The sequence below is a fragment of the Treponema medium genome (assembly GCF_017161265.1).
In the GTDB taxonomy this organism is placed as follows: domain Bacteria; phylum Spirochaetota; class Spirochaetia; order Treponematales; family Treponemataceae; genus Treponema; species Treponema medium.
In genome coordinates this window covers 230,687-288,357 of the sequence record NZ_CP031393.1, presented here as the reverse complement: position 1 = coordinate 288,357, position 57,671 = coordinate 230,687, and the positions used below count along the sequence as shown (strand labels likewise).

At 46.5% G+C, this 57,671-nt stretch carries 41 protein-coding genes and 1 tRNA gene (2 of these 42 running past the window's edge); 18 read left to right on the top strand and 24 right to left on the bottom strand.

Annotated elements, in window-relative coordinates; genetic code table 11:
- Together DWB79_RS01240 and DWB79_RS01235 are read left to right on the top strand one after the other, a co-directional pair.
- Window positions 1–153, top strand: partial view of a hypothetical protein gene (locus tag DWB79_RS01240; protein ID WP_016522246.1) — the 3' portion only. It extends 1,074 nt beyond the left edge of the window; the window shows 153 of its 1,227 coding nt (coding positions 1,075–1,227); the start codon falls outside the window, past its left edge; it ends in the stop codon at window positions 151–153.
- Between the two features lie 390 nt (window positions 154–543).
- On the top strand, window positions 544–2,640 hold the full coding sequence (locus tag DWB79_RS01235; protein ID WP_016522245.1) for a methyl-accepting chemotaxis protein: 2,097 nt from the start codon (window positions 544–546) through the stop codon (window positions 2,638–2,640).
- Window positions 2,641–2,654: 14 nt separating this feature from the next.
- Here DWB79_RS01235 and DWB79_RS01230 read toward each other — a convergent pair whose 3' ends face one another.
- Window positions 2,655–3,104: a Fur family transcriptional regulator gene (locus DWB79_RS01230; RefSeq protein WP_016522244.1), complete on the bottom strand. Its 450-nt coding sequence runs from the start codon at window positions 3,102–3,104 to the stop codon at window positions 2,655–2,657.
- A gap of 259 nt (window positions 3,105–3,363) precedes the next feature.
- On the opposite strand from DWB79_RS01230, the gene DWB79_RS01225 reads away from it, so the two are divergent.
- The gene (locus DWB79_RS01225; RefSeq protein WP_016522243.1) at window positions 3,364–4,668 is read left to right on the top strand and encodes a S1C family serine protease; all 1,305 of its coding nucleotides are present in this window, start codon (window positions 3,364–3,366) and stop codon (window positions 4,666–4,668) included.
- A 12-nt stretch (window positions 4,669–4,680) separates the two neighbouring features.
- The gene (gene radA / locus DWB79_RS01220) at window positions 4,681–6,087 is read left to right on the top strand and encodes a DNA repair protein RadA (RefSeq protein WP_016522242.1); all 1,407 of its coding nucleotides are present in this window, start codon (window positions 4,681–4,683) and stop codon (window positions 6,085–6,087) included.
- A 92-nt stretch (window positions 6,088–6,179) separates the two neighbouring features.
- On the opposite strand, the gene mtaB is transcribed toward radA, so the two are convergent.
- The 5 genes from mtaB to lepB are packed head-to-tail and all read right to left on the bottom strand — an operon-like array spanning window position 6,180 to window position 10,913.
- Window positions 6,180–7,796: a tRNA (N(6)-L-threonylcarbamoyladenosine(37)-C(2))-methylthiotransferase MtaB gene (gene mtaB / locus DWB79_RS01215; protein WP_016522241.1), complete on the bottom strand. Its 1,617-nt coding sequence runs from the start codon at window positions 7,794–7,796 to the stop codon at window positions 6,180–6,182.
- Window positions 7,797–7,853: 57 nt separating this feature from the next.
- Window positions 7,854–8,504, bottom strand: coding sequence for a tetratricopeptide repeat protein (locus DWB79_RS01210; RefSeq protein ID WP_016522240.1), 651 nt, complete (start codon window positions 8,502–8,504; stop codon window positions 7,854–7,856).
- Between the two features lie 13 nt (window positions 8,505–8,517).
- Window positions 8,518–8,880 carry a bactofilin family protein gene (locus tag DWB79_RS01205; RefSeq protein ID WP_016522239.1) on the bottom strand — a complete coding sequence of 121 codons (363 nt, stop codon included), beginning with the start codon at window positions 8,878–8,880 and terminating at the stop codon, window positions 8,518–8,520.
- Window positions 8,881–8,900: 20 nt separating this feature from the next.
- Window positions 8,901–10,190: a coproporphyrinogen-III oxidase family protein gene (locus tag DWB79_RS01200; protein WP_016522238.1), complete on the bottom strand. Its 1,290-nt coding sequence runs from the start codon at window positions 10,188–10,190 to the stop codon at window positions 8,901–8,903.
- 9 nt (window positions 10,191–10,199) lie between these two features.
- Complete coding sequence (gene lepB, locus DWB79_RS01195) at window positions 10,200–10,913, bottom strand: signal peptidase I (RefSeq protein WP_016522237.1); 714 nt, start codon at window positions 10,911–10,913, stop codon at window positions 10,200–10,202.
- Between the two features lie 122 nt (window positions 10,914–11,035).
- On the opposite strand from lepB, the gene smpB reads away from it, so the two are divergent.
- From smpB to DWB79_RS01150, 9 genes are all read left to right on the top strand, one after another.
- A complete protein-coding gene (smpB, locus tag DWB79_RS01190; protein WP_016522236.1) occupies window positions 11,036–11,500 on the top strand; it encodes an SsrA-binding protein SmpB in 465 nt (154 codons plus the stop codon).
- 9 nt (window positions 11,501–11,509) lie between these two features.
- Window positions 11,510–12,364 carry a TP0183 family DNA metabolism protein gene (locus DWB79_RS01185; RefSeq protein WP_016522235.1) on the top strand — a complete coding sequence of 285 codons (855 nt, stop codon included), beginning with the start codon at window positions 11,510–11,512 and terminating at the stop codon, window positions 12,362–12,364.
- 6 nt (window positions 12,365–12,370) lie between these two features.
- Window positions 12,371–14,500: an ATP-dependent DNA helicase gene (locus DWB79_RS01180; RefSeq protein WP_016522234.1), complete on the top strand. Its 2,130-nt coding sequence runs from the start codon at window positions 12,371–12,373 to the stop codon at window positions 14,498–14,500.
- 10 nt (window positions 14,501–14,510) lie between these two features.
- Window positions 14,511–15,263, top strand: a complete 753-nt coding sequence (locus tag DWB79_RS01175) for a lysophospholipid acyltransferase family protein (RefSeq protein ID WP_016522233.1) — start codon at window positions 14,511–14,513, stop codon at window positions 15,261–15,263.
- Window positions 15,264–15,497: 234 nt separating this feature from the next.
- Entirely contained in the window at window positions 15,498–16,172 is a 675-nt protein-coding gene (locus DWB79_RS01170) for a DUF2259 domain-containing protein (protein ID WP_016522232.1), read from the top strand.
- Between the two features lie 64 nt (window positions 16,173–16,236).
- Window positions 16,237–16,890 carry a hypothetical protein gene (locus DWB79_RS01165; RefSeq protein ID WP_016522231.1) on the top strand — a complete coding sequence of 218 codons (654 nt, stop codon included), beginning with the start codon at window positions 16,237–16,239 and terminating at the stop codon, window positions 16,888–16,890.
- A 46-nt stretch (window positions 16,891–16,936) separates the two neighbouring features.
- Complete coding sequence (locus DWB79_RS01160; RefSeq protein WP_016522230.1) at window positions 16,937–19,078, top strand: methyl-accepting chemotaxis protein; 2,142 nt, start codon at window positions 16,937–16,939, stop codon at window positions 19,076–19,078.
- Window positions 19,075–19,797, top strand: coding sequence for a YkgJ family cysteine cluster protein (locus DWB79_RS01155; RefSeq protein ID WP_016522229.1), 723 nt, complete (start codon window positions 19,075–19,077; stop codon window positions 19,795–19,797). Before DWB79_RS01160 ends, DWB79_RS01155 begins: the two co-directional genes overlap by 4 nt.
- 22 nt (window positions 19,798–19,819) lie before the next feature.
- Window positions 19,820–20,512 carry a shikimate kinase gene (locus DWB79_RS01150; RefSeq protein ID WP_016522228.1) on the top strand — a complete coding sequence of 231 codons (693 nt, stop codon included), beginning with the start codon at window positions 19,820–19,822 and terminating at the stop codon, window positions 20,510–20,512.
- Here the strand turns inward: DWB79_RS01150 and DWB79_RS01145 are convergent.
- Window positions 20,509–22,362, bottom strand: coding sequence for a hypothetical protein (locus tag DWB79_RS01145; RefSeq protein ID WP_252722488.1), 1,854 nt, complete (start codon window positions 22,360–22,362; stop codon window positions 20,509–20,511). The two genes, DWB79_RS01150 and DWB79_RS01145, sit on opposite strands and share 4 nt — an antisense overlap.
- A gap of 195 nt (window positions 22,363–22,557) precedes the next feature.
- Between DWB79_RS01145 and DWB79_RS01140 the strand changes: the two genes are divergently transcribed.
- Window positions 22,558–24,645, top strand: coding sequence for a methyl-accepting chemotaxis protein (locus DWB79_RS01140; protein ID WP_016522226.1), 2,088 nt, complete (start codon window positions 22,558–22,560; stop codon window positions 24,643–24,645).
- Window positions 24,646–24,804: 159 nt separating this feature from the next.
- Here DWB79_RS01140 and DWB79_RS01135 read toward each other — a convergent pair whose 3' ends face one another.
- From DWB79_RS01135 to dxs, 10 genes are all read right to left on the bottom strand, one after another.
- On the bottom strand, window positions 24,805–25,227 hold the full coding sequence (locus DWB79_RS01135; protein WP_006187911.1) for an ATP synthase subunit K: 423 nt from the start codon (window positions 25,225–25,227) through the stop codon (window positions 24,805–24,807).
- A gap of 179 nt (window positions 25,228–25,406) precedes the next feature.
- A complete protein-coding gene (locus DWB79_RS01130) occupies window positions 25,407–27,398 on the bottom strand; it encodes a V-type ATP synthase subunit I (protein WP_016522225.1) in 1,992 nt (663 codons plus the stop codon).
- Window positions 27,395–28,012 carry a V-type ATP synthase subunit D gene (locus DWB79_RS01125; RefSeq protein WP_016522224.1) on the bottom strand — a complete coding sequence of 206 codons (618 nt, stop codon included), beginning with the start codon at window positions 28,010–28,012 and terminating at the stop codon, window positions 27,395–27,397. Before DWB79_RS01125 ends, DWB79_RS01130 begins: the two co-directional genes overlap by 4 nt.
- 30 nt (window positions 28,013–28,042) lie before the next feature.
- On the bottom strand, window positions 28,043–29,362 hold the full coding sequence (locus tag DWB79_RS01120) for a V-type ATP synthase subunit B (RefSeq protein WP_016522223.1): 1,320 nt from the start codon (window positions 29,360–29,362) through the stop codon (window positions 28,043–28,045).
- Window positions 29,343–31,136 carry a V-type ATP synthase subunit A gene (locus DWB79_RS01115; protein ID WP_016522222.1) on the bottom strand — a complete coding sequence of 598 codons (1,794 nt, stop codon included), beginning with the start codon at window positions 31,134–31,136 and terminating at the stop codon, window positions 29,343–29,345. Before DWB79_RS01115 ends, DWB79_RS01120 begins: the two co-directional genes overlap by 20 nt.
- Window positions 31,133–31,678, bottom strand: coding sequence for a hypothetical protein (locus tag DWB79_RS01110; RefSeq protein WP_016522221.1), 546 nt, complete (start codon window positions 31,676–31,678; stop codon window positions 31,133–31,135). Before DWB79_RS01110 ends, DWB79_RS01115 begins: the two co-directional genes overlap by 4 nt.
- A gap of 3 nt (window positions 31,679–31,681) precedes the next feature.
- Window positions 31,682–32,296 carry a V-type ATP synthase subunit E gene (locus tag DWB79_RS01105; protein WP_016522220.1) on the bottom strand — a complete coding sequence of 205 codons (615 nt, stop codon included), beginning with the start codon at window positions 32,294–32,296 and terminating at the stop codon, window positions 31,682–31,684.
- Between the two features lie 70 nt (window positions 32,297–32,366).
- A complete protein-coding gene (locus tag DWB79_RS01100) occupies window positions 32,367–33,422 on the bottom strand; it encodes an aldose epimerase family protein (RefSeq protein WP_016522219.1) in 1,056 nt (351 codons plus the stop codon).
- Window positions 33,423–34,237: 815 nt separating this feature from the next.
- Window positions 34,238–37,024: an immunoglobulin-like domain-containing protein gene (locus DWB79_RS01095; RefSeq protein ID WP_016522218.1), complete on the bottom strand. Its 2,787-nt coding sequence runs from the start codon at window positions 37,022–37,024 to the stop codon at window positions 34,238–34,240.
- Between the two features lie 848 nt (window positions 37,025–37,872).
- Entirely contained in the window at window positions 37,873–39,744 is a 1,872-nt protein-coding gene (dxs, locus tag DWB79_RS01090) for a 1-deoxy-D-xylulose-5-phosphate synthase (RefSeq protein ID WP_016522216.1), read from the bottom strand.
- 564 nt (window positions 39,745–40,308) lie between these two features.
- Here dxs and DWB79_RS01085 point away from each other — a divergent pair.
- The 3 genes from DWB79_RS01085 to DWB79_RS01075 all read left to right on the top strand — a co-directional run bounded on the left by DWB79_RS01085 (window position 40,309) and on the right by DWB79_RS01075 (window position 44,197).
- Window positions 40,309–42,237, top strand: coding sequence for a DNA topoisomerase IV subunit A (locus DWB79_RS01085; protein WP_016522215.1), 1,929 nt, complete (start codon window positions 40,309–40,311; stop codon window positions 42,235–42,237).
- Between the two features lie 64 nt (window positions 42,238–42,301).
- A complete protein-coding gene (locus DWB79_RS01080) occupies window positions 42,302–44,029 on the top strand; it encodes an AMP-binding protein (protein WP_016522214.1) in 1,728 nt (575 codons plus the stop codon).
- Between the two features lie 95 nt (window positions 44,030–44,124).
- Window positions 44,125–44,197, top strand: a tRNA-Asn gene (locus tag DWB79_RS01075).
- Window positions 44,198–44,494: 297 nt separating this feature from the next.
- Here the strand turns inward: DWB79_RS01075 and DWB79_RS01070 are convergent.
- The 7 genes from DWB79_RS01070 to DWB79_RS01040 form a co-directional block, all read right to left on the bottom strand.
- Window positions 44,495–44,812, bottom strand: coding sequence for a HigA family addiction module antitoxin (locus DWB79_RS01070; protein WP_016522213.1), 318 nt, complete (start codon window positions 44,810–44,812; stop codon window positions 44,495–44,497).
- A complete protein-coding gene (locus DWB79_RS01065) occupies window positions 44,787–45,068 on the bottom strand; it encodes a type II toxin-antitoxin system RelE/ParE family toxin (RefSeq protein ID WP_040858928.1) in 282 nt (93 codons plus the stop codon). The genes DWB79_RS01070 and DWB79_RS01065 overlap by 26 nt, the downstream gene beginning before the upstream one ends.
- Window positions 45,069–45,267: 199 nt before the next feature.
- Window positions 45,268–46,710, bottom strand: coding sequence for a TrkH family potassium uptake protein (locus tag DWB79_RS01060; RefSeq protein ID WP_016522211.1), 1,443 nt, complete (start codon window positions 46,708–46,710; stop codon window positions 45,268–45,270).
- Entirely contained in the window at window positions 46,707–48,110 is a 1,404-nt protein-coding gene (gene trkA, locus DWB79_RS01055; RefSeq protein WP_016522210.1) for a Trk system potassium transporter TrkA, read from the bottom strand. Before trkA ends, DWB79_RS01060 begins: the two co-directional genes overlap by 4 nt.
- A gap of 173 nt (window positions 48,111–48,283) precedes the next feature.
- Complete coding sequence (locus DWB79_RS01050) at window positions 48,284–52,126, bottom strand: right-handed parallel beta-helix repeat-containing protein (RefSeq protein ID WP_016522209.1); 3,843 nt, start codon at window positions 52,124–52,126, stop codon at window positions 48,284–48,286.
- Window positions 52,127–52,446: 320 nt separating this feature from the next.
- Window positions 52,447–53,655: a peptidase T gene (gene pepT / locus DWB79_RS01045; protein ID WP_016522208.1), complete on the bottom strand. Its 1,209-nt coding sequence runs from the start codon at window positions 53,653–53,655 to the stop codon at window positions 52,447–52,449.
- A gap of 14 nt (window positions 53,656–53,669) precedes the next feature.
- On the bottom strand, window positions 53,670–55,457 hold the full coding sequence (locus DWB79_RS01040) for a DEAD/DEAH box helicase (protein WP_016522207.1): 1,788 nt from the start codon (window positions 55,455–55,457) through the stop codon (window positions 53,670–53,672).
- A 223-nt stretch (window positions 55,458–55,680) separates the two neighbouring features.
- Here DWB79_RS01040 and nifJ point away from each other — a divergent pair, with 223 nt between their 5' ends.
- Window positions 55,681–57,671, top strand: partial view of a pyruvate:ferredoxin (flavodoxin) oxidoreductase gene (nifJ, locus tag DWB79_RS01035; protein ID WP_016522206.1) — the 5' portion only. It continues 1,564 nt past the right edge of the window; the window shows 1,991 of its 3,555 coding nt (coding positions 1–1,991); it begins with the start codon at window positions 55,681–55,683; the stop codon falls past the right edge of the window.

Genomic DNA, 57,671 nt, shown 5'->3' with positions numbered 1-57,671 from the left:
AACGTTGAGCTTTCCGCCGGGAGAATAATCCCCGTGCCGATTCTATCGCCCCAGCTTGCAAAACAGTTGGATACGGGAAAGGGGAGACTTTCTGCACTGATTATCGACCCGCTTCTAACCGGACTTTCCATACGGCTTACGGTACGGTTATAGATCTGTCGCTAACGAAAAACTTTTTTCGAGCTTTGGTTCAGTATGATATCTCCGTCGCTTTTGTCTAACCGGTTCCGCTTAGGCAAGGGGGATACCATCTCTCTTTTCTGTCCAAGAAAAAGCATTTTTTTGCTTGACTTTTGAGGGGGGGGGGGGGGTATTATAGAAGAAGATTTATTTATAGCGGATACCTGTACTTATCCGTTACAGTAAGGAGAAATTTATGGGAAACCTCTAAAACCTGAGATTTTTAGAGATGTTCTATATAGCATTCTAATAGCATTATAGACTTTGTTGCGAGGGGGGATATCTTTTAAGACCAATACGGCTTTTAAAAGATATCCCCCTGACACATTCAATCAGTCTGCTTAATTTTTAAAGGAGATGTATATGACGTTACGTTCTAAACTGACACTTTCAATGGCACTGACGGTTTCTATTGCGGCATGTGTTATATTAGGGTTTTCGGTTTTTTCTGTTCGCCAATTAGTTGAACGACAATTTTACAAAGGCGTTCCGGGAGTTTTATCGATGGCAAGCATCGATTTACAGTCCGATTTATTGTTCGGATATTCTCGTTCAGAAGCGTGGGCAAATAATCAAATACTTATTGATTGGTTGGACGATGGTACGCCTGAAGGCGAAAGTAAGAATGCTATTATACGTCGTCTTGAAGAGTTTGCTTCTGAAAAACGTATTATCTCTTCTTGGGTATCAAGCACACAGACAAAAGATTATTATATAGTGGACGCAAATAAAAAGGTTCATTATTCCCTCTTGAAGGAAAGTGAACCGGCGGATGCATGGTTTTTTAAAACGATAAAGTTGAAAGAAAAAGTAACATTCAATATCAACAAAAGCAAAGAGACCGGTGTGATGGGGTTGTGGATCAATGCACACGTTTATAATCAAGAATCAGAATTATTAGGGATTGTTGGCGTAGGGCTTGATCTTGACGAATCGGTTGAGACAATGAAACAAACACTACCGTCTGCACATTCGATCCTATTTGTAACGGATGAAAATGATAATATCGTTATTTCGTCAAATAATGAAAGTTTTGGTGTATCATTAAAAGAATATTTACCGGAAACGATGAATGAGATTCCGCAATATCCTGATATAAAAACATGGAAAGATGGAAAAAGAGGCAAGATGATATACAGCGGACGACAGATTGCAAATCTTCCGTATAATATTGTATTTATTGCGCCTGTGGATGATTTTTTACCCGGTATGTTTACCATTGCAGAAATCCCACTGCTTGTAACAATCATTGTAATAGGAATATCTATTTCGTTGCTGTATTTTTCAATACGAAAAACCGTAAGCAAACCATTGAGTAATACTACTTCTGCGCTTAAAGATATTGCTCAAGGAGATGGGAATTTGACATTCCGATTGCCAATTCATGGGAAAGATGAAATAGCGCTATTATCTGAATATTTCAATAAAATGCTTTCAAAAATTGCGGCGTCTATTCACCAAGTCGGAACAAACACGAGCATAATGAAAGAAGTAGGTAATGAACTTGCATCTAATATGACCGGAACGGCGAGTGCAGTACATGAGATTAGTGCAAACATCGATGAGGTAAAGCAGCAGGCGATAACTCAAGCAGCAAGCGTTACTGAAACAGCTGCCGTTATTGAAGAGATTGTTCGTACAATTACACAACTGAATGCCGGTATCGAGATGCAGGCGACAAGTGTCGTGCAATCTTCTTCATCGATAGAAGAAATGGTTGCAAATATCGCATCAATCGGAAAAACGCTTGAGAAAACAGACTCTGTTATCAAAGAGCTTACCGCTGCAACCGGTGACGGCAAGGCAACAATTGTTACCTCTAATACTGTAACACAGAAAATCGCAGAAGAATCGGGTTCTCTTTTGGAAGCATCAAGTGTTATTCAGCACATTGCATCGCAGACGAATTTACTTGCAATGAATGCTGCAATAGAAGCTGCTCACGCAGGAGAAGCTGGAAAAGGATTTGCCGTTGTAGCAGACGAAATCCGTAAGCTTGCCGAAGATTCTGCAGCACAAGGCAAAAGCATTACCGCTACATTGAAAATGTTATCAAGTGAAATTGAAATGCTTTCTGCTTCGTCGAAAACTGTTGAAGAAAAGTTTAATGCGATCTTTAATCTTGCAGAGCAGGTAAAAGCCATGAGTACACAGGTTACCGAATCGATGCAGGAACAGGAGAATGGTAGTAAGGAAGTACTGGCAGCTATTAAGAGCATTAATACGGTAACGGTTGAAGTGCAAACCGGTTCGGAAGAAATGTTGAAAGGCGGAGAAAAAGCTTCGCAGGAAATGCAAAAACTCGACAATCTGACTTGTGTTATCACGGAAAGTATAAACGAAATGGCATCGGGAGCTGCACAAATTAATAATGCCGTGCAGGAAGTGAATGCAATTACACAGAAGAATAAACGGAGTATTGAAAATTTGGCTGAAGAAGTTTCAAAATTTAAGGTATAGGGAACCTCTAAAAATTAGGGATGCCCTATAGTATGCTGCTTTTCTTCCTCTTCAGCTTTGCAGGCAGGGCAAAGACCGGTAAGTTCTATGCTGTGTGATGTCATGGTAAAACCCGTTTCGGATAAGATTTGGTCTTCCAAATCGTGAAGCGGACAAACGGCAATATCGGCCGAAGCCCTGCACTTACTGCATACAATTCGGTGGTGATGTTCTGTTCCTTGCTGAGATGCAATCTGAAAATAGGCTTTTCCGTCAGGATGTATGCTCTTTGTTACAAAATTGGATTCGGCAAGTGTATGCATTGTTCGATACACCGTCGATAAGTCAATTTGCAGCTCCTCCCCGCAGGCTTCATGCAGTTCTTCGACAGAGAATGCCTTATCTTTATCTTGAGATAAAATACTGATGATCAAATTTCGTGCTTTTGTTTTGCGCAACTTCTTTGTAACAAGCGGGTTTTCCATACTTTTTATGTCCTACGCACTATCTATTCGATAGATCGATTATATCGGAGAATGTTTTTTTTTGAAAGGGCAAAACACAGTGTTTTATGGATGCTTCATAATATAGATGAATAAATATCTCAGAATAAAGAGGCTGTTGAAAAGAAATCCGATGCGTTTATCTCGATGTTTTTCTATTGGCGGGGAGACTTTTTTTTTGTATATTTATACTAATAAGATATATAGGAATATACTGGCATAATTTTTAAGAGAGGCGCGTATGAAGCTTTATACTAGAAGACAGCTTATTCTTTCCGCAGCCGTTGTCGGCTGTTTTATTGCACTTGCCGCTTATGGGGCTGGCGTTTATTTAGGACGCGGAACGAAAACATCGCATAGGGATGCCGCAACTGAGCTTGAAGCCTTGATAGGAAGTAATACTGAGCAAGCAGAACAGAGTGGCGTACAGAGCAGTGTCGCCGAGAATACCGGCAGCGGAAGTGTGTCTGTTTCCGAATCGATGGAACAGGCAAGTCCGTATCTGACCGCTGCCGCGGAACCGGCGAGCCGTTACACCGCAGAAGAAAAGCAAAATATTTCGGTGTACGAAAATACCAATGATGCGGTTGTCAATATCACCACGGAAACGGTCGGGGTAAACTGGTTCCTTGAACCGATTCCGCAGGAAGGTGGTTCCGGCTCCGGTTCGATTATTGATAGCCGCGGCTACATCCTTACCAACACTCACGTTATCGAGGACGCGACAAAGATATTCGTATCTCTCTCGGACGGCAGCCAATACAGCGCAAAGATTATCGGGGTAGACCGTGAAAACGATCTTGCGGTGCTCAAATTCGACCCGCCTGCAAACACTCAGTTAACGACGATAAAATTCGGCGATTCGGATGGACTCAAGGTGGGACAGCGGGTACTCGCAATCGGGAACCCCTTCGGCTTAACACGAACGCTGACGGTCGGTATTGTGTCCGCCCTCGGCCGCCCGATCCAAACCGATAAAAACGTTATCATCAAAAATATGATTCAAACCGACACGGCCATCAATCCCGGCAACTCGGGCGGACCGCTCCTCGATTCCGACGGCAGGATGATCGGTATCAATACGATGATCTATTCTACGTCGGGTAGTTCCGCAGGCGTCGGCTTTGCGGTGCCCATCAACACGGCAAAACGGGTAGTATCCGAGATTATCAAGTACGGAAAAGTCCGCCGTGCGTCCATCGATGCGGAGCTGGTACAGCTGAACGCTTCGATTGCAAACTATGCGGGGCTGTCGGTACAGCGCGGGCTATTGGTTTCCCGCGTTAAAAAGAACAGTAATGCCGAAAAGGCGGGGCTTCGCGGTGGTGCGAATGCCGTCCGTTACGGTATCGGGAAGCGCGCTGCGGTTATCTATCTCGGCGGCGACATCATCACCGAAATTGCCGGTCAGGCTGTCAGCAACTTGAGCGAATACTACGCTGTTTTGGAAGATAAAAAACCGAATGAGAGCATCGCCGTAACGGTGCTCCGCGGAAATAAGACCGTAAAACTGACGCTTACCCTTTCCGAACGGAACGATGAATAGGTAACGAAGGGGATGGCAAAAAAGAAGGCCGGCGGGCAGATATTCCGGTGCAGCTCATGCGGGTACAGTCAGCCGAAATGGCTCGGACGCTGTCCGGGCTGCGGCGAATGGAATACCTTTGAGGAGCAATTCCAAGAAGCGGACTTTACCCCCGGCTTTGCTTCGAGCGCCGCTGCCGTGCGGCAAACGGACGAAGCGCATCCCATCCCGCTTGAACAGGTGGAGGTGCACGATACCGTCCGCATTACAACCGGCATTTCGGAATTCGATCGGGTGCTCGGCGATGGTGCGGTAAAGCGCTCGGCGGTATTAATCGGCGGCGAACCCGGTATCGGAAAGTCAACATTGCTCTTACAAGCGGCAGCTGCCACAGCAGCCGGAGCCGTAGGGCAGCGGACGCTCTATGTATCCGGTGAAGAGTCCGCCGGTCAGATACGCGGCCGTGCAGACCGGCTCGGTGTTCCGCTCAAAAATATCGAACTGCTCTGTACCAATTCGGTGGAAAATATCGAAAAAGTATTGAATAATCTCAACCCGCTTATCGTCATTATCGATTCGGTACAAACGCTCTTTTCCCCGCAGGCAGGCACCATCCCGGGCACGATCAATCAACTCAAATACTGCGCCAACGAATTGGTGCAGTGGGTAAAGGAGCGGGACGCTGCGCTCTTTCTTACCGCTCATGTAACAAAGGAAGGCGTCATCGCAGGGCCGAAGGTTCTGGAGCACATGGTCGATACCGTTATCTCTTTTGAGCGGAACGAAGATGATGTGCGGTTCCTCCGCGCCCTTAAAAACCGCTTTGGTTCGGTGGATGAGCTGGGAATTTTCAGGATGGATGAAAAAGGCTTAGCCGCCGTACAGGATCCCGCCGCGCTGTTTATCATTCAGCGGCAAGGCGAGCTGCCTGCCGGGTCTGCAACCGTACCGGTGTTTGAAGGCAGCCGCGTATTTATGGTAGAAATTCAAGCGCTTACGGTACCCGCTAAGGGCACTATGACGCGGGTGTTCTCCGATAAGATAGATTCCGCACGGGTCAGCCGTGTCGCCGCCGTACTGGAAAAACGGATAGGCTTGCGGTTCTCCGATCAAGATATTTATATCAATGTCGCCGGCGGCATCCGGCTGCGGGAACCGGCTATCGATTTGGCTTTGGCGCTTGCGCTCTACTCTGCGCGAACGGATATTCCTGCGCATAAAAACGAAGCATTTATCGGAGAACTCAGTCTTGCCGGTGAAATCAGACCGGTGCGCCGCTTAAAGCCGTTGATTAAAACCGCGCAGAGCCTCGGCTTTACCCAACTCTATGTCCCGGCAGCCGCCGGCGACGGCGACGAACCCGAACCTGCAATGCAAGGCATTACCCGCGTAGAAAACCTCGCCGAAACAATCAAATATGCCTTCGGTGCGGGGAAGTAGTCTCCGAAGTTTTGTCTCCGGTCTGTGCGTATGCTGCCTTGTTAAACACTTATCTTCCTTACATTCCTTTGTTATTATCTATTCCAACATCTTTATCTGTGCGAGCCGGAGATAATTTCCGTCAATACCGCATTCTTTCCCTGAACTCGTATATGGACATATTCGCCGCCGTGCAAATTACGCTCCTGTAAAGAATCCCGTATTAAAGGCAGCGAAAGATAATTTTCCGTGATAACGGTTTGCTGTCCATTGCGCGGCGCTTCGACAACCCCGCATATCAGTTTTCCATCCCATGCCTGTAAATATGATGCGGATTGCGTTTCCGCCAGTTCGTTCAGCTTTTTTACCCGTTGACCTGCAATCCGTTCAGGTACTTTTGGCTGCATTTTCCACGCCTCTGTTCCCGGGCGGGCGGAAAAGGGAAACGCATGTATTCCTGCGAACTCAAGTTCGCGGCACATCCGGTAGGTTTCCTCAAAATCAGCTTCCGTTTCACCGGGGAAACCGGCGATGATATCCGCACCGATAAACGGATTGTCCTTTACACGGCGGAGTTCGGAAACCGCTTGGTATATGGTCGCTTTTCTGTAACCTCGGTGCATTGCTTTAAGGATGGTATCGCTGCCCGATTGTACGGAAAGGTGGAAGTGGGGGCAAATCTGCGGATGCGCCAGCAACGGAACAAGCGCCTCATCTATCCTGTCGGGATAGAGGCTCGAAATGCGGATACGCATCGCAGTGTTTTCCAGTATGAGTTTGAGCATATCGGCAAAGTCTCCGGCTTCGCTCCGGTACTGCGACAGGTTCACACCCGTCAGCGTTACTTCACGAGCACCGGTTTTCTCTATGCAGCGCAGCCGTTCGAGGACTTCGGCGGCGGGCAGCGACACGGATTTACCCCGCGCAAGCCGTATCCTGCAATAAGCGCAGGCAGCATTACAGCCATCCTGAATTTTCAGCAGTGCGCGTGAGTGGAATAAAAAATGCGGGGAACTGAGTGCGAATAGCCGGTTCTCCTGTGTGCCGTGTATGAATATATTTTGTACTGATGAGTTTTGTATCGGTTTGTTCTGTGTATGTTGCGGAACCTTGTCCCTCAAACCGGTAAGATAAGCACGCACTGCGCTCAAAAAAAAGGCTGTATCAAAATAAGCGCTGTCGCGAACAAGTTCTGCAAGGTATGCCGGTATTTCGGTTAATAAATCTTTTTGCTGCCCGGGGAACGCGAGTATGTGGGGGTGCAGCGCTTCTATTTCCGCCGCTTCCAGTTGAGCATAGCAGCCTGTTACCAGAATAACGGCATGGGGGTGTGTCTTCACCAGTAATCTGATTAGCCGGCGCGCCTTTTGTTCCGCTTTGCCGGTTACGGTGCATGTATTCACAAAGCAGAGTACCGTCTGTTCGGGCGGCAGCACGGAAGATAACCGGATAGGAGCCGCGGCTTCGGCTGCGTTTGAAGTGTTGGTTGTTTCAGCCGATGCGACGTCGGTGAGTAGCGTATGAGTACCGTTCGGTGTTTCAGGATTGTTGTGCAGGGGCTTATCATTTGCACTGGTATGCCCTGAACTTGCGTACCCTGCATAATCGGTATGACCGGTGTAGATTGAAAATCCCGCATCGGTACACAGCGCAGCAAAGGATTCCGCTTCCGTTTGATTAAGCCTGCACCCAAGCGTTTCAATTCGTATTGAACATAATTGAACATTCATAGTAATGAAGGGAACCCTCAATCAGGAGGCATGAAAAAGAGAGAACATTGCAGCGGATTAAAAACGGTGCAGTACGCGCTCATAACCTTTTTGAGCATCGGTTGAATTTTTATTCAGCTGCAAGGCTGATGAATACGCCTCCAGTGCCGCCCTGTATTCTTTTGCTTGCTCCCGTGAGTAGGCAAGCCTTGTCCACCACACACTATTGAGCGGTTCCAACCGGATAGCCGTAGAAAACGCGATATCGGCATGGCGGTATTTTGCCATACGTAAATACAATTCTCCAATATGATAATACACCCCGCTTACCTTCGTACCGTTAGGCGCATAGGCGATATAATCTTCAAAGAGATGCAGGCTCTCTTCGTTTCTTCCAAGGTGATAGAGCGCTTGTGCATGGCTTTCAATAAGCCGCGGATCATATTGCGAAACGGCTCGTCCCTTGACGATCCAGTCAGCCGCTTCCTGATAGCGTTCATCGGCAAGCAGCGCCCATGTCAGCACCACATAGCTGTCAATATTGCGCGGCATCCGTTCTATTTCGCTTAAACACACCGATGCGGATTCTTTATAGCGACCTTCACGATATAATACCAGTGCATCAGCATCTTTTTGTGTATGAATTTGTGCATGAATATAATAGGGAAAAAAGATAGTTAAAAAACTTAATACGATTCCTGCCGGAAATCTTTTGCGGAAAGCAACCACGTTCTCAAGACCTCTAGTGCCGATTCATCGTACAAATGCCGCTGAAAAAGCAACCGCTATCCAGTATTACTTCGGGCGCCGTTACATCACCGGTTAATTTCCCTGAGGCAAATACATGTACTGAGGTTGTAGCGGTAACATTACCGATGACCTCGCCTTTAATAATAACGCGGTCTGCGTTTATCTTTGCCTTTACTTTTGCATATTCGCTAATCATTAAATCGCTTGAAGATTGAATGGTTCCTTGTACGGTACCCTTTATCATAAAGGGCTTCTCAAACTTAATGATCCCGTCAAAGACAATATCCGAAGCTAACACAGTATCGTAATCTTCTTCATCCAAATCTATCAGCGCTATTTTATCCGCTTCTGTCATAGCACATAGAATAACAATGATTAACCGTCGAGGTCAAGAGGCTTTCCGGCAGGTTGTGGACAGAGAAGAGAGAGGGTATCCCACTTTCCGGCAGGGCATTGTGCTTTTGTATCCAGTTCCGAAAGCGCATCGACTAAAAAGCGGTTAAGAAAGAGCATACCTTCTTCTGTAAGATATACGCGATGAGATTCGATGCGGCATTGCCCGTGTTTTTCCCAGCGGCGGAGGGTTTCTCCGATAAAGGCGGTAATATCCGCACCGAATCGCCGTGCAAATATCTCTCGGTTAATCCCTTCCGAAAGCCGGAATCCCATCAGCAGAACCTCTTCCAAAAAAGTATTTCGATCGATATGTTCGTATGAATATACCGAAGTACGGTCGGCTGCGGTCATCCATCTGTTAATATCTTTGACCCCTTCAAAACGCTCCGCTGCGATAAATCTGCCGCCACTATCTTCATATATCAGAGTGCCGCAGGCAGCAGGGCCGATTCCGGTGTATGGTTCCATATTCCAATAGATTTGGTTATGAAGGGAACGGTGCTTATCCTGATACGAAAAATTCGACACCTCATACCGGATATACCCGTTTTCGGCTAAAAGAGCGGTGTTCTCTCGTAAAAGCTCGGAAATAAAATCTTCACGGGTATCAGGGAGCGGCTCTTCGCTGCACAGCCCGTAGAGGGAGAGGTGCTCGATACGGTAGTCTATCAGTCGCTGTACATCGTCGGCAAGGCTTGCCGCGGTCTGTCCTGTTAATCCCGCAATTAAATCACAGGAAAGTTCACCCTGCCATCGGCGTTTTATCGTCTCCAAAGCTGCTATCGTTTTTTCTTTTGAACCGCGACGTCCGTTTACAGCAAGTACGTTGTTATCAAAAGTCTGTACGCCGATGGAAAGCCGGTTGATGCCGCCTTCGCTGCAGGCTGCGAGCCATTCGGGATGAATATCCTCAGGATTTGCTTCTATTGTAAATTCTTGAACCGGTTGTTTCTGTCTTTCACAGATTCCTGCAGCAAGTGTACGAATATCATCGGGGTGCAGCAGCGAAGGCGTGCCGCCGCCGATATAGACGGTTTTCCATGATTCAATAGCAGAGCGCTCTTTAAAAAAACGGACATCCTGCAGGATCCGTTCGATAAATTGAGGATTAGGATGGTATGGCCGGAATTCCGCCTTTTGTGTTTTTGTTACAGCGCCGATCGCATCTGAGGAACGGCAGGTATTAAACCCTACACACGAGTAAAAATCGCAATAGCGGCATTTTTGTGTACAAAAAGGAATATGAATGTAAAGACCGGACGGTTTCACGGTTTCAGCTTAGAAAAGCGCGATACGGGAGAACGGCCAATACCGCATCAGGATGCGTCCTTTAATCTGTGTTGCCGTCTGTAACGGCCCCCAGAGGCGGGAATCGCTTGAGGCAATCCGGTTGTCGCACAGCACAAAGTATTCCCCCTCCTTGAGCGTAATTTCGGGATAAGCGCCTGAGAACGGCAGTGTGGTATCCCAGTTTTCCGGCAGGTTTTCAGTTTTGACATTATAGTCGTTTTCCGTTACTTCAAACTCGGTTAAGAAATGTCCGCCGTCCTTTGTTTTAATATGCAGCACAAAACCTTCCATATATATTGTATCGCCGGGGATGCCGACAACACGTCGGACAAAAGGCTTTGCTTGCGACGGCTGATTAGCTGCAAAGGGATTGACCAGCTGGAAGGTAAAAAAAGCAACGATTTTTTGCACCGTTTTTTCAAAGAAATTTTGATGCGGCCTTGCAATCGGTTCGACCATTACGAGCGTACCCCGTTCAATATCTTTTTGAGTGGAATAAAAAGGGGTAGTGATAATCATATCACCGGAAGAAAAAGTCGGCTGCATCGTATCCGCTTGAATTCGATACGCGGCGATAATATACGAGCTGATAAGCTGATACAGTATAAAAAGTAAGAAAACAATAAAAGCGATACGGATAATTTTAAACCGCTTTTCCCGCCGTTCAGTATATGAAGTAAATTTGTACCGTTGAAAAAACATAAAAAACCTATTTTACCGGTGATGCCGCATATTTGAATAATGATATCGGAATACCTTTTGTAAATACAGTACCATTTTGTTTCTACGTTGACAAGTATTTTCAGATGAATATAATGAGTTTAATGGACGGAGAGCCGATAAAAATTATCGCAAAAAATAAAAAAGCGCATTTTGACTATTCTATCGAAGAAACAATAGAATGTGGGATTGCGCTGCAAGGTACCGAAATAAAATCGGTGCGGGACGGGCGCATTTCGTTCCCCGACTCGTTTGCCGAAATTATACGGAATGAGGTATGGCTGAAGAATTTTCATATTTCGGAATACGTTTATTCTTCAATATTTAACCATGATCCCGACCGTCCTAAGAAACTGCTGTTGCATAGAGATGAAATTAAACGATTGACCCGAAAAACGGAAGAAAAAGGCTATACGCTTATTCCGCTGGAATTTTACTTAAAACGGGGACGGATTAAGGTTATGCTCGGCATCTGTAAAGGAAAAAAGCAGTTTGATAAACGGGCTGACATAAAAGAGCGGGATATTAAACGGGATATGCAACGAGAATTGCAGCTAAAAAACAGGTGATAACGAGCAATGAAATACAGAGGAACAAAGAAAGTATATATAACGCTTCTCTTTCTGCTTATCAGCCTGCCGCCGGCGCTTTCAGCGTTGCCGGGCGTTGCCGTCTACCAATTACAAGCTCCTGCAATATCTGAACAAACTGCTCAAACGGTCGATAATCTTGTCTTTTCTTTTATTAAAGAACTTAAAGCATATACTATCTTTGATTTGCGGAACCAGTCCGTACCGGCTGATTTCCCGAATGATCCGGCTATTGATTATATTTTTTTCGGCGCCTTGGAAGAGGTTCCGGAGGGAATCAAACTTGAGCTTATTTTAAAGGGGCGAAAAGATCAGTTTACCCGTATTATCTCAAAAGTATACGATAATATTAGCAAAATCCTCCTTGATTCCCGGCTGTTAGTGTTCAATCTCTTTGACTTTTCGGTTCCGCTGGAACAGCTTGCACGTTCCCTGCCGCAAACTGCGCAGAATACGGAGTTCGGATACATCGAAACCGTTGATTCGCTCGCCGGTTCATGGAAAGGGGAACCGGGGCTTGACCGCGTGATGATCTTGCGCGGCGGCCGCGGAATGGCGGTATTTTCAAGCGGCGTGTCCGTCTCGCTCGATTTAAAAATAGATAACGGATACTTGCTGGTAACGCAAAAAGGCAGTTTGCAGCCCCGCCAATTCCTCAATTTACCCGATGAGATTGCCCGTCAGGCAGTGCAAAAAACCAATCCTCCGCAGTGGCGCTTTTTGGTATCCCCCGATAAAAAAATTCTTTCAGGTACAAAGGTCGATGCGCAGATTCAATACAATGAAACGGCCATTATCAGCGTTAAATACGATACCGCAACGGTAGAATGGCTGCGCGACTAAGCCTTTATGCACTACGAAGATGAAGCGGAGGAACGAGTATATCACCGCCTTAATGCCGATAAAATAGCCGGATATCTTGAAGAAACCGGCAGCTTTGCGTCTTTTTTTGATCACTATGAAGAACGTCCTCCTCAGCTCGACCTTACCCGCGCAATAACGCATTGTTTTAACGATAGCGCAATCGGCGTCTTTGAAGCGGGAACCGGCGTCGGGAAGAGTTTAGCGTACTTGTTGCCCGCCTTTGAATGGGCGCTTGCCAACAAAGTTCGTATCGTTATCTCCACCGGTACCATCAATTTACAGCATCAGCTCATCGATAAGGATGTTCCCGACGCCTTAAAAATACTCGGTGGATGCGGCGAACAATCGGAACAGCCGCAGGCGGTGCTCATTAAGGGGCGGCAGAATTATCTCTGCTTGCGGCGGCTTATGCAAACGATACAGGAGCCGGATCTCTTTAGTCAGGAAGCGGAAGAGCTGGCTGCTATCCAAAAATGGGCGCAAACAAGCAAAGACGGCGCACGATCCGAACTCCCGTTTATGCCCGCCGCAGGGCTATGGTCAAAGATTTGCTCCGAATCGGATAACTGTCTTGGGCAGCGTTGTCCTTTTTATACCGACTGCTTTGTGATGAAGCTGCGCAAAAAGGCGGAAAAGGCGGCGCTTTTAATTGTTAATCACCATCTGCTCTTTGCCGATCTTGCCAGCAGGAAAGAAGGGGCAGGGTATGCCTCAACTGCCGTTCTGCCGTCCTTTAATGCAATCATCTTTGACGAGGCGCATACGATTGAAGAGGCGGCAAGCGGATTTTTTTCGCGTACCTTTTCCCGCTATGATTTAACCCGCTGTATTACAACGCTTTCCCGTACCAAAAAGGGAAGAGCCGCCGGCTGCCTCGAAAAAATCACTGCGGTTTCTACTAAAGCTGAACTGATGCCGGCTATTATCGCGGCTCTTGCAAAAACACAAACGGCTTACTCCGCACTGGAAGCACGGGCGCTCTCGTTTTGCGGGAATGTGAGCAGTCTCGGTTTTACACAAGTACCGGCATCAAAGACGGCGGCGCTGCTTGCCGCGTGCAAGGATTTTTATGCGGAGCTGAATATCCTCAATGTCAAACTCGCAGTGCTGATTACCAATGCCGAACCGGACGAAGGTTCTCCGTATGAAGAAGCGGTGCGGGAAGGTTCGCTCGCGCTGCACCGGCTGCAAGACATTTCCGAAACGCTCGAAAATTTTTTTCGATGGAAGGAACTGCCTGATTACGTGTTTTGGATAGAAAAATACCAAAGTCCCGTAGGAGAAGTTCCGTACTTTAATCAAACGCCGGTGGATATGTCGGGTTTGCTGAGGCAAGCGGTATTCACGCCCTTTGATACCGTCATTGCGCTTTCCGCAACGCTGAAAATCGGCACGAGCTTCTCGTATTGGCTGGGCAGGGTCGGCCTGCATCCTTTTTCCGACAAGCCGGTACGCACCGGTACCTTTGAATCACCTTTTCCGTACGACAAAAATGTACTCTTGAATATCCCGACCGATGCGCCTGCTCCCGACGATGAGCAGTTTCAGCAATTCGTGAATACCGCCGTTACCAAATTGATTGAAATGACCGGAGGAAAAACGCTCGTCCTGTTTACTTCTTACGAGTCGTTAAAACAAACCTGTGCGTACGCCCGCATGCAGCTGCCTGATATGGAGCTGTTGCAGCAGGGAGAGGACGACCGCAGCCGGCTGTTGCAAACCTTTAAGGAACATATTGACAGCAGTTTATTCGCGACCGCCTCGTTTTGGGCAGGCATCGACGTACCGGGAGAGGCGCTCAGCCATGTCATTTTGGTAAAACTACCCTTTGCCGTGCCGAGTGCGCCGCTTTTCCGCGCCCGTGCCGATGCCATCGAAAAAAGAGGCGGCAGCTCGTTTATGCAGCTGAGCGTCCCCGAAGCAGTCGTACAATTCCGGCAGGGCTTCGGCCGCCTGATGCGCTCGCAAACCGACCGCGGCATTGTAACGCTGCTCGACAAGCGAGCGCTTGTTAAGCAGTACGGGAGAATTTTTATCGACAGTATTCCTCCGACAAAACAATGCTTTGCATCTTTAGAAGAAATAGTATATACTGTCGAAAATTTTTTGTATTGACGGGGATTCTATGCTTGGAATTTTTTGCCTATTATGCTGTATCAACGCTATAGCAGGATGGGCGTTATTAAACCGTATTGCTTATGCTGTACACCGGCCGTGGTGTAAAAAAATCAATGCGCATATTTCAACCGTTGTCGCTCACCGTATTTTTTCAATTTTTTCTACTTATTTAAATTTTCGCTTTAAAGGCGATTATGCTCTTGTACCGCAGCTGCCGGAACAGTATTTACTGATTTCCAACCATCAAAGCATCTTGGATATTGTTGTGTATATGAACTATCTTGGCGGAAAGCGGGTTCGGTTTGTTGCGAAAAAAGAACTTGCAGACCATGTACCATTGGTTTCTGTTATGCTCAAAAGCGATGGGCATTGCCTTGTGCGGCGTACCGGCAGTCCCAGTCAAGCGATGCAGGCAATGGATTCATTCGCGCAGCGGGTAGTGCGCAACAATTGGATACCGATTTTATTTCCCGAAGGTACACGGTCAAAGGATGGTAAAGTCGGGACTTTTCATTCGGCAGGATTCCGGCGGTTCTTATCTAAGGCTTCTATGCCGGTAGTTGTTGCTGCAGTTGACGGCGGATGGAATATTTCTTCGGTAACACGGCTTGCGACTAACCTGCGCGGAGGTGCATACCGCGTGAAAGTGCTTAAAATATATCCTGCCCCTACAACAAAAGAAGCTCAGTTAAAAGTTTTGGAAGAAAGTAAAGAACTGATACAAGAACAGCTTACACTCTGGCGGCAGCAGAATAGGTAACGCATCATTCACAATTAAAGAATTAAGAATTCTTAATTGTAAATTATCTATTTTTGCTTCTTTAATGTTGATTATCTAAGCCTCATCACCGGACGATTGCAGTATATACTATGCCTAACGCTCAACTAAACTTCTGTTTTTGATTTCCCTTTTTAAAGTTTGCATTTTATATTCCGATAAAGGTATAGTAGTATAGAAACGTAATTTACGGATTCTTCATGCGCAGGAGTTGTTATGCGGAAACTTTATATGATAATTATCATGGCGGTCTTTTCTGCTGCCGTTTATGCAGGAGATATTGCAAACTTTGTTAATTTAGGTTTTTCAGCTGATGGAACAAAGTTTGCATTCGGTCAGCACGGTTTACAGGATAAAACCTACCGTGCGTATGCTGAAATTTATGCTGTCGATGTAGGTGCCAATACCTTTCTCCCTAACGGTATTTTCAGGACATCTCCCTCAAAGCAAACGGAAGGCAAAGAGAGTAAAGCGACTTTCCTTGCACTGCAGAATAGAGCGCAGGTTTCACTGAGTAAATGGGGAATTTCCGAAACACGGCAGGGACGGGTTCTTTATGCGCAAACAGAAGCAACTGAAGGGAATCAAACACTATTCTTCCGTGACTTCCAAACCAGTGACGAGTATACGGTTGTACTGAACACAAAACAAAAATCAAAAACCGAAAGTTCATTCTATTTAACGGTGGAAAAAACAAAACCGAATGGAACCAAGGTAAAAAAAGAAGTCGGTCGTCCCGATTATGTCAGAAGCGGTGTTAAAAATTATGCCGTTAAAAAGATATTGATGGATGACACATCCCGCGCTATTATTTTTATCATCGAAAAAAAAGAATATTCCGCTGCGGGTGATTCCTTCCGCTATATGGTGGAGGCAACCTTAATCGAATAGGGTGTGCGGATAAAAGGCGGTTCCGCTATTTGATTTTTTATTTATTCGGTATATACTGGTAGCTATGAGTACTGATATACTGATAACAGACGATCGTTTAAATTTTTCGTTAAGCTTAGCTGATTTTTTACGAGTACAGGGGCAGCGTGTAATCGTTATTTCCGATGCCGAACGGACAAAAGAAAAAAAACCGGAGAATACGATAGGCCCTGTACTATTATGGAACCGCCAATCCGTATTTTCTCTTCAATCTTTACCGCTCCAATTTAAAACGTTACAGTTGAATATTGAAACTGCACTGCTGATCTTTGATGCACCTGCATATACCGAATTATATTCCAATACCGGTGTATTGCATGCCGACAAGATCGTTACCGAATTGATTACTGCAAATATACAGTTGGCCTATACGTTTATGCGGTATTTTATTCATAAAAAATCAGGAAAACTAATATTCGTACATCGAGATGTCTCTCCTTTATGCGGGAATATACCGGTTGCCGCTGCTTCCGGGGCATTTGTAAGGATGGCGGAGGCAAGTGTGGCAACGCTTGCACAGGAAGAAAATGCTCTTTTGCAAACAATGCTTGTTCGCCTTGAGGGAGAAGACAATGCGCTTTATACCGAATGGTTGGCTGCACAAATAAACCAGCCTGCGTTATCGCGTATGCCCGGCAAATGGATTAAAGCAGGGCAGCGAGGATTATTTGGAAAATAGGTTCCTTCATTTAAGTATTTTTTAATTGTTATTGAGGAGAGAAAAAATGGATACGAGAAAAAAGAATATGTCCCTGCGTACTAAAATTTTACTCGCCGGTGTCGTTACGTTGTGTATTTTAATAATATGCGCTTGTGCCATAATCGGTTTTCAAGTATATCAACTGAATATACGGCAATATGATCAAACTTCATCTCATCAGTTTTCGCTTATAGAGCAAATGATCGACTTGTTCATACAGAATAATAAAAATACGGTAAAAATGCTTGCAGACCATCCTACGGTACAGGCCGCCGATGAAACAATTAATAGCTATATAGCTGCAAAACAAGACGTTATCGTAAAAAATACGCAAAAAGGCAGTACGGAGCAGGAAATGGTAACGCTGTTTAAGCGCATTCATGGAAGTTATCCCGATACTGCGGAAGTATATTTCGGATCAAAATGGGGTGGCTATGCAACCTCTTGGGACGGGAGTATGAGCGCCGGTTATGATCCTCGGAAGCGTTCATGGTACCGACAAGCAGAAGCTGCCGACGGTGATACCATTGTAACACCCGCTTATATGTCAACAATAGGTGCGTCTGTTATCTGTTTTTCTCGGCGAGTATTATCACCGGCAAAAGAATTTATTGGATGTGTGAGTGTTGAGGTAAAACTTGAGCAACTTACTTCGTTTATTGATTCGATAAAGGTCGGCAAGACAGGATATGTAATGTTGTTTCAAAACGATGGTACTATTTTAGCTGATCCGATGCATCGGGATTTAGTGTTTACAAAACAGGATAATACAGGTAATGCATATCTAAAAATTTTCCAGAATGTCGGTATCGGAACGGAAGTTGTTACTATCGATAATGTGCAATGGCGGGTACGTGTCTTTTCAATCGATGAATTGGGCTGGAAAATAGCGATGTTGATGCAAAATAGTGAGATATTGGAAAGTTTTTACCGAATTGTTATTAGCATGGCTGCCGTTGGAACAGGGATGCTGATGATATTTTTCTGGCTTATTTTCTGGGTCTCCAGACGCCTAAAAGGGTATTTTCGAAAGTTGCAGCTCATCTTTACAAAAATGGCATCCGGCGATCTGACAGGGCGATTTTATATTAAGAAAAATGATGAAATAGGTCGTTTGATGATCGATTTTAATACGACAATGGATAAAGTTGCCGGTATGATTAATTCGCTTATCCATGAATCGAAGACGATGCAGCATGTGGGAGATGATCTTTACAATAATATGGCTGAAACGGCAAGTGCGATAAACGAAATTAGTGCAAATGTAGAAAGTATTAAACGGCAAGCGAAAACTCAAGCTTCAAGTGTTCAAAAAACGGGCAATGTTGTTGAAAACATTATTGAACAAATTCAAGAACTTGATACAGACATTACAGTACAAGCAAATGCCGTTACCCAGTCTTCCTCTGCAGTTGAAGAAATGGCTGCAAATATCGTTACTATTACGCAAACGCTTGAAAAGAATAATGATTTGATAAAAGAGATGTATTCGATGACCCGTGATGGGAAAAATGGCGCTAAGATGGCAAACTCGGTAGCTCAGCAAATAGCGGAACGCTCAGATGCTCTTTTGGAAGCGAGTGTGATCATTCAGAATATTGCAAGTCAGACAAACTTGCTCGCAATGAACGCTGCTATCGAAGCCGCACATGCGGGAGAAACCGGAAAAGGCTTTGCGGTTGTTGCCGATGAAATCCGTAAACTTGCGGAAGAATCAAATGAACAAGGAAAGCAAATCGGCGGTGTTCTGAAAGAGTCTATCGAAATCATTCGTACTCTGATAACTGCCGGTAACGGCGCCGAACAGACCTTTGATAAGGTATATGAACTTGCTACCCGAATTTCCGATCAGGAAGACTTTATTACACGTTCTATGCAAGATCAGATGAATGCGAATAAAGAAGTATTGAGTGCGATTAAAGATATCAATATTACCACTACTACGGTAAAAGCCGGTTCGTCGGAAATGCTTTCGGGCAGCGGAGAAGTTGCACGTGAGATGAATAAACTGGACGGATTGACTCAGGTTATTACCAACAGCATGGACGAAATGTCTGCCGGTACTATTCAAATAAATAATGCTGTGGTAGAAGTAAATGATCTGGTACAAAAAAATAAAGAGAGTATCGAGATATTAGCGAATAAGGTAAAAGAATTTACGGTATGATAAAAGAAGCAGAAAAATTTGCGGGTACTGTGATCTATAATCTTTTGATGGCAGTTGATTCGTTGTATAATGATATAGACGCAGATCAAAAAATATGGAAGGCAAAGAGTCCCATGCAGTGCCCTGACGGCTGCGGCAGCTGTTGCGTTCATTTTGAACCTGAAGTATACGAGGCGGAAGCCTTATATCTTGCAGCCTGGATGATGGAAAATCAAACTGAGCGGGCTGACCGTATTGCGGAAGCGGACAGTGATGCTTCTATCGGAGGAGACGGCTGTGTTCTGTTTGACCCTGAAAGCCCGTATCACTGCACAGTGTACGATGGTCGATGTCTGATATGCCGGTTATTCGGCTTTTCAGGTGATCATGGTAAAGACGGGTGTATCCGCTGGAAGCCATGCCGGTATATGGCACCTTCCGCAGTTGCCGGTAATGCAGCAAACGGAATTACCGGTACCCCTATCAACGGGACAGATATGGTGCAAGATGTCCAAACGGGGCATCAGTATGGGCAGGAAGAGATGATGCGGTTATTCGGAACTGTTCCGCCGTACATGGGCGCCGCTTCGTCAAGTCTTTTGGCACTGAACCCCGATGATACGCATCCTCGCCCGCTGCGGATTGCGCTCCCCGCTGCAATTAAAAAGCTGAAAATGTTATTGCGCTTTATCACGCCGCCCGAACCCGATTGTCCTTCACCGTGTCCGTTAAGCGCCTAGCGGTATCGATAGTCGTAAATCTATGATTCTTTTAGGACTGAGCCGTGCAGGAAAGACCTCTGTAGGGCAGAACCTTGCCGAACAGCTCGGCTGCTCCTTTTACGACACCGATGAGCTTATTCGTATCCGTACCGGTTTAACGCCGCGGGAGCTTTACCGTCAAACGGGTTTATCTGCTCTGCACGCTGCGGAAGCTGCCGCTTTGCGTGAATGCTGCGGTCTTAACTTTGCAGTAGGGGGGCTGTTGCCCACACCTGAGTTGCAGTTATCCACAGTCGAGCCGCAGCTATCCGCGTCCGAACCGTTACAGCAACCAATGCCTCTGCCGCTGCGAACCGACGGTGCTGCTGAGAACGGGCAGGGTACAGCAGCCGAAAACGGCGCTGTCATTGCGGCGGGCGGCGGCATCTGCGATAACGCCGAAGCATTTGCAATTGTTGCAGCGATACCGCTGCGGGTGTTCCTTTATGCAACGGAAGCGGTGCTTTTTGAACGCTTGACACATGATGCGCTGCAAACAGGCTATTATCCAGCATTTTTACACTTTCTGCCTGTGGCTCAAAAAGCGGAAGCTCAACAGCTGTTTACCGAATTGTATGTGCGCCGCACCGAACTGTACCGCAGAAGCTGCAACCTCATCATCGATACGACCGACTTGGATTGCGCTGCCGTTGCTCAGAAGATTGTAGCCTCATTATTCTGCGGACGCGGCTAAAAAGTAGCTGATACGTTTGCCGCTCGAATCTGATATCCCAGTTTGATGTCGAAATACGGTTTTTCATTTTTCACCGAAACTTCCAATTTGCCGGAGTGTATCTTTCCGATACCGTTCCGTTTAAAACTGACATATACGCCGCCGCCGTACACAGGACTTTGCAGGTATATGAAGCGCTCATTTTCGCTTTCTTCTTTCAGTATTGCTTGGGAAAATAAACCGTTGATACCGCAAAAAACGCCATTGGTAATGCAGAAATGACCATTTATATGGACAGCATACTTTTTTAAGATAAACGGATTAACGTTGTTATCCTGCAATTCGACCGAAGCTCCGGCAGCTGCTTTTTGGAACCATTGAACGCCGTTAAACCATTTCGGTTGGCTTATGCACGTTATTTCCGTTTTAATTGTATGCAGCTCATTGCGGTAATCCCAGCTTGCCTTCCAACGAATCACTTTATGTTTTACCTGTGTAATAAGCCCGCCGTTATGCAGCATTGTTCTATCTTCCATACTGAACCCATAGAGCGCGAACAGAGAGAAAAGACCGATCTTAAAGTGCGGCTGAATAAAAGCGGTAACTTGTTCGTTTTGCTGTTTTCCATCCCAGTTAACGGCACGCGCTCCGGTATAGCTGCCGCCGGTTCGTATACCCGCATACCGGTACCAAGCATCGATTTCGGCTTGTACCGCACCGGAAACGGTTTTGTCTGCCGCATAGCTGCAAAAACCGGTCGTTGAAAACGAGACAATCGGATGGGTAAAAACGGCATTAAGACCGAAAAGCGTGTGATAGCGCTGTCGTGTATATTCGCCGTTTATATCTAAGGATGTATTTGAAGTACCGGCCGGTTGACCCGCAGAAGCGCCTCCTCCTGCAGACTGTGCGGAAGATGTTTTTACCTCTCTAATCAATTCCGGCATAAAAGTAGTAAGGTATTGAACGGCAAAGTTGATATCAGCTTTCTTCTGATTCATACGCCAGCCGCCCATAATGCCGTAGCGCATCCGCTGCTTCTTTGGTTCGGGGCTTGCAAAAAAAACTCCGTTCCATCCGCTGCCGTATACTTCAATCCCATATTGAACAGCCTTCTTCGCACCCCCGATACCGATAAACTGTTCTCGAGGAAATTTGACTCCGCCGTAGCTTGCTTTTGTTTTTGAAAAGCCGGTAAAATGTGCCGCTTTTAAGAAACTGTCAAAGGTTAGGTTTCCTGCACCGAGAAATAGTGTCGGTATATTTTTTTCAGGAAAAGAGGATTGCAAGGCCGCAAGCGGATATAGTCCGACACCGAAATTCCTCACCGAAAGTTCAAAGTAGGGTACGGACATTGGTGATTCAAGCTGCAAATAGCCGATGTAGCCGTGTCCGCTTATTCCGGCAGAAATTCGGGCGCCTTTGTGAACGCTGTGTACATATCGGAAAAAATAGTCGTGTTTCGAGGCTGTCTCTTTCGAATTGGTATCAGCCGTATTGTTTTGCCGAATGTCCGATTCGGATGTCTCTTTGCCTGTCTGACGTTCGGTAGCTTTGTCCGTCTGTTGGGTAAGCGCTTTATCCGTTTGCTGCTCAGTTGATTCGCCCGTCTGTTGTCCGCCGCCTGTTTCCGATCCGGTTTCAGAAGCTTTATCGAAGTCGTATTCATCCTCCGTCTCGGTGTCGGAATCTTCATCGGTATCGTATTCCTCGCCGTTTTGTAGACCGAATATAAAACGGTCATTGGTTAGACGGTCAAAAAGCGATTGCTGTCCGTGGACTTGCATAGAAACGCATCCGAAGAGGGTAACAAACATACACAATAGGGTCGGCATACGCTTGATGCCGTAATAAAATCTTGTAAGGTTCATACCCTTTTTATGTGACATCAACGGCGTTTCGGCTAATAATTTTTATGCTTTTTGAAAAAAAGTTAAAAAATATGCGGATGCTGGGAGTTTTTGGATAATTGACATAATATATGTAGATAATGATAATAAACGTTACGCAATTAATAATCGTTCTACTGCCTTACGGCCATATTCGTTTTAGTGTGAGGAGAAGCTATGAAGAAACAACTCGGTTTGCAAAAAAGATTGATTATTATTTTTGCAATATTTATTGTTACGGTATCAATTTTGCAGACTGTTTTAGCTGGCAGTATTGTCAGACGGTCAATTACCGCAAAAGTAATGGAGCTATTGCAAAGCAAAGCAGTTACAACTGCTGAAAAAATCGATCATGAAATTGATAATCTTTCTTTCTGGTTAGAGGGTGTTGCCGATAGCCCCGTTCTGTTTGATGAAAGTTTAAGTATTCAAGACCGGTTGCGGGAGATTGACTTCCTGATTAAACGGCAGTCGTCTGTAAAGAACTATGGTATGGCAGGGATGGACGGGAACCTTATTCGTGCTGATGGTAGCAGTTTCTTTTGCGGAAATCAATCGTGGTACAGTACGGTTATGAGCGGGACACCGTTTTTGTCCGAGCCTTTTCAAGCAGGCAAGGATCTTTTTCTCATCTCGTATGCAATTCCCATGTATGACAAGGATAAGCGGATTACCGGTTTCTTTTCAATCGATATCGACGGTCAATATCTTTCCGATATTTGTAAAACAGTTACTGTCGGTACGAGCGGTTCCGTCTTTATAGTTGGAATTAGTAGGAACATTATCGGTGATACCGATTTTAGCCGTGTTACTGCAAAAACGTCTATCACTGAGGCTGCGACTGACGATAAAGATATGGCTTCGTTATCTGCTCTTGTCGAATCGGTTTTTAACTCAAACGATGTTGTAAGCGGTTCAGGTTCGTATAACGGCGAAACTCAATTTGTCGTAGGAAAGAAGATGGAGACCGGTTGGGTAGTGATGCTGCGTGCTCCTGCAAAAGAGTTTTTAAGCGATGTTCGTACATTAAACCGTTGGATGTATTTGATCGGGATAGCAATGCTAATTATTGCTGCTGTCGTAGTGTATTGGTTGTCGCACCGGATTATCGGGCCGATTGTACGTGTAGCCACTGCATTAAAAGATATTGCACAGGGAGAAGGCGATCTAACCGTCAGCTTACCGGTAACCGGTCTGGATGAAATTCGCAATCTTTCCGAGTATTTTAATGAAACAATCGGGAAGATTAGAACGGCAATTCAATCGGTTGATAAAAACGCCGGCGCAATGACAAAGATAGGCGACGAGCTTGCACAAAATATGTCCGAAACTGCCGGAGCGGCGAATGAGATTAGTACTCATATTGAGGATGTAAAACGAAAGATTTTTACGCAAGCTTCAAGTGTTACCGAAACTTCCGCGACCATCGAAGAAATTATCCAAACGATTAAACAGCTAAACGGCAGTATTGCAACTCAGGCTGCAAGCGTTGCGGAATCTTCTTCGGCGATTGAAGAAATGGTTGCCAATATCGCCTCGATTACCAAGACTTTGGAGCGAACCGATGAATCGATAAAGTCACTCGCCTCTGCTACTTCCGACGGAAAAGAAACGCTGCACAGCTCCAATGCCATTACGCAAAAAATTGCAGAAGAGTCGGGTAGCTTAATAGAGGCGAGTGGTGTTATTCAACACATTGCTAGTCAGACAAACCTGCTTGCAATGAATGCGGCAATCGAAGCTGCCCATGCCGGTGAGGCGGGAAAAGGTTTCGCGGTCGTCGCCGATGAGATCCGCAAGCTGGCCGAAGATTCGGCAACGCAGGGAAAAACTATTACAACGACGCTTAAACAGTTCGGTACGGAAATCGAAAGTCTTTCTGCTTCGGCTCATACCGTTGAAGAAAAATTCAATGTTATTTTTAATCTGTCGGAACAGGTTAAGATGATGAGTAATCAACTGACCGAGGCAATGCGCGAACAGGAAAATGCCAGTAGAGAAGTTCTTACTGCAATTAAGAATATCAATACGGTTACAGTTGAAGTTAACAGCGGTTCTTCGGAAATGCTGAAAGGCGGTGAAAAAGCTGCAAAGGAAATGGCGATACTTGACGACCTTACCCGTGTTATCACCGGCAGTATGGACGAAATGACCTCTGGTGCATCATATATCAATACATCTGTACAGGAAGTCAATCAAATCACCCAGCGTAATAAAGAGAGTATCGCCGGACTTGCTGCAGAAGTAAGCAAGTTTAAAGTGTAAAGCCCTAAAAGGTACTTACACCGGATATGTTTCTTTGAATGGTTGAATAGCCTATTTTATTATGCGGAGCTGTTAAAAAGAAATCTGATTATGGCTCACGAGTCATAAAATAAAAAAAACGGATTCCGGCAGAAGCCGAAATCCGTTTAAGCAGCACTGTTAGCAGTTAATCAGTCCGAAAACCATAACGAACAACGCGACGGTTTCGCAAAGACCGACGACAGTGATGTACTGACCGAAGCCTTTACCGGTTTCTGCAAGCGCATCAGAACCTGCTGCGGAAGCCTTGCCCTGTGCAATAGCGGAAGCTGCAATACCAAGACCGCACGCAACACCGACACCTAACAGGAACCACGGATCCGCTTTTGAAGTAAGCATTTTGTTCATCAGCAAGAAGCCGTAAATAGTCTGCGTGAGCGGGGCGCCTGCAAATGCGAGGAGGATGAAGGGAGCCGGTTTATTATTCAAATAACACCGCTTCCATGCTCCGATTGTGCCCTGTCCTGCGATAGCAAGCCCTAATGCCGATCCGAATGCCGAAATACCGAGTGCAGCTGCTGCACCAAACATACCAAAACTCATTGAAGTCCTCCAAGTTTATACTAGACCAGTTCGATAACTTCGTTGTCGAACTGGTCGACGAGTTCAAAATCGCACAGATAGCACGATTTTGAACATCACATTTCAAGGTAACCTGTTCTGAAACGGAAGTTTCCAAACAGGTTTAATCTATACGATAAGAAGTTGTTCTTCTTATTTAATTATTCCGCAAAAGGTTCGTATTTGAACCCTGCCCACGTTAACCCGACATGGTTTGAAAACTCTAAGGTATTAAGCCGCACTCCGTGTACGATGACCGAGAGTACGTTCATAATATAGTTTAAACCGTGTCCGAAGAATAACAGCAGCACACCCAAAAAGATGAGGAAGCTGCCGAGCGCCGGCCCCGCCATCTGGTTGACTGTCGCACTGATTGCAGAACCTGCAAGCCCGACTGCCCAAAGGCGGATATAGCTCATAATATCGGCAAAGACGTTTACCACCCCTAAGAACATCGTGATGATATTTTTAAGGCTGTCAACAATACTCTGCCCGATACCGGTTTGATAATTTGAAAAAATAAAGTTAAGCGCAAAGCCGCCGCCTACCGCAATCAGTACCGGTTGGTTAATCTGGTACCGCTCGGCGCTGACGACAAGGCTTAACACTACAACATACATTCCGCAGAGCATCGCAATGGAGCCAATGTGTCCCAGTATCTGTGGAGAACGGATATTCCGCACAATCGAGATGATATGCCCGATTGTCAGCTGAATAAGCCCGAGCGTAAAGCAGAACTGCATCAAGTTAGCATTCCTGATACTCTCCTCGGTCACATTCGAGATAGCCGGTATGGAGAGATTTTTCATCCATGCGGGGATGTACTCCACCGAGATGCCGAACCAGTTGCAGGTTGCAGTTCCCCAGATAACAGTTAGAACACCGAGGTAGAGGAACATCTGCATAGCGAGCGGAACGGGCTGCTCCTTCGCTTTTGCTTTGACGATTCCGATAAGCGACAAGATCACGAGGATACCGCCGTAGCCTGCGTCCCCAAAAATCATCGCAAAGAAGATACCGAAAAAGAGCAGGAACCAGAGCGAAATATCGGGTTCGCGGTAGCCCGGCACGGTACCGAGGAAGTCCGTCAACGGGGTAAGCAGCTGCACAAACCGGTTATGCCGCATTGCAGTCGGAACGGCATCTTCTTCAGCAGGATCATCTGAAATAAACGCCCAGCCGTTTGCCTTTGCAAGCCCTGCAAAATCAGCTTGTTTTTCAGCAAGGATATAACCGGAAAGCCGTGCAAGCCGTATCGGCTCTTTTTCGGCATTCCCGGCAGTACCGTTTGCAGCATTACCGGCACCGACCGCCGCAGTAGCTGCGTTGCCGGAAACGGCAGCAGCGGTATTACCCACATCAGACGCATTAACCGTTACGGAAGAACCGGCAGCTGCCGTATCTTCTTCAAGCGGAATGACTTCCATACCGGCACGGACGCTTTCAAACTCAATCTCTTTTGCAAGCTTTTTTGCCTCTGCCTTTAACGGTGCAAGCAGTTCAGTCCGTGCCCCAATCTTTGCTTTGAATGAGGGCAGCTGTTTTTGCAGCCGTTCCCTTTCGGTATGCATTGCCGAAAGCCGCATATCCGGTAAAATAAGCGGACTAAAATCGGACGGCAAATCGGCAGGAACATCTGCGGTTTCGGACACTATCGCAAAGCGGACTGTTTTTTTGCCGCCTGCAAGCCGTACCGTTTTAATCGTTTCAGGCAATGCTGTATATGACTTTTCCGGAAGCTCACCCATCGTCAAATAGATGCCATTTTCTTCAAAGCTGTGTATATCTTTGGGCTCAAAATCGCCCCAACCATTGTATGCTTCGATGTCGCCGGTCAGCTTATTGATTGCAGCCCGTGTATTTGATTCTTGGTCTTTGAGGTCAAGAATCTCGTCAACTGCCTGCAATAAGTCATTCCGGCTCAATGTGAGCGTTTCAGTCTGTGCTTTTTCAGCTTTTTTCGGCTGCGATTCGGTAATCAATGCTTCCGCTTGCTGTACTCTCGTGTATGTGTTTTGCAATTCCGTCAAGGTATCGCTTGAAGCGTTTTCCTTTTCGATATGCACCGCACCGAAGTTCCGCAGCGTTTTTAAAGCCGCCTTTTTCTGAGAATCCAGCACAAGGAGCGTCAGTTTTTTCATCGGTAAAATCATGCCGTTACCTCCTCAGAAGGAGCGTTCTTTTCCAAGTTTTTCTTGGAAATCTTCCCGCGCACAACCGCCGCTACCTGCTGATCTCCCAGATACACGGAAATTTTTTTGATGTTCCGCTTTGTTTCCGGTATCTTTACCTTTTCAAACAAGTTGACACGCTGCGTTGTGGTACGCAGTTCGTTGTTGAGCCGTGCAACCTGTTCATCGAGGATTTGGGCTTCAAGATCGAGCGATAAAACCCGCTCCATCCGGTCGCAGGCAATGTCGAGCCACAGCGGCGTTGTAAAAAGATCGTAGCTACTGCGTTCAAAGTCCGCCCCGGAAAACACCGGTATCGAAACACCGGCAATATTTCCCGTCGAAGTACGCACTTCTTTCACCTTGAGAATTTCAGGCGTAAAGATTCCCGCTTCGCCGAAGACGGCAATCCACTGCTCAAACTCCTTGTGCAGTGCGTCTCGGTTCAGCCGAACCTCTTTTGCATGCATCTCAATCGTGCGGATTTCGGTTTGCAGCTGCTGTTTTTTAAGCTGAAGCGTCGGCAAGTACCGCTGGAACATCTTGAGCGATTCTTTTTGATTTTTCAGCTCGTTTTTCGTCAGTTTAATAGCCATCGCTATTCCTCTACTATATAAGGAAACGCATTAATCCGCGGAGGGATTGTTCTGCGCATCCTTGGGCCAGAAGGTTTTGATCAAATCGGACTTAATACCGGTTTCCTCAGGAGTAAAGCAGGACGAAAGAATCTTCCATCCGTTATCGAGCGCTTCCTCAAGCGGAATGTTTACCGACAAATCCATCATGCGGGATTCAAAAAGCTCACCGTATTTCAGCAGCTTGCCGTCCCATTCGCTCATCATAAAGCCCATCGACTTTTTCTCAAGCGTGTCCTTGTAGGAAGCATAGAGCTTGATCATATTATCCATGAGCGCACGGTGATCTTCGCGGGTCTTGCCGTTGACGTTCTGCTTGAGACGGGAAAGACTTCCGAACGGTTCGATGCGTCCGTGTTTAAGATAGAACTGACCTTCGGTGATATATCCGGTGTTATCGGGAACGGGGTGCGTTACGTCGTCGCCGGGCATGGTGGTAACGGCAAGAACGGTAACCGAACCTGCATCGTCAAAGTCAACCGCCTTTTCGTAGCGGGCGGCAAGCTGGCTGTAAAGGTCGCCGGGATAACCGCGGTTTGACGGAACCTGTTCCTGTATAATGGCAATTTCCTTCATCGCATCGGCGAAGTTGGTCATATCGGTTAAAAGGACGAGGACATCTTTGCCTTTGAGTGCAAATTGTTCACCGACTGCAAGACACATATCGGGGATCATCAAACATTCTACCGTTGGGTCGGCGGCAGTGTGTACGAACATCACCGTACGGCTCAGCGCGCCCGCTTCTTCCAGCGTATCCTTAAAATAGAGGTAGTCGTCGTATTTAAGCCCCATACCGCCGAGTACGATGACGTCAACCTCAGCCTGCATTGCGATACGTGCGAGCAGTTCGTTGTAGGGTTCACCAGAGCTTGAGAAAATCGGTAGCTTCTGGGAAACCACGAGGGTGTTGAATACGTCGATCATCGGAATACCGGTTCTGATCATCCGCTTTGCCATAATACGCTTGGATGGGTTTACAGACGGACCGCCGATTTCTACCATATTATCCTTGAGCATCGGGCCTTGGTCGCGCGGCTCTCCCGAACCGTTAAAGATACGTCCGAGTAAATCATCGGAAAAGCTTACCTGCATTTCCCGACCGAGGAAGCGTACTTCATCACCGGTGGAAACACCGCGTCCGCCTGCAAATACCTGTAGCGAAACAAGCCCTCTATCCAGCTTATTGACCTGTGCGAGCGAGGTGCCAAAGCTTGTCTGAACCTGCGCAAGCTCACCGTAGGACACATCTTCAGCCTTGACGGTTATAACCGAACCGTTAATGGATTCAATCTTACTGTACACTTTCTTCATGATGTGCCTCCGCTTCTTTTATGAGTTTTGCCGCTTTTTCATCAAGCCCTGTTGCCTTATCGGAAAGCGCTCCGGTAATAGCTGCTTCGTGCTTCTTAAATTCCGGCGATTCCCACGGCGAATAGTTATAGTCGATAAAGGACTGGCGCAGCTTGTTAAAGTATGCGCGGGCTTCATCCTTGGTATTAAAGGAGAACTGAGAGCCCAATATGCGCAGGATCAGTTTGTAAATATAGCGCTGGCGCTCTACGGAAACGGCATCGTCAACCTTATCGAAGGAGTTTTGCTGTAAATAAACCGCGTCAAGGAAGTCTCCCTTCAAGTAGACGATAAAGTCTTCCATACTGGTACCTTCTTCACCGACAACCTTCATCATCTGCTCAACTTCGGTACCGCGGCGGAGCATTCCTCTGCCGTATTCCACCTGCGCCGTTCCGAGTACGCTCGGGTATTTTGACCATGAATCGAGCGGGTGGATGGCGGGATATTTACGGGCATCGGAGCGTTCGCGGGAAAGTCCGTGGAATGCGCCGACAACTTTGAGCGTTGCCTGCGTAACCGGCTCTTCAAAGTTACCGCCTGCGGGGGAAACCGTACCGCCGATCGTTACGGAGCCTTTGCTGCCGTCCTTTAAGCGGACAATACCGGCGCGCTCATAGAATGCTGCAATGTAGGATTCCAAGTAGGCGGGGAAAGCTTCTTCACCGGGGATTTCCTCCAAGCGTCCGGACATTTCGCGCAAAGCCTGTGCCCAACGGCTGGTGGAGTCTGCAAGGAGCAGAACGTCAAGCCCCATCTGGCGGTAGTATTCGGCAAGGGTTACGCCGGTATAAACCGAAGCCTCGCGCGCCGCAACCGGCATCGACGATGTATTACAAATGATAACCGTCCGCTCCATCAGGGTTCGTCCCGTGCGGGGGTCGATCAATTCAGGGAATTCTTTTAAGGTTTCTACAACTTCACCGGCGCGCTCACCGCAGGCGGCGATGATTACGATATCAACCTCTGCGTTACGGCTGGTTGCGTGCTGTAAAACGGTTTTACCGGCGCCGAACGGCCCCGGAATACAATAGGTTCCGCCTTTTGCTACCGGGAAGAAGGTATCTACGGTGCGGATTTTGGTAACAAGCGTTTCAGAGGGCTTGAGCCGTTCGGCATAGCAGTCGATTGCACGCTTTACCGGCCAGCGGAAGCTCATCGTAAGCGGATACTTTTTTCCGCGCTCGTCGGTTACTTCCGCAATAGTTTCGTGTACGGTGTACTGTCCTGCCGGTTTAATGGAAGAAAGCGTGTATGTGCCGTACATACCGAAGGGAAGCATAATCCGGTGGGTAAAGTTCCCCTCCGGCACGGTTCCCAGCACATCGCCGCGCACGAGTGTGTCCCCTACCTGTGCAACCGGCGTAAAATCCCACTGTGCTTCGGTAGGAAGCGCATTGAGATAGATACCGCGCTCCAAAAAGTAGCCCGCCTTTTCTGCAAGGTCGGGGAGCGGGTTCTGCAAACCGTCATACACTCTGCCGAGCAGTCCCGGCCCAAGTTCAACCGACAAGAGATCTCCGGTAAACTCAACTTCATCACCGACGCGGATACCCTTGGTAATTTCGAATACCTGCATCTGAGCAACGGAGCCGCGTATACGGATGATCTCGCTCTTCAATTTGGTGTCGCCGATATGGACGTAGCCAACTTCGTTTAACGTAACCAGACCGTCAAACTCAACGCTGACCATATTCCCGTTAATACCGACTACCTTTCCTTTCGTTCCTCTCATATCTTTTCTCCGAGAATTTGTGTATAAATTGAGTGATATTCTGTGCGGCCGGTTTCCATCTTAAATTTTGAAGCCCGTTCGCTCAACAGTAATACAATTCCATAGCCGAAAACCGCTTCGCTGTCGTAAAAATGCAGTTTCCGCAGCTGATCCGCTGCCGCAAGCCGCGCATTCAGCAAATACCGTTCCGCCGCTAAGGGGTCATCGATGTTGGAAACCCCGCGCACAATAGCGCCGATATCAAAGGCGGAAGCAGGTGTTTCTGCCGGAGCAATCCGCTCATCCCGTTTCAGCTTTGCAGCGCGCATTTGTTCAAGCGCAAACCGCAGTTCCTGTTCAAACGCATACCATTCGTTCACCACAGCAGAAGCCGTATGGACAGCCTCGCGGGGCGGAACAAGCGTTAAAGACTCCAGCACTGCGGCATCTTTTTCATTTAGAAACCGCAGGGCAAGCTCTTTAAATTGCGCGTAAGAAAGCGGCGGGTCGGTGTGCGGCATAATTGACGGCAGCTGAGCCATCAAATAATAGTATGAAGCCACTCCTTATAACTCCTTTACCGCATCCTTCAACAGGCGTGCAGCACGTGAGCTGATATAGGCGGAGAACAAATCGGCGACCGCTTCTGCAGAAAAGTCGTAATATGCCGAACCGTCCTTTACCCCGATTCTAAAGCCGCCTGCAAGCTGTGCATCGGATTTAACCTCGATGCCTTTTTCAACCTCTTTCTTAAACGCAGCAAGCAAAGCGCTTTCCAGCTTTTGCGCATCTTCGGGAGAAAGAACAACGGAAATATCAGCTTCGTTTGTTTTAATCCAGCCTTTTACCGCTTCGGGGATCAGCGTTTTGAGTACATCGCTGTTATATGCCGCTGCGGTTTCCGCTTTGATGAGGGCATCGAGAGAAGCGGTAACTCCTTCTCTAAAGGCGATGAGCGCATTGCGGCAAGCCTGTTTAACGGCAGCCTCCGAAGCGTTTGTAAACCGTTGGGATTCGACTTCAGTCTTCTTCAACAAGGTTTCAGCCTCTTTTTCCGCATCCGCAACGATAGCCTTTGCCTTTTTCTCCGCTTCGGCAATGATACCCGCAGCTTGCTGTTCAGCAGAAGCAATACCGTCCTGCTTGATCTTTTCAACAAGATCCTGTAACTGAACTTCCATAATCAACTCACCTCTCTTATATTATATCGTATATATCGATTCGATCAATTTCTATTCTATCAGCCCTCTACTAAACCGTAAAGCGCCACTGTGTTTCGTGCTGATACACTTCGCCGGGATGCACCCACACGGAAGGAAACTCAGGGTGATGAGGCGAATCCGGTATATGCTGAGTTTCAAAGCACACGCCGGAATGCTTGTTGTACACATCGCCGTTTTTGCCCTGCTCTCCGCTTAAAAAGTTTCCGGTATACATCGTAATTGCCGGCTGTGTTGAATAAATACGCAGCGTCCTGCCTGTCGCCGGCTCAGTTACAACCGCAGCAAGCGGAATGTTGTCCGTGCTGTCCGCATCAAGCAGCCATGTGTCATCATAGCCGTTTTTCAATTGAGCAAAATCCTGTGATAACAACTTCGGCGTACGGAAATCGAACGGTGTTCCTTCTACCGGTAGCAGCTTGCCTGTCGGTATAAGCGAAGCGTCAACTTCTGCATAGCGGCTTGCCAAAAGCTGAACTTGATGATTAAGAGCCGAAATATAGCCGCTGTCCGCCTCCATTCCGGCAGGATTGAGATTAAAATAGGTATGGTTTGTCAGATTGATTGGTGTTGTCTTTGTTGTATGAGCTTCGTACCGAAGTGTAATGGTATTGTTTTTATTGAGGGTATACGAAACAGTAAGCCGGACTTCTCCGGGAAAACCTTGCTCACCGTCGGGGCTTATTCTGGAAAAACTCACCCCCGCCTCATCGTTGCCGGAAATAATGTCGGCTTGCCACAACTGCTTGTCATACGCAGGATAGCCACCATGCAGACAGTGTTTTCCGCCGTTATTGCGGGTCAGTGTATAGCATTTTTCTTCTATAGAAAAGCGAGCATTTGAAATCCTGCCTGCACATCGTCCGACAATGGAACCGAAATGAGGTTTGTTGCGGATATATCCTTCGAGCGTTGAATAGCCGAGCACGATATCGTCATATCCGCCCTTTGCTGCGGGTAATAAAATCGCGGTAATACAGCAGCCGTAATCGATTGCCGAAAACGACATTGTGCCATTAGAAACCGTAAAAATCGATACCGCATCTCCCGATGACAGCATCCCGAACCGCTCTTTCTTTACTTCCATAATACCTGCCCAAAGTTACCTGCAAAAAAAGCAAATGCTGGTATTTATTGTACAAGCATTTCCACAAATTTACAAGGATGCTTTTGCAAATATGCAGGGGAAACGCATCAGGCCGTTTTTTTAACACCCCCGCGGAAAAATTGAGACTATTCGACCAGAGTTGAACCTCTTCGCGGTTCAAATGGTCTCACAGTCTCAATTTTTCCGCGATTTTTATCTATTTTGCCTGATGCGTTTCCCCCTTTGCCGGAAAAATGTGCGAAATTTTATTTCCTTAAAATGCAACAGTTGAACAAAATATGAATTTTGGAAACTGTTGCATTCGTGCGCGAAAAGCGCACACATCAATACGCAAGTTTTCGAAAGAAAACTTGACGGTTAAGGTGAGCGGCGTCATTGTAGACGCTCACCTTATACCTATGAAATTTCGTACAGAAGGAAGGCAACCGCTGCAAATATTTTATAATGCGGTTACGAAAATATGCGACGCATTTACTGCGTTGCTCGTTCAGCGAAGTACGTCCATGTACTTCGCTGAACACAAGTTTGACCGGTGTCAAACTTGTTTCTGCTTAATACGCGCGGCATCCGTGCCGCCGCTCAACGTATCAGTACCGCCATGGATGGCGGGGAAGCTAAGCAGTAGCGATGTTTTTGCGTGAGCAAAAACTCGCGTCCAGCAGTGTACACGGATGTACACTGCTGGACAGGCTATTTTCAAAAGCGCTGGGGGCGGCGCATCTGCGTTTTAAAAGGCTGATGGAAAGAGTGTTGATTATATATCGGCCGCCTGTTTTAAAGACGGCCAATTGGTATTACAACTGAAACCAGTTTGACGGAATAGCTCTTCCGGAAAAGGTGAGGACGCCCGTAAAGGAAAGTGCACCGCTTATCTGCACGCTCAATGTGTGAGCGTCTTTATTTTCTCCGGTAATAGTTACGGTTATCTTTTTATCGGCTTCACCTCTTGCCTCTGCTGTGAAGGATGAGCTGCCGTTATACGACCGCGCAACAAACTCTTTTTTGCCACCACTACCTTGCTGTTTTATGCCTATAGTAACCATTTTAAACGTGCCGGATATCTCTATGGATGCTATATCTGGAGATGGGTTCTCTGCTCTGTATGTTCCCGGTTGGCGGAACCACGATGTACCGATACTATACTGTACGTTGGTGTACAAACTATCTTTTTCAATGAGATAGTAATATATATGCGGTTTTTTTGCACTTTCAAGCTGATCGTTGGCATAGGATCTAATCGATGATTTAACTTTCTTTTCAGCTTCCGTAAGCGGTACGGTTTCATCAAGACCCCATAGTTTATAGTAGAAATTGATTTGCCACCATTTTAAAAGCTCCTTAAGCGCCGTACTCTGTTCATCCTTCGTTTTTTTCAAAAATTCTTCATACGTCATCTTAAAATCCGCTTCGTTAGACAAGCCTTCAAAAAGGTCTTTAAGTTCTTCTTCAGTTCCATCGGACGGCGGCAAACCAAATTGTCCCTCGAGAGCGTTTCTAATGTCCCGCAACGTGATCAAAGGCTGTTGCTGCAATAGTAAGACAGAAATCTGCTGATCGAAGATTTCCTCAATCGCTCTGATGAAAATTTGCTGAGCAGCTTCGGGTGCGACAAGACTGCCATCGGCAATAATCCGCTCAAGCGTTGCTGTTATTGTTTTGGCAACGGCATCAATGCTCACACGGTATACGGCAGCAGGTTCACCGTCTCCATGGCACAGCGTCAGCTTATCGCCGTCAAATTCATAACTGCCTCCGGTGTTACTGTTTCCATAGATATTATTGGATTTTCTTGTAAACTTCTTCCGCGCCTTTACTGTTACCATTTTTGTTGCCGGTTCACTGGCAGCGTTTTTTTCCAGTGTTGCAGTCAATGTTACCGTCCGGTCAACCAAATCCCATGTCTCAATATGCCCGCTATTTCCGGCAATCTTTAGTATGCTGTCATTAGAAGATGACCATGTGAGTTCATACCCTGAGGGAGACTGCGGCAGCTGAATATCGGCATCAATTTCGGTCGGTATTCCGTTGATAATACTCTCTACAACGGCTTGAAGATTGGGTTCGTTGTTTTTAGGATATACGGTTACCGTAACGGTTTTTGAGGATTCGGCATTTCCTTTTTTTGCGGTTGCGGTTAATGTTACTGTCTGAGTTTCCGTTTCATGCGGTGTAACCGTACCGTCCGAAACTGAGATAACCCCTGCCGGTTCTGCCTTCCACTCTATATCGACTTCAACAGAAGAACTACTGCTACCGTTCGAAACGGAAACCGTTTCTTTGGGGCTTAACTGAATAGGCGTATCTTTCGTCACAAATGAAGGAATCGCTCTTACCGCCTGTTCTGCCGCACTGATTACCGCATCCTCATTTGTGCCGCGTACGGTAACATCAAAGGTCTTTGTTATGGAAACGGCGCTTCTTGTGATGGTTGCCGTTAGTGTTACCTGCGTGTTCTCTTCGGGACGAGTAATACTACCGTAACAGTTCCATTCATTTTCTTGCTTTATCTTGATTATGGCTTCATCGCTTGACTGCCAACTAATCTTAGTGTCATGTAATCCACTCACAGGAAGATTCAGCCAATGAGAGCTTATGCTGTCTGCAGTATCGCCGTTTTGAAAATAGAGTTTTAAAGCCTCTTTTGCTTTTTCAAGCTTTTCTTGATCCGTTAAGGTAGGTTTAAATTTGACTGTTACCGTTGTGTCTGCGGTAATTGTTACTCTTGCCGTTTGGCTTCCTGCGGCGCCGGAACCTCCTTCAAAGGCGCTGCCGTCGATGCTCCACGTATCAACACTATAATCGGAAAATGGTTTTGCGGTAAAGACAACGGTTTTCCCCTTTTCAACTTGATCCCCTGAATTGATTTTAGTGCCGTCAACTTTCGCTTCAAGGAACCCGTTCTCGCCGTCTACGCTAAAGGTTACCGTGTGCTTGGGCTGTGACGGCGCTTCCGAATGTTTAAAGGTTACCGCTATCGTTGTGTCTGCGGTAATTGTTACTGTTGCCGTTTGGTTTCCCTCAGCGCCGCCTGTTTTGAGCGCAGTGTTCGGAGAAACCGTCCATTTTTCTACCGTATAGCCGGATTGCGCCGTTGCAGTAAAGGTAATTTCCGTACCGTCCGCCACTTGCTTATCAGATGGAATTTCAGGAACAGAGGTTACCGTACCGTTTATCGGCGGGGTAAGCGTTACCGTGTGTTTGGTAATGGGTGTGCCATCTACTTCAAAGACAGCTTTTATCCGCACCGGCTGTGTTACCGTCAGTTTGTAAGTTGGTTCGTTTACGCCGGAGTCGGCTCCGTCACGTTCCCATTTTACAAACTTGTAACCGCCAAGCTTAGTTGCGATAAAGGTAAGTTCAGTGTTCTTATTTACCATGCCGCTGTCAGGTAGTGCAGGCATTACCGTTACATTGCCGCCGGCGGTCTTTTCGACCGTTACCTTGTACTGCGCAGCAGGCGTCTTGCTTCCGTTTTCTACAGGCGATTTACAGCCGAGAAACATTACTGCTGCAACGAGTGCAATGCAGGTAGAGAGCGTCTTCATAAAATGACGTATACTTTTCTTTGCATCATGATTCATAGAATTCTCCTGATCTTGATAATTTTATATTATGGATGATAAGGATGTCTCAAAAGTTGGTTAGTTTTTTGACAGCCCCATTCTTCATTATGAGGTACTCTTGAAATTCTGCCGACTAAACCCTTTAGGATGCTATGAGCAAATAAGGATAGTGTAGAAAAATGACGGCATCGCAGCCGGGCGCCGATTGAGAAAAGGCTAAACGAGTGCCAGTATATGGAATTGGTTTTTGCAGAAGTATGTTTTTTGAGCGTAGAGGGGTGTGGTGCAGAACAAAGCGGGCTGCTTATCTGGTTTTGGCTGAGAACGCTATCGGATGCTACATTGTACTGAATGCTGAATGCTGAATGCTGAATGCTGAATGCTGAATGCTGAATTGTGCCGGAAATTTTGTACGTGTCAAGTGCTTTACGGCATTTTCGAGAAAATTGATAGCGAGATAATTCTCCAATTCGGCTTTGCATAATGCTATTATTATAGAAGCAAAAAGGAGAGAATACAAGTGCTTTTGAAAATATGCAGGGGAAACGCATCAGGCCATTTTTTTAACAGCCCCGCGGAAAAATTGAGACTATTCGACCAGAGTTGAACCTCTTCGCGGTTCAAATGGTCTCACAGTCTCAATTTTTCCGCGATTTTTATCTATTTTCCCTGATGCGTTTCCCCCCTTTGCTGGAAAAATGTGCGAAATTTTAAGCAAAATTTCGCACAGAAGGAAGGCACCCGCTGCAAATATTTTATAATGCGATTGCGAAAATATGCGACGCATTTACTTCATTGCTGCGCGCAAATTAATTCTCAACGTATCAGTACCGCCATGGCTGGCGGTGCGATTGCTGCTTCGCATCTTAACGGCAGAGAGACAATGCGACTTTGGCAAGCTGTTCACCGGTTAGTCCGGCGCATTCAAGGATATCCTGCCGCGAACCTTGCATAAAGACCGTGTCGGGAAAGGCGCGTACTGCGGTTTTTATGTTCAAACATCGTTTTTGTATTAGAGCTTCCAGATAGTGCCCGACACCGCCGATATATGCGCCGTCTTCGATAAAGAGTACGGCAGGGTATTTTTGGACTTTTTCCAAGAAAAAAGCTTCATCGATGGGTTTTAAGAAGCGGAGATTGTATATATCAGCGGATATCCCTTTTTTTCCAAGCAGCTCTGCTGCTTGAACGGTTTCCGGGTATATACCGCCGGTGCACACTAGCAGCACATCGCTGTGTTCCGCCGTTACGGTGAACACACCACGGCCGGTTTCCATCGGAAGCAAAAATGCGGGGCATTCCGCTGCGCATGTATTCTTAGGGTACCGTATTGCAACCGGAGCATCCAACTGCAATGCCCATTCAAACATCGCCCGCATTTCCGCTGCCGAGGCGGGAGCGAGCACCGTCATATTGGGAATACTGCGTAAAAAGCAGATGTCATAGAGACCTTGATGGGTTTCGCCGTCATAGGGAACCGCTCCCGCACGGTCTATCGCAAAGATAACCGGCAGTTTTTGCAGTGCAACGTCATGGATGATTTGATCGATTGCCCGCTGCAAAAACGTACTGTAAATGGCTGCGATAGGCCGTAAACCGGCCGCGGCAAGTCCGGCGGCAAAGGTTACCGCATGTTGTTCGGCAATACCGACATCAAAAAAACGATCGGGAAACTGCTGCTGGAAGCGCTGAAGTCCTGTTCCTTGCGCCATTGCAGCGGTAATTGCGGCGATATCGTCTCGTTTTGCCGCCTCATCAGTGATAATATGAGAAAATGCCTCGGTAAAAGAGTTGGTACTCGCCTTTTCAATTTTTCCGTCGGCAATATTAAACGGGCCGATACCGTGGAAGGCGGAGGGATTATCTTCTGCGAGCGAGTAGCCTTTCCCTTTCTTTGTTTCAATATGAATAAGTACCGGTGCGTCAATATTTTTTACGTTGCGGAATACTTTTTCAAGTTCTTTTTCGTTATGCCCGTTCAGCGGTCCGACATACTCAAAGCCGAGATCGGTAAAAAGATTGTTTCTGTAAAAAATTCCCTTGGCGCCCCGCTTTAACCGGTGGATCAAAAAATTAATACGTCTGCCTAAAAACGGAATTTTACCGACAGCGGTATCAAAGATGTACTTAAACTGCTGATATCCTTTCCGCACGGTTAAACGGCTCAGGTATTCGGAAACGGCTCGTATGTTCGGAGAAATGGACATCTTATTATCGTTGAGGATAACAACCAGATTCTTTGTATATGGGGTAACATTCAGGAGTGCTTCAAAGGCCATGCCTCCGCTTAAAGCTCCATCACCGATAACAGCGATAACCTTTCCGTTTTGGTGCTGCAGCCTTCGCCCGATAAGAATTCCCTCGGCGGCCGAAATTGAGGTCGATGCATGTCCCGTATTGAATGCATCATGGGGGCTTTCTTCCCGTTTGGGGAACCCTGCGAGGCCGTCCTTTAAGCGGAGAGTTGAAAAATTATCATACCTTCCGGTTAGAAGTTTATGAGGATAGGATTGATGCCCCACATCCCAGATTATTGCGTCTTTAGGACTCGAAAACACCCGATGCAGTGCGATAGTTAATTCTATAACACCGAGATTACTGGCAAGATGTCCGCCGTTTGCACCGACTGTTTCCAGAATAATACTGCGCATTTCCTGCGCCAATATACGCAGCTCCTCTCTTGAAAGAGACAGCAGATCTTTCGGGTCATGTATTGATAAGAGTACGTTTTTATCCATTTATATGTTCAGTGAACTGCCGGATATATAAAAAAAGGGCTGTGAAGATACTCAACAAAGCCCTTTCTCACCGTAATAAAAGCGATAGAACAATACGCCTATAATAATCTTGCAAACAATAAAAATCCTTCTTATATGCTTTATACACCGGTATAGTGGTATAATCGAGAAGGATACAAGATTATTGAAAACCTCTAAAAAGCGTGATGATATTTTTAGAGGTTACTTGTTCTTATGTCTATTCTTTCGAAGCTTCTTCTTTCGTTTATGCGTTGCTATTTTCTGTCGCTTCCGTTTTTTTCCGCAGGGCACGTGAACACACTCCTTATTTATAAAGATAGGAGATAATAGCCGAACAGCAGTAAAAAGTCAAGGCTGCCGTTTTTTTCCATAAAATAGAGTAGGGCAGTAACATGGCGGTCGCTTTCTCAGTTTTCCAATTTTATGGAAGAAAAAACAGAAAACAGAATATTTTGCGGGATGTTAAAAAGAGAGTCTGATGCGTTTACCCTGCTGGCGAATCTGGACAATGTCGGTGTTTTCCGCTATGCTTAACAACCTTGTATGGATTATGTAGAAAGTTTATTTAACACGAATTTTTTAGAGTATGCCAGTTATGTTATCCGTGACCGCGCAATTCCCGATGTAGAGGACGGCCTCAAGCCGGTACAGCGGCGTATCCTACATTCTCTTTTTGAGATGGATGACGGAAAATTCCATAAGGTTGCCAATGTCGTCGGCTATTGTATGAAGTATCACCCGCACGGGGACGCTTCCATCGGCAACGCATTGACGGTACTCGCCAATAAAAGCCTCTTTATCGATAAGCAAGGGAACTTCGGCAACCTCTTTACGGGGGACGAAGCCTCCGCCCCGCGGTATATCGAATGCCGCATCACCGAATTTGCAAAAGATATCCTGTTTAATCCCCATATTACGCGATATGTTCCTTCTTATGACGGCAGAAATAAAGAGCCGGTCGTATTTCGCGCTAAGCTGCCGGTCGTATTGCTTATCGGGGCGGAAGGGATCGCTGTCGGTATGTCTACCAAGATACTTCCGCATAATATCCGCGAAATCATCGAGGCGGAAAAAGCCTGTCTTTCCGGTAAATCCTTTACGCTCTATCCCGACTTTCAGACCGGCGGGCTTATCGACGTGTCCGACTATCAGGACGGCAAGGGCAAGGTGCTGGTGCGGGCAAAGTTGGACACCTCCGACGATAAACGGATTGTTATCCGTGAACTCCCCTTCGGCAGCACTACCGAAAGCCTCATCGCTTCGATAGAATCGGCGTCGAAGTCGGGAAAGGTAAAAATTTCAGAAATTAACGACTATACGGCGGAACAAGTAGAAATAGAACTCAAGCTGCCGCGCGGCGTGTACGCAGCGGATGTTGTCGATGCGCTCTATGCCTTTACCGATTGCGAGCAATCGATCTCCTGTAATTTGCTGGTCATTCAAGACAATCTGCCGGTTCAAACGACTGTTACCGAGGTGATTAAAACCCACGCAAAACAGCTGACCGCTTTACTGAAAGATGAACTTTTGTATGAGCAGGAGATGCTTACCGACCGGCTGCACTTGAGAACACTTGAGCGGATATTTATCGAAGAGCGGATTTATAAAAAGATTGAAACGATGAAAACAGCCGAGTCGGTCATTAAGGCGGTTATCAAAGGTTTTGAACCGTTTAAGGCAGAGCTGATACGGGAAGTAACGGAAAACGATGTAGACCGGCTCCTTAAAATTCCCATTCGGCGTATTTCGCTCTACGACATTCAAAAAAACCGTGCCGAAGTGCAGGAAATTTCCGCTCGGCTCAAAGAGATAGCCCGTCTTTTAAAGAACCTTAAAAAGTATGCGCTCAGCGTCCTTGACGGAATCCTCGCAAAGCTGCCGCCTGAAGTTACGGCGCGTAAAACGGAGATTACCGGCTTTACCAAGGTAGATGTAAAAGAAGCGGTTAACCGTGATTTATCGCTCCGCTATGACGAAGCAACCGGCTACCTCGGCACCGCCGTAACTACTGGAAAAGAAATACTCAAAGTTTCGCCGTATGACCGCATCTTTATCCTGCGTAAAAGCGGGGTGTACACCGTTATGGATGTGCCCGACCGGCTCTTTGTCGATACCAACATGTGGTACTGCGGCTTTGCTGAAAAAGAATTATTGTCACAAATCCTCTTTACGGTTATTTATAAAGATGAGAAGACACAGTATCCGTATATCAAACGGGCGCGGATTGAATCCTATATATTGAATCGCGATTACCTGTTCGTACCGGATACGGCGACCGTGCTGTATGCGGGCACGGCAGAAAATTTTGAGTTTACGGTGCAATATGCGCCCAAGCCTCGAACAAAGAAAACCGAGGAGCGCTTCAAAACCGCAGATTATCCCGAAAAGGGATTAAAAGCGCAGGGTGTACGTCTTGCGGAACGGGAAGCGGAAGCTGTGGCGCCGGTAGCGAAAAGAAATAGTAAAAAGTAACGATGTACCTCTAAAAATGTGAGTTTTTAGAGATGTCTAGTACCTTGTAGGGGGAAAACTGCCTATGCAAACAATCAATGAACTGGGAACTTATACCTTTCAAGCGATGCTGGAGAATAGCATCAAGCGGTTTGGGGAACGCCCTGCGCTTTCATTTGTGTCGGGCGAGCCGATATCATACAAAGAAGCTGATAAGCAGATAAAACAGCTGCAGCAGCGTTTATATCGCCTCGGTGTCAATCCCGGCGATAAGGTAGCAATCTATAGCCACAGCGTTCCTCATTGGGGAATCGCCTATTTTGCCATTGTGACGATGGGCGCCATTGCTGTGCCGCTGTTGCCGGATTTTAACGATAAAGAGGTTAAGGCTTGCCTTGAGCATTCAGAAACAAACATGATCATTGTTTCTGAAAAACTGATGAGCCGAATACCCGAAAGTATTTCCGTTCTCATTGATATTCAGGACTTTTCGGTTAAAAAGGGTACGGAAACAAGAGACGGCAACCCTCCGGCTCATACCTGTAAAGAGGATGATACCGCTTCCGTTATTTATACGTCCGGTACGACGGGGCGTTCTAAGGGTGTGGAACTTTCGCATAAAAACCTCGTTTGCAATGCAATCGCAGGGCAATCCTGTCAGCGTATAAATGAATACGACAGGGCGCTTTCTATTCTGCCGCTTTCGCATGTATATGAATTTACGATCGGTTTTTTGATGTTCTTTTTAAACGGAGCCTGCGTGTACTATCTCGAAGGGATCCCTTCTCCGCGGATACTCCTGCCTGCTCTGTTGAAAGTGCGTCCGACAATGATGCTAAGCGTTCCGATCGTTATGGAAAAAATTTACCGGAACAAGATACTTCCGGCTTTGACATCCTCATCGTTCCGTGCATGGTTGTATCATACTAAGCTCGGCAAAAAAATCCTAAACCGCCTTGCCGGAAAACAGCTGAAAAAAACATTCGGCGGACACTTAAAGTTTTTCGGCTTGGGCGGCTCGAAAACCGATACAACCGTTGAAGAATTTTTGAGAGATGCTAAATTTCCGTATGTTATCGGGTACGGTTTGACGGAAACGGCGCCGCTTATTGCCGGTTCAACCGTTCGCCAAAGCGTTCCGGGCTGGATCGGTTACGCTATTCCCGATGTCGAGGTTAAAATTGATAACCCTGATCCCAAAACCGGTATCGGCGAACTGCTGGTCAAAGGCCCGAATGTGATGAAGGGGTATTACCGCGACCCGGAACTCACAAAAAATTCGTTTACCGAAGACGGTTGGTTTAAAACCGGTGATCTTTTTGTGATGGATGAAAAAGGTCATCTAGCGATTAAGGGCCGGTCGAAAAATATGATTCTCGGTGCCAGCGGCGAGAACATTTATCCTGAAGATATTGAGTTTGTGCTGAATCAGCATCCGCTTGTAACGGAATCGCTCGTGGTTGAAGGGGAAAAATCTTCACTTGTCGCCTATGTACAGCTTGATGAAGAAAAGCTTGCTGCCGCCGTGCAAAAAGAGCAAAGTCAAAACAAAGAAAGCTCTGCCATTCAAAATCTGCAATCTGCCGTAGCAGACGCTGTTTCGGGTTTGACGGATGCGATGGCTTATAAACGAGCGGAAATTTTAAATGAAATTAAATTCTTCGTTAATTCCAGTGTGAATAAGATGTCGCGGATCGATAAGATCGAACAGGTTGAAGCGTTTGAAAAGACCGCTAGCCAAAAGATAAAACGATACCTGTATCATTTTAAGAATCGCGGAAAAAAGGATACCGAGGGGGCGGCAGGGGAATAATACACTTGCCGAAGCTATAGGATCTAATTTTCTCCGAGATGCTTGACATTTTTTTCTATTTTCGGTATAAATTTGTCCATAGTTATTTATCACTTTCCCCTGTAGCTCAGTAGGCAGAGCAAGTGGCTGTTAACCACTGGGTCCGTGGTTCGAACCCGCGCGGGGGAGCTTCCAAAGCTCAAACAGTCATACTGTTTGAGCTTTTTTGTTTTTAATACGCCGATGCGCGGCGCTGAGGTTGTTGAATATTAAAACCGGATTTAGCCTTAAACGATTTATGCCTTAAAAATTGGAGCTCGTGCAAGGGATACGAGTCTGTCTAACTAACTCTTAACCTGTATTTGTGCCTTTGCCATCGCGCACAGCGGCGGCAAAGTTGGCGTAAAACTTGCGGTGCTGTATAGGCGCATTAAGCAAGTTTTATGATAAAACAAATGTCAGGTTGAAACGGGGGGGATAGACAACTTAGGCATAGGCGTACATTTTTATTGTTTCAAATTCTAGAGAGTGCTTCTTGTTTTCTTCTTCTAAATCATATAGATTCTGAAGATTGAGCCAGAATTCTGCTGTCGTTCCAAAGAATTTTGAAAATCTGATAGCGGTATCCGCAGTAATTGAACGCTTTCCGTGAATTATTTCTGAGATTCTTGTTTCAGGAACATTGATTTCTTTTGCCAGACGATATGCAGAAATGTTCATTGCATCTAAGAAATCTTCTTTAAGAATTTCTCCTGGATGAATATTGGGTAATTTTTCATCAGTGATAATCTGTGATTCTAACATTTTCTGCACCTCCATTTTCAAACTTAAAGATAATTCTCCATTGATCATTTATTCTGATTGAATAAAATCCGTCTAAATTCCCAGCAAGTTTTTCTAAACGATTACCTGGAGGGATCCTTAAATCTTCTACAACTTTTGCAGCTTCAATCATTCGAAGTTTTCTTCTTGCAACATTTTGAATCGTCATCGGTAACTTTTTACTTTTATTACCTTTGCATATTGCTTCTGTTTCCATATCATCAAAACTTCTTATCATATTTCTATACTAATGCTAAACAGAAGTATTTGTCAAGGAGTGTAAAATCAACAACCCCGACGCTTGCGTCGGGGTTGTTGATTCAAAAAACTAAGTTACTAATTTTAGTTTTAAGCTTTAATTTATAAAAATATATCCTATTTTTAAAGTTACAGTTTATCGTGCCGTAAGGCATCTGTCTAACACAAGATTATGAAGGTTACCGGCGCCAGAAGGCGGGTACGCACAAGATAACGATGGTATAAAGCTCCAAGCGGCCTGCCAACATAGAAAAAGAAAACAGAACCTTTGCCCAATGCGGAAAGAATGAAAAATCTCCACCGCTGCCGATTCTTCCGAATGCAGCGCCGATATTGCCGACCAACGTAAGCGCAGCTGCTATGCCGGTAAGGATGTCTGCGCCGGTCAAGGCTGCCGCTAAAAATGTTACCAACAGACACACAAAATAGACAAATATAAAACCTGCAACGCTGTATACAACGTCTTTCCGTCCCGGGCGGCGATTCAGTTGGATGCTGAACACGCCGTGCGGATGCAAAAGTCGCTGCATTTCGTTCAAGGCCTGCTTACGTAAAATAACCCAGCGAATAACTTTGATACCGCCTGCCGTTGAACCGGAACACCCGCCGACAAACATCAGTAAAAAGAGGAGCGCTTGGGCAAACGCAGGCCATGCGCAGTAATTTACAGTAGAAAATCCGGTGGTTGTCATAATCGACGCAACATGAAAAAAGCTGTGACGAAAAGCGGCTGCTATGCCGTAAATCGGCACAAGCACTAACGCCACACCGACTCCTGCACAAAAAGCGATACGGATATACGCCCGCAATTCGGAATTTCTAAAAAATTCTTCGGGTTTTCCGGTAAAAAGGTGAAAGTAGAGGCTGAAATTCACGCCTGCCAAAAACATAAACACCGTACAGATAATTTCAATAGCTGCCGAGTTATAATACCCGATACTGGTGTTTTGGGTTGAAAAGCCTCCGGTTCCGAGCGTAGAAAAACTATGGCACATTGCTTCTAAAAACGGCATTCCTGCAATACACAAGAGGATTATTTGCAATACTGTCATTCCCAAGTAAATAAACCAGAGCGCTTTTGCCGTATGCGTAATTTTTGCCGTTACCTTTCCTTTATCAGGGCCGCTTGTCTCACTTTTTATCAGCTGAAAACCGCCAACGCCGAGCAACGGGAATAACGCCACGGTTAACGCAACAATCCCCATACCGCCAAGCCAGTGCATTTGCGTACGCCATACGCGCAGCGCCATCGGGTAGCTTTCGATATTCTGTAAGGCGCTTGCGCCGGTTGTCGTAAACCCAGAAACCGATTCAAAAAACGCATCGCTAAAGTGCGGCACAAATCCCGAAAGCATAAACGGAACAGCTCCCAACAAACCGGCGCCAAGCCACGCGGAACTCACCAAAAGGATTCCCTCTCGCACGGTAAGCCGGATCGGTTGCCGCTTCGTCTTGATAAATAGAAGAAGTGTTATTGTCCACAAAACTGCCATCGGTATAAAAAATGCCGACAGCATGTTCCATTCATGCATATAAACAGCAACGGAAACCGGAATCAAAAAACTTCCGGCAACAATCGAAAGAATGATGAAGATGATGGTTAAACATTGGAAGAATTTCATTTTTTACCGGCAAAATACTTAATAACTTCGTCGCTTTGTGCAACTTGTACGATAATGGCGAGTTTATCATCCGCTTCAAGGACGGTATTACCATCGGGGATACGGCAGCCTGTTTCATTCGTAATGAGCAGAATCAGGAATACGCCGGGCATCGCAATATCTTTCAGACTTTTCTCTACCGATTCCGACTGATCGGAGATAATGACCTCGACTATCTCAAGTTCACCTGCGCCCATCGTATGGATACGGGTAAGATGTTTACCTCCCAGATGGCTCATAATAACATCAACTGTAACGTCCTTTAACGGAATTGCAACATCCACACCGATTTTATATGCTACGTTCGACATAACAGAGCTTTGCACAAGCGCAATGGTTTTGGGGATGCCGAGTGTTTTAAGATATGCAGATGTAATCATGTTTAATTCGTAGTTTTGTGTCGCATTGATAACGAGATCAAAAGAATTAAGGGCAATTTCTTCTATAAATGATTCGTCGGTAACATCGCCGCTGTAGATGCGCGCTTCGGGATACTCAGCTGCTGCCTGTTTTGCAAGGGCGCTGTCTTTATCGATAATGGCAACTTCCCAGCGGGACTTTGAACGGAGTCCGAACAGGCGTTTAAACATACCAAACGAATGCTTTTCGATAAGGCTCGCTGCAACCCGCTTGCCAACCTTCCCGATACCGACCAGTGCAATCTTTTTGATAGGTTTAACTGTGAAGCCCGCAAGCGCATAAAACCGTTCAATATAATTCGGCAGCGTTAGGATTGAGATTCTCATACCGGCATGAAGCACGGTTCCGCCTGAAGGGATAACGGTCTTATTCTCATCCTCTACGGCAACGACAACAAAAGGGCCATCGATAGTAACAGTGCGAATATTTTGCAGTGTAACTCCGTCCAGCTTGCTTCCTGCACCGATGGTAAAACAGGTGAGCTGATACGGAGAATTTTCAAAGGCGATAATATCGCTCACCGCTCCGTGCTCAACCGCATTGATGATAGCAAGCGCCGCTTCTTGGTCGGGATGCACCAAAAAATCGATACCCAATGTACGGTCTTTTCCGGTGTTCAGCGACGCGACATAGTTTTCGTTTCTTACGCGGGCAATTTTCAGCACCTTGGGGGCAAGAGATTCTGCAACACCGCAGATAATCATATTCAGTTCGTCACTGTCGGTAAGGGTAACCAGCGCGTCTGCCCGTTGGATACCGGCCTCGGTTAACACTTTCGGATCGTTGCCGCTCGCTTCCGTTACGATACAGTCTAAACGGTTGGCGGCATGGCGGGCGGTTTCTTGATTTTGTTCGATAAGAACTACATTGTGCTTTTTTGCGATTAATCTTCGGGCAAGCTCAACCCCTGTTACGCCCGCACCAATAATAATGACAGTCATTTGCAATGATACTAACACAAAAGCATCGGGATGGACAGGGGTACATTGATGGGGAACGCTCCCATTGATAATTCTTAATGAAGATTACCAACGGGAATTCCTATTGGGCATTTCTAAAAACTTAGGTATAGTTTTTACCCTGATCGTCTCTTTCCCGCTATTGCGTAGTACCGTTAGGGGTAAGGCTGTGTCGTGGTCAGTTTACCGTCCGAGCCGACATACCAATTTTGACTGGGATAGCCCCCCGGCGTTACCGTGAACTTGCGGTAGTTGTTGTTAACATCACCCTGCAATACTGGCCTGGTGGAATACGCGACATAGTTTGCATCTTCCATTGAGATACGCGCAACTTGCGAAGCGCTTAAGTTACCAGTAATACGAATATATGCATTGGGCACTAAATATACGTCGTTTTTCCCTTTCTCTGTACCTTCCGAAGGAGTAATTACACTAGCACCTTTTAATGTAAGAGTATTACCGGAAATAGATACACCTCCGCCAGTGCTTGTTGCTTCGCATTCCGTAATTTTAGTATTGTCCAACACACAGGCGCCGGCATACTGGTGGATATAAATGCCGCCGCCTTGTCCATTGTCTGGAGCTGTGTTATTGTTGAGTTGTGCATATTCCAACGTAACCTTCCCTTTATTGTAGATACCTCCGCCCGAGCCATAATTACCATTGACTACACAGTTACTAATAACAACAGGGTTAGTATCGGTTCCTTTTACGATTAATGTTCCCATATCGGCTTCGGCATTAGAGTTCGGATCGCCGACATATATTCCGCCGCCGCCGTGAATTGTAGAGCCATTGGTCACCATATTATGCCGGATAGTAACACCTTCTTTAATCGTACACTCAGCCTTTTTACCCACGGAGATACCGCCGCCTGAAGTTTTTGCCGTATTGCCTTGAGAAGCGTTATCGCCGCCGATAGTACAGCCTGGCTCTATAATAAGCTTTGCGCTACGTACCGCGATGCCGCCGCCGCTTTTAGCGCTATTTCCCGAAATACGAGCGCCGTCTTTTAACGTCAGCGTACCGTTTACAGAACCGCTTGTATTTGTTTTTATGTAAGCACCGCCACCGTTGTAATTGCCTGCGTTATTGCCCGTAATAGTGCCGCCCTTAACGGTATACTTTGAGTTATCGTTATAGCCGCCGCCAAAATATACCCCTGCACCGCCATTGTTAAAATAAGGATCCGAAGCCGTACTTGTAAGGTTATTATTTTCTACGGTAACTTTATCCAAAACTCCCGTTATATGTGATGTTCCATTAGAAGGGTTGAATGCAATACCGCCGCCACGCAAACCTGCCGTATTTCCCGAAATACTTGTCTCAGTTATAACAGCTTTCGTGTTGACACCGCCCGATGCAGCTACACATATTCCACCGCCTTCTATATCTGCCTCGCAGTCCATAATAACGCAGCCCTTTATCGTTAGCTCTTTAATACCCTTACAGTAGATACCGCCGCCCATACCAAGGTCGCCTCCTCCCGCAGCCTTGCCGTTTTTAAGAACGATATTTTCGAGGGTAAGCTTTGTATCGGAGCCCGTTACATTAAAGATACGGTGTGCATTTGAACCGAGTTCTTCCTTATTTGCGTCGAGACTATCGTATCCACAGCCTTTATTACCGCGTATGGTGATGCTCTCGGTTACAGAAATCTCGCCATAGTTACCGGGATCAGTAGTAGCTGTAATTTCACCATCTACAACAATCGTATCACCTGCCTCCGCATCAGATATTGCATCTTTGAGACTCTCCCAAGCATAGGCGCCGCCGCCGCTTATCGCCGTTCCTTTTTTCAATATAAGCTCTTTATCATCGTCGTTCGAAATTAATACCCAGCCCTCCGCCAGTGAGCCCGCCTCTATTAAACGGAAATCATAGTTATATAGAGCAGCATACCCATTAGGTAGCTTTACCAAGGTTGTATTCTTTTGAGCATCATAGTCCTGCGGCTCAATATTGATATAGAAACCTACCGCAAAGTTAAAAGCACCTTGAGAAGCGGAGCGAGCTCCTAGACACAAGGTATTTGACCCTGCCGTATTGTTTCCAATCTGTGTTCTACCGGTTACAGTAAGTGCAGCGCTACCGGAAGAGGGCTTACTCAGGTATATTCCAGAACCTCTATTGGTGGGTGATTCCGTATTAATTGTATTTTTTTGCACTGCAACTCCGTTGAGTGTGCAGCTCCCTTCGGCTAGGAATATTCCCCCACCCATGCTTGCGTGATTTCCGCTTCCTGCAATAGTACTTCCAACCATTCCGCCATTTATTGTTAAGATGCCTTTACTGTCAATACCTCCGCCGCTATTTGCTGCTGTACACTCCTGCACAATACAGCCGGTCATAGTTAAGGTCCCGCCGTTTTCGATCAACACCGCGCCGCCGCTTCCACTCACTCCTGTACCTGCCGCTTTACCGTTTTTGAGGGTAAGGTTTTCAAGTATCAGTTCACCGCCATTTTTGATAGTGAAAATACGATGGGCACTCGTACCGAGCTCATCTTTATTTGCATCGAGTATATCGGTATTTGCATCACTGTTCTTGCTTTTTATCGTAACCTTCTTGGTTATTTCGATTGCACCGCTGTTACCGTCAGCACTTGTTGCCTTTATTGTGTCCTTTATAAAGATACTGTCTCCATCTTCAGCTACTGCAACGGCAGCTTTTAGCTGTCCCCAAGCGTTCGGTCCCGCGCTTATTTCCATTTTGTCATTGCGTGCCATTTTATAGTATACGACTACATCCGAAGTCTTATTATAGCCCTCTTTTTCCGCCCATACCGTAAGCTTATATACGGCATCGGGAACGGCAGGTAATTCTATCGTTTGAGGGGTTTGTCCGGAGCTTTTGCTTACAACCGAACTGTTGCGTTCCAATTTATAGTATACCGTAGCTCCGGTTGTAGCCGTTGACACTCGCAGTAATACCTTTCCCGTACCGGGTTGATATACTATTTCATGCGGCTCGGCTTCACTTCCGCTCTTCATTGTTGTTGTCCAATTGCCGGTCTGAACATCTATATGTACCGGACTAACTTTATTGATACTGGTAGAAGTAACAAGTTCATCTTCGGAAAACAGCCCAGCCTCATCTTGCAGCCGAAACCGGTACTGCTTTACCGCGCCGCGAACTTCGACATCCGTTTTTACGCAAAGAATCCATTTTTCAGTTGAAGCCGGTAATATATCGGGCGTTACTCCTGATTCAACATCTACAAGCTCTAAAGCTACTGCATTACTGTATTCCAACAACCGCCCGCCTGCGCCGTTGATATCGAATCCGCTTTTGTCTGCCTTTACCGTTAACGGTATCGAGGTGTATGAGCCGGAGCCTTCAGCGATAGAAAGCTCTGCAATATCTTTATGCAGAAGGTCTGATCCGTTTATCTCCGTATCCATACCCGACACTTCAAGGAACAACACATAGTAATGCTTGCCGTTTACATCGGCTGCAGCGGTTTTACCGATTGCTCGATAGATAAGATTGGGCGGAGAGGTATTTGCTTTTACATTGAGCTTAAATGTTTCTGGAAATTTTCTCCCGTCTTTAGCATACAGCGTAATCGTCGATCCGATATTCTTTTTGCCGTATTCATGTTTTTGTAAAAATTCCTTTTTATATGTGAGCGTTAATTGACTGTATGAATCCTGTGTCAGTTCATAATCATCGGGTTGTTTTGGGCTGCTTGTCGTTGTGCCTGCAATGTCTGTGGGAAAAACGACAATATCGGTAGGGGCGTCTGCATCTCGCGGCAGTTTAAACTTGAAGTTTTTGGGATTGCGAATGGTAAATGTTATCGTTACATTACTTGATGAAGGAATACTCTGTATTGTGTCTTTATCGGTTCGTACCGTGATTGCAGGATCAAAGGCAGACCGGACAATTGCAGCCTGTGTTGACCAATAACTTAAATAGGTGTCAATATCGGCCTGATAATTTTCACATCCGGCACATAAAACAATGGCTGCCAAAAAAATAAGAAGTTTACGCATAGGAGAAACCTCCTTCTTTTCATATTAAGCTCAGTAGAGTAGGTACTGTATCCACAGTTCCTGTTTTACAGGTCGCGATGAGATTTACTAACGCGACACTTACACTGCTCCATCCATCTTAGCCGGATACTATCATAATATCGATTAAAGGTAAATTACACAAAGCCGTTCCTTAACCTAGGTATAACTTCGGCAACCAAATAGGGTTGCCTCGTTAACCGGTGAGTTTGCCGGATGGCAAACTCATCGGTTGGATGATTTTTCACTGCTGGAATCAAAGCACAGTCTGCAGTATTATGAAGTACAAGAAAAAGCGTATCCTAACTTACGGCATTTTCGATAATACGGATGAGTAAATCGATTCCTTTATAGATGGAGCTTACGGGGATGCACTCAAAACGGCCGTGGAAGTTAAAGCCACCGGCAAAGATGTTAGGGCAGGGGAGCCCCATAAACGAGAGTCGAGCGCCGTCCGTTCCTCCGCGGATAGGATGAATAATCGGTTTAATACCGATATCTTCCATAGACTTCTTCGCAAGGTCGATAATTTCGATATGCGGTTCAATTTGTCCGCGCATATTATAGTAGCTGTCTGTAATGGAAAGCGTGATGATGGCTCCGTATTTTGTATTCAAAAAAGCAACGGCATTTCGCAGCAGCGTTTTCTTTTGCTCGAATTTGTCGGTAGAATGGTCGCGGATGATGTACGACATGGAGGTGTGATCCACTGCGCCGTTAAGGTGAGTAAGCAAAAAGAAGCCTTCGTACCCTTCCGTATATTCGGGCTTTTGTTCCACCGGCAGCATAGCGTCCAACTCGCCCGCAACCCGCAGCGAATTGATCATGATGTTTTTTGCCGTGCCCGGATGGACGTTTTTCCCCTGAATTTCGATTTTAGCGCTTGCGGCGTTAAAGTTCTCGTACTCCAGCTCGCCGATTTCTCCGCCGTCGATGGTATACGCAAAATCCGCACCGAATTTTTTTACGTCGAAAAGATCTGCACCTCTGCCGATTTCTTCATCGGGGGTAAAGCCGATTTTAATCGTACCGTGCTGCACCTGCGGGTTGTCGCGGAGATATTCAACCATTCCCATAATGATGGTGATGCCCGATTTATCATCCGCACCCAAAAGCGTGGTGCCGTCAGTGGTGATAATGTCTTCGCCGATAAGCTTGTTGAGGAACGGAAATTCCTGTACCGTCAGCGAATAGGTTTCGTTTAGTTTAATATCGCCGCCTTTATAGTGCACAATCTGCGGATTGACACATTTTCCGTCCAAGTCGGGCGCGGTATCCATGTGTGCAATAAATCCGATAACCGGCGCTTTTTTATCGGTGTTGGCAGGGATTGTTCCGTAGACATATCCGTGCGCATCCTGTTCGGCATCGGCTACGCCCAGCTCGTGCAATTCCTGCACCAACATCTTTCCAAGCTCAAGCTGTCCCTTTGTGCTGGGGCATTCGGGATTATCTTCATTCGATTTGGTATCGACTGCAATGTATTTAAAAAAGCGTTTTACTGCATCCATTTTATCATCCCTCCTTACTTTCCGGTAAACAGTTTTTTCAGCATACCGAATATGCCCGTTTTTTGTTTTACGGACTGAGTGTGTGCCGAAGACTGTACCGGCGCCTTTCCGGTTCGGCTCCGCTGTTCCGGCATTCGGTCTTGGTTCTGCCGTCTTTTTTGCTTTGAACCCTGCCGTGTATCGCCCGTTTGGGACGGAACGTATTTATCACCCTTGCGCCGCTTTTTCTCAGGCTGCCCCTGCCGGTTTTTAGTGCGGTTTGCGGTTGCTCCCGTCTTTCCTTTCTTGTCGGCAGTGGGCTGAGCATTGCGGCTTTCTTTGGCGCTTTCCGTACCCTCGTTGGTATCCGCAAGGGCGGCGCTCTCCTGTGTGGCAAGTTTTTTTCCGTACTGTTTTTTGTAGTATGCCATCCGCTCTTCAAAGCTCAAGCCGCCGAGTGAGTCGGCAGATTTTCTATCGGTTTTGTCTTCTCCCTGCGCACCTTTCTTTTTACGCTTTGAATCGGCAAGCCGGGACGTAGGTTTCGCTGTTTTAGCGCCGCGTCGGGAGTCTCTCTCATCCCGCCTCGATTTTTCACCGGGGCGCGGCTTGCGTCCGAACCGTCCGCCGGATCGTTCTTCGTCAAAGGAATCGCGGTCAAGCCGTATATACTGATCGGCGCTGCGGTCTTTTTCAAAATCCTCTTCGCCGGGGATAACAACCGGTATCTTTGCTTCTATATATTTTTCGATATCGGGAAGGTTGTACACGTCCTGTTCCGAGCAGAGGCTGTACGCAGCGCCGGTCTTTCCTGCCCGCGCCGTTCTGCCGATTCGGTGCACGTAGTTCTCCGCCTCATTCGGAAGGTCATAGTTGATAACCATTGCGAGGTCGTTGATGTCGATTCCCCGCGCCGCGACATCGGTTGCAACCAAACAGCTGAGTTTACCCGCCTTAAACGAATCGATAATATGCAGCCGCTTCGGCTGAGGTAAATCGCCGATGAGGAATTCCGTTGCATAGCCGTTAATGCGCAGCCGCTTTGCAACAATCTCCGTTGTCTTTTTGGTATTGCAGAAGATGATGGCATTCTCCGGTTTTTCGTTACGCAAGATACCGAGTAGCAGGGACATCTTTTGCTCCGCAGCCACGTGGAACAGCTTCTGGTTGATTTCATCAACCGTCACATTATCCGCATCGATGGTGATTTCTTTTGCATCGATGGTGTATTCCCACGCAAGGTTTTTTACCCACGTATTTAAGGTCGCGCTGAACAGCATCGTTTGCCGCTCTTCCGCCTTGGACAATACCGAAAGGAGGCTGCGCAGATCAGGATAAAAGCCCATATCAAACATACGGTCTGCTTCGTCAACGACTAAAAAACCGACATTTTTCAGCTTCATGGTTTTTGATTTTTCAAGATCGATAACGCGGCCGGGGGTACCGATGATAAGGTCTACTCCGTTTTTAAGCGCTTCTTCCTGCTGCTGATACCCGACGCCGCCGTAAAAGCTCGCGGCACGGATCCCCGTATGTTTACCTAATTTAAGCGCTTCTTCTTCGACCTGTACGGCAAGTTCCCGTGTGGGAACAAGAATCAAAGCGGGGCGGCGGTCTTCGGTTCCTGCAGCAAGCATCCGCTGCATCAGCGTTACCAGATAGGCAGCTGTTTTTCCCGTACCTGTTTGGGATTGTACATAAAGATCGGAACCGTCCATTCCTGCGGAAAACACCTGCTCTTGAACCGGAGTGCATTCAATATAACCGGCTTCTTCAAGCCCCTGTAAAAGAGTGGAATCAAGATTACAATTAGAAAAATTCATTTGCCGATAAGTATAGCACACAGGCGTCGTTATGAATAGCGGATTAAAAGATTTTTACCTTGATAAAACTCTGTTCAAAATGCATTTAAACGGCAAAAAGAAACTATCATCCAAGTCTTGCACTTTTTGCATTAAAAGACTATGCTGTTTGCAAATCGGATATATTATATTGAATAATATAGTATACACACCTATTCACACCATACTTTAGAAGGACGATACTATGCCTGAAAAAAAACTCGTAATGATTGACGGTAATACTGCCGCCGGTCACGTTGCGCATGCGCTCAGCGAAGTTATCGCAATTTATCCTATCACGCCGTCAAGCCCGATGGGGGAAGTTGCCGATGAGTATTCCGCCCATGGAAAGACTAATATCTGGGGAACCGTGCCGCAAGTTGTCGAATTGCAATCCGAAGGAGGAGCTTCCGGAGCTGTTCACGGTGCATTAACCACGGGAGCGCTCTCTTCAACCTTTACCGCATCACAGGGTCTCTTACTGATGATCCCCAATATGTACAAAATTGCCGGTGAGCTTACCAGCACGGTATTCCACGTTGCAGCCCGTGCTCTGGCAACTAGCGCACTCTCCATCTTCGGTGACCATCAGGACGTTATGGCATGCCGCCAAACCGGTTGGGCAATGCTGGCTTCAAACTCCGTACAGGAAGTTATGGATCTCGCGATTATCGCTCATACTGCGACGCTCGAAGCGCGCGTTCCGTTTCTCCACTTCTTCGACGGCTTTAGAACCTCTCACGAAATTCAGAAGATTGAAGAAGTTTCGCAGGATGTGATGCGTCAGATGGTCAATGACGATCTGGTACGCGCACACCGTCTCCGCGGCTTAACGCCGGAAAAACCGATGATTCGCGGAACCGCTCAGAACCCCGACGTATACTTCCAAGCGCGCGAAGCGGTTAATAAATACTATCTGGCAACCCCCGAAATCGTTCAGCGGGTTATGGATAAATACGCGACCTTAACCGGACGCGCTTATCACTTATTCGACTATTACGGCGATCCCAATGCGGAATCGGTCATCATTTTGATGGGTTCCGGCGCTGATACGGTAGAAGAAACCGTAGACTATCTGAATAGCCAAGGTAAAAAGTACGGCTTACTCAAAGTACGCTTATACCGCCCCTTCAGCGCGGAAGCCTTTGTAAAAGCATTGCCCGCTTCCGTACAGAATATCACCGTACTCGACCGCTCGAAAGAACCCGGTTCGCTCGGTGAAGCGCTCTATGAAGATGTACGCACTGCAATCGGCGAAATGCAGGCTGCAAAGAAATGCCCCTTTACTCACTATCCCGTTATCCTCGGCGGCCGCTACGGTATGGGTTCAAAAGAATTCACCCCGGCAATGGTGAAAGCCGTATTCGATAATATGGAAGGAGAAAAGAAGAGCAACTTTGCCGTCGGTATCGAAGACGACGTAACGCATGTAAGCCTTGCCTACGACCATCACTTCCATGTTGACGATTCCGGTATGCATCAGGCTATGTTCTACGGACTCGGCTCGGACGGTACGGTCGGCGCCAACAAGAACTCCATCAAAATTATCGGTGAAGCGACCGACAACAACGCACAAGCCTATTTTGTGTATGATTCCAAGAAGTCCGGATCGATTACCACATCGCACCTGCGCTTCGGAAAGAAAAAGATTCGCAAACCCTACCTTGTCGGACAGGCGGACTTTATTGCGTGCCATAAATTCACCTTCCTTGAAACGTACGATATGCTCAAGAGCCTTAAAAAAGGTGGTACTTTCCTGTTAAACAGTCACTGGAATAAGGATGAAGTATGGGAGCATCTGCCGATAGAAGTGCAGAAAGACCTTATCGCGAAAGAAGCGAAGTTCTACGTTATCGACGGTGTCAAGATTGCGGAAAAAGCGGGTATGGGCAACCGTATCAACGTCGTTATGCAGACCGCATTCTTTAAGATTTTCGGTATTCTGCCGGAGGACGAAGCGGTAGCGCTGATTAAGAAATTTATCGAAAAATCCTACGGCAAGAAAGGGCCGGAAATCGTTCAGAAGAACATCAAAACCATCGATATGGCGCTTGAAGGTGTTGAACAGGTTACCTACCCCAAAGAGGCAACCAGTAAACTTTCACGCCATGCTGCAATGAGTGCCGATGCGCCGGAGTTTGTCCGCAAGGTATTGGGTAAAATCGCTATCAACGAAGGCGATGAGGTAAAGGTAAG

Coding starts and splice junctions, on each gene's coding strand:
- DWB79_RS01235 (WP_016522245.1), top strand. CDS start 544: ATGACGTTACGTTCTAAACTGACACTTTCAATGGCACTGACGGTTTCT.
- DWB79_RS01230 (WP_016522244.1), bottom strand. CDS start 3,104: ATGGAAAACCCGCTTGTTACAAAGAAGTTGCGCAAAACAAAAGCACGA.
- DWB79_RS01225 (WP_016522243.1), top strand. CDS start 3,364: ATGAAGCTTTATACTAGAAGACAGCTTATTCTTTCCGCAGCCGTTGTC.
- radA (WP_016522242.1), top strand. CDS start 4,681: ATGGCAAAAAAGAAGGCCGGCGGGCAGATATTCCGGTGCAGCTCATGC.
- mtaB (WP_016522241.1), bottom strand. CDS start 7,796: ATGAATGTTCAATTATGTTCAATACGAATTGAAACGCTTGGGTGCAGG.
- DWB79_RS01205 (WP_016522239.1), bottom strand. CDS start 8,880: ATGACAGAAGCGGATAAAATAGCGCTGATAGATTTGGATGAAGAAGAT.
- lepB (WP_016522237.1), bottom strand. CDS start 10,913: ATGTTTTTTCAACGGTACAAATTTACTTCATATACTGAACGGCGGGAA.
- smpB (WP_016522236.1), top strand. CDS start 11,036: ATGGACGGAGAGCCGATAAAAATTATCGCAAAAAATAAAAAAGCGCAT.
- DWB79_RS01185 (WP_016522235.1), top strand. CDS start 11,510: ATGAAATACAGAGGAACAAAGAAAGTATATATAACGCTTCTCTTTCTG.
- DWB79_RS01180 (WP_016522234.1), top strand. CDS start 12,371: ATGCACTACGAAGATGAAGCGGAGGAACGAGTATATCACCGCCTTAAT.
- DWB79_RS01175 (WP_016522233.1), top strand. CDS start 14,511: ATGCTTGGAATTTTTTGCCTATTATGCTGTATCAACGCTATAGCAGGA.
- DWB79_RS01170 (WP_016522232.1), top strand. CDS start 15,498: ATGCGGAAACTTTATATGATAATTATCATGGCGGTCTTTTCTGCTGCC.
- DWB79_RS01165 (WP_016522231.1), top strand. CDS start 16,237: ATGAGTACTGATATACTGATAACAGACGATCGTTTAAATTTTTCGTTA.
- DWB79_RS01160 (WP_016522230.1), top strand. CDS start 16,937: ATGGATACGAGAAAAAAGAATATGTCCCTGCGTACTAAAATTTTACTC.
- DWB79_RS01155 (WP_016522229.1), top strand. CDS start 19,075: ATGATAAAAGAAGCAGAAAAATTTGCGGGTACTGTGATCTATAATCTT.
- DWB79_RS01150 (WP_016522228.1), top strand. CDS start 19,820: ATGATTCTTTTAGGACTGAGCCGTGCAGGAAAGACCTCTGTAGGGCAG.
- DWB79_RS01145 (WP_252722488.1), bottom strand. CDS start 22,362: ATGAACCTTACAAGATTTTATTACGGCATCAAGCGTATGCCGACCCTA.
- DWB79_RS01140 (WP_016522226.1), top strand. CDS start 22,558: ATGAAGAAACAACTCGGTTTGCAAAAAAGATTGATTATTATTTTTGCA.
- DWB79_RS01135 (WP_006187911.1), bottom strand. CDS start 25,227: ATGAGTTTTGGTATGTTTGGTGCAGCAGCTGCACTCGGTATTTCGGCA.
- DWB79_RS01130 (WP_016522225.1), bottom strand. CDS start 27,398: ATGATTTTACCGATGAAAAAACTGACGCTCCTTGTGCTGGATTCTCAG.
- DWB79_RS01125 (WP_016522224.1), bottom strand. CDS start 28,012: ATGGCTATTAAACTGACGAAAAACGAGCTGAAAAATCAAAAAGAATCG.
- DWB79_RS01120 (WP_016522223.1), bottom strand. CDS start 29,362: ATGAAGAAAGTGTACAGTAAGATTGAATCCATTAACGGTTCGGTTATA.
- DWB79_RS01115 (WP_016522222.1), bottom strand. CDS start 31,136: ATGAGAGGAACGAAAGGAAAGGTAGTCGGTATTAACGGGAATATGGTC.
- DWB79_RS01105 (WP_016522220.1), bottom strand. CDS start 32,296: ATGGAAGTTCAGTTACAGGATCTTGTTGAAAAGATCAAGCAGGACGGT.
- DWB79_RS01100 (WP_016522219.1), bottom strand. CDS start 33,422: ATGGAAGTAAAGAAAGAGCGGTTCGGGATGCTGTCATCGGGAGATGCG.
- DWB79_RS01095 (WP_016522218.1), bottom strand. CDS start 37,024: ATGAATCATGATGCAAAGAAAAGTATACGTCATTTTATGAAGACGCTC.
- dxs (WP_016522216.1), bottom strand. CDS start 39,744: ATGGATAAAAACGTACTCTTATCAATACATGACCCGAAAGATCTGCTG.
- DWB79_RS01085 (WP_016522215.1), top strand. CDS start 40,309: ATGGATTATGTAGAAAGTTTATTTAACACGAATTTTTTAGAGTATGCC.
- DWB79_RS01080 (WP_016522214.1), top strand. CDS start 42,302: ATGCAAACAATCAATGAACTGGGAACTTATACCTTTCAAGCGATGCTG.
- DWB79_RS01070 (WP_016522213.1), bottom strand. CDS start 44,812: ATGTTAGAATCACAGATTATCACTGATGAAAAATTACCCAATATTCAT.
- DWB79_RS01065 (WP_040858928.1), bottom strand. CDS start 45,068: ATGATAAGAAGTTTTGATGATATGGAAACAGAAGCAATATGCAAAGGT.
- DWB79_RS01060 (WP_016522211.1), bottom strand. CDS start 46,710: ATGAAATTCTTCCAATGTTTAACCATCATCTTCATCATTCTTTCGATT.
- trkA (WP_016522210.1), bottom strand. CDS start 48,110: ATGACTGTCATTATTATTGGTGCGGGCGTAACAGGGGTTGAGCTTGCC.
- DWB79_RS01050 (WP_016522209.1), bottom strand. CDS start 52,126: ATGCGTAAACTTCTTATTTTTTTGGCAGCCATTGTTTTATGTGCCGGA.
- pepT (WP_016522208.1), bottom strand. CDS start 53,655: ATGGATGCAGTAAAACGCTTTTTTAAATACATTGCAGTCGATACCAAA.
- DWB79_RS01040 (WP_016522207.1), bottom strand. CDS start 55,457: ATGAATTTTTCTAATTGTAATCTTGATTCCACTCTTTTACAGGGGCTT.